Annotated in this window: 45 protein-coding genes and 1 pseudogene; 37 read left to right on the top strand and 9 right to left on the bottom strand. The window is 69.2% G+C overall.

Going from position 1 to position 52,174, the window contains the following annotated elements; translation table 11 throughout:
- From AB0I10_RS26960 to AB0I10_RS26840, 25 genes are all read left to right on the top strand, one after another.
- The coding region (locus AB0I10_RS26960; protein WP_363155213.1) for a biotin/lipoyl-containing protein at positions 1 to 198 on the top strand (198 nt) is incomplete at its 5' end.
- Positions 199 to 280: 82 nt separating this feature from the next.
- Positions 281 to 1,750: an FAD-dependent monooxygenase gene (locus AB0I10_RS26955; RefSeq protein ID WP_363155212.1), complete on the top strand. Its 1,470-nt coding sequence runs from the start codon at positions 281 to 283 to the stop codon at positions 1,748 to 1,750.
- A 65-nt stretch (positions 1,751 to 1,815) separates the two neighbouring features.
- Positions 1,816 to 2,145 carry a TcmI family type II polyketide cyclase gene (locus AB0I10_RS26950; RefSeq protein WP_363155211.1) on the top strand — a complete coding sequence of 110 codons (330 nt, stop codon included), beginning with the start codon at positions 1,816 to 1,818 and terminating at the stop codon, positions 2,143 to 2,145.
- Positions 2,142 to 3,413, top strand: a complete 1,272-nt coding sequence (locus AB0I10_RS26945) for a beta-ketoacyl-[acyl-carrier-protein] synthase family protein (RefSeq protein ID WP_363155210.1) — start codon at positions 2,142 to 2,144, stop codon at positions 3,411 to 3,413. Before AB0I10_RS26950 ends, AB0I10_RS26945 begins: the two co-directional genes overlap by 4 nt.
- The gene (locus tag AB0I10_RS26940; protein WP_363155209.1) at positions 3,410 to 4,624 is read left to right on the top strand and encodes a ketosynthase chain-length factor; all 1,215 of its coding nucleotides are present in this window, start codon (positions 3,410 to 3,412) and stop codon (positions 4,622 to 4,624) included. The genes AB0I10_RS26945 and AB0I10_RS26940 overlap by 4 nt, the downstream gene beginning before the upstream one ends.
- 110 nt (positions 4,625 to 4,734) lie before the next feature.
- Entirely contained in the window at positions 4,735 to 5,004 is a 270-nt protein-coding gene (locus AB0I10_RS26935; RefSeq protein ID WP_363155208.1) for an acyl carrier protein, read from the top strand.
- Positions 5,005 to 5,083: 79 nt separating this feature from the next.
- Positions 5,084 to 5,869, top strand: coding sequence for a 3-oxoacyl-ACP reductase FabG (gene fabG, locus AB0I10_RS26930; protein ID WP_363155207.1), 786 nt, complete (start codon positions 5,084 to 5,086; stop codon positions 5,867 to 5,869).
- 35 nt (positions 5,870 to 5,904) lie between these two features.
- Positions 5,905 to 6,849, top strand: coding sequence for an aromatase/cyclase (locus AB0I10_RS26925; protein ID WP_363155206.1), 945 nt, complete (start codon positions 5,905 to 5,907; stop codon positions 6,847 to 6,849).
- A gap of 2 nt (positions 6,850 to 6,851) precedes the next feature.
- Positions 6,852 to 9,269, top strand: coding sequence for an SDR family oxidoreductase (locus tag AB0I10_RS26920; RefSeq protein ID WP_363155205.1), 2,418 nt, complete (start codon positions 6,852 to 6,854; stop codon positions 9,267 to 9,269).
- A 217-nt stretch (positions 9,270 to 9,486) separates the two neighbouring features.
- Positions 9,487 to 10,080, top strand: coding sequence for an NAD(P)H-dependent oxidoreductase (locus tag AB0I10_RS26915; RefSeq protein WP_363155204.1), 594 nt, complete (start codon positions 9,487 to 9,489; stop codon positions 10,078 to 10,080).
- Positions 10,081 to 10,119: 39 nt separating this feature from the next.
- Complete coding sequence (locus AB0I10_RS26910) at positions 10,120 to 11,223, top strand: acyl-CoA dehydrogenase family protein (protein WP_363155203.1); 1,104 nt, start codon at positions 10,120 to 10,122, stop codon at positions 11,221 to 11,223.
- 87 nt (positions 11,224 to 11,310) lie between these two features.
- The gene (locus AB0I10_RS26905) at positions 11,311 to 12,141 is read left to right on the top strand and encodes an NmrA/HSCARG family protein (RefSeq protein WP_363155202.1); all 831 of its coding nucleotides are present in this window, start codon (positions 11,311 to 11,313) and stop codon (positions 12,139 to 12,141) included.
- A 53-nt stretch (positions 12,142 to 12,194) separates the two neighbouring features.
- A complete protein-coding gene (locus tag AB0I10_RS26900; RefSeq protein ID WP_363155201.1) occupies positions 12,195 to 13,325 on the top strand; it encodes a glycosyltransferase in 1,131 nt (376 codons plus the stop codon).
- An 83-nt stretch (positions 13,326 to 13,408) separates the two neighbouring features.
- Entirely contained in the window at positions 13,409 to 14,380 is a 972-nt protein-coding gene (locus AB0I10_RS26895) for a Gfo/Idh/MocA family oxidoreductase (RefSeq protein ID WP_363155200.1), read from the top strand.
- 76 nt (positions 14,381 to 14,456) lie between these two features.
- The gene (locus AB0I10_RS26890) at positions 14,457 to 15,983 is read left to right on the top strand and encodes an MFS transporter (RefSeq protein WP_363155199.1); all 1,527 of its coding nucleotides are present in this window, start codon (positions 14,457 to 14,459) and stop codon (positions 15,981 to 15,983) included.
- A gap of 92 nt (positions 15,984 to 16,075) precedes the next feature.
- Positions 16,076 to 17,140: a glucose-1-phosphate thymidylyltransferase gene (locus tag AB0I10_RS26885; protein ID WP_363155198.1), complete on the top strand. Its 1,065-nt coding sequence runs from the start codon at positions 16,076 to 16,078 to the stop codon at positions 17,138 to 17,140.
- A complete protein-coding gene (rfbB, locus tag AB0I10_RS26880; RefSeq protein ID WP_363155197.1) occupies positions 17,137 to 18,123 on the top strand; it encodes a dTDP-glucose 4,6-dehydratase in 987 nt (328 codons plus the stop codon). Before AB0I10_RS26885 ends, rfbB begins: the two co-directional genes overlap by 4 nt.
- A gap of 85 nt (positions 18,124 to 18,208) precedes the next feature.
- A complete protein-coding gene (gene rfbH / locus AB0I10_RS26875) occupies positions 18,209 to 19,510 on the top strand; it encodes a lipopolysaccharide biosynthesis protein RfbH (RefSeq protein WP_363155196.1) in 1,302 nt (433 codons plus the stop codon).
- A gap of 23 nt (positions 19,511 to 19,533) precedes the next feature.
- Complete coding sequence (locus tag AB0I10_RS26870; protein WP_363155195.1) at positions 19,534 to 20,301, top strand: 4'-phosphopantetheinyl transferase superfamily protein; 768 nt, start codon at positions 19,534 to 19,536, stop codon at positions 20,299 to 20,301.
- 34 nt (positions 20,302 to 20,335) lie between these two features.
- Positions 20,336 to 21,880: an acyl-CoA carboxylase subunit beta gene (locus tag AB0I10_RS26865; protein WP_363155194.1), complete on the top strand. Its 1,545-nt coding sequence runs from the start codon at positions 20,336 to 20,338 to the stop codon at positions 21,878 to 21,880.
- Between the two features lie 84 nt (positions 21,881 to 21,964).
- Entirely contained in the window at positions 21,965 to 22,549 is a 585-nt protein-coding gene (locus AB0I10_RS26860) for an NAD(P)H-dependent oxidoreductase (protein ID WP_363155193.1), read from the top strand.
- Positions 22,550 to 22,626: 77 nt separating this feature from the next.
- Entirely contained in the window at positions 22,627 to 24,027 is a 1,401-nt protein-coding gene (locus AB0I10_RS26855; protein WP_363155192.1) for an NDP-hexose 2,3-dehydratase family protein, read from the top strand.
- A gap of 65 nt (positions 24,028 to 24,092) precedes the next feature.
- Positions 24,093 to 24,965 (top strand): NmrA/HSCARG family protein, encoded by an 873-nt coding sequence (locus tag AB0I10_RS26850; protein WP_363155191.1) that lies wholly within the window; start codon positions 24,093 to 24,095, stop codon positions 24,963 to 24,965.
- Positions 24,966 to 25,043: 78 nt separating this feature from the next.
- A complete protein-coding gene (locus AB0I10_RS26845) occupies positions 25,044 to 25,298 on the top strand; it encodes an acyl-CoA carboxylase subunit epsilon (RefSeq protein ID WP_363155190.1) in 255 nt (84 codons plus the stop codon).
- A complete protein-coding gene (locus AB0I10_RS26840) occupies positions 25,279 to 26,160 on the top strand; it encodes an alpha/beta fold hydrolase (protein ID WP_363155189.1) in 882 nt (293 codons plus the stop codon). Before AB0I10_RS26845 ends, AB0I10_RS26840 begins: the two co-directional genes overlap by 20 nt.
- Before the next feature lie 119 nt (positions 26,161 to 26,279).
- On the opposite strand, the gene AB0I10_RS26835 is transcribed toward AB0I10_RS26840, so the two are convergent.
- The 3 genes from AB0I10_RS26835 to AB0I10_RS26825 all read right to left on the bottom strand — a co-directional run bounded on the left by AB0I10_RS26835 (position 26,280) and on the right by AB0I10_RS26825 (position 28,658).
- Positions 26,280 to 27,167 (bottom strand): response regulator transcription factor, encoded by an 888-nt coding sequence (locus AB0I10_RS26835; RefSeq protein WP_363155188.1) that lies wholly within the window; start codon positions 27,165 to 27,167, stop codon positions 26,280 to 26,282.
- 423 nt (positions 27,168 to 27,590) lie between these two features.
- Positions 27,591 to 27,854, bottom strand: a complete 264-nt coding sequence (locus tag AB0I10_RS26830) for a hypothetical protein (protein WP_363155187.1) — start codon at positions 27,852 to 27,854, stop codon at positions 27,591 to 27,593.
- A gap of 432 nt (positions 27,855 to 28,286) precedes the next feature.
- Positions 28,287 to 28,658 carry a hypothetical protein gene (locus tag AB0I10_RS26825; protein WP_363155186.1) on the bottom strand — a complete coding sequence of 124 codons (372 nt, stop codon included), beginning with the start codon at positions 28,656 to 28,658 and terminating at the stop codon, positions 28,287 to 28,289.
- On the opposite strand from AB0I10_RS26825, the gene AB0I10_RS26820 reads away from it, so the two are divergent.
- Together AB0I10_RS26820 and AB0I10_RS26815 are read left to right on the top strand one after the other, a co-directional pair.
- Positions 28,657 to 29,556, top strand: a complete 900-nt coding sequence (locus AB0I10_RS26820; protein WP_363155185.1) for a helix-turn-helix domain-containing protein — start codon at positions 28,657 to 28,659, stop codon at positions 29,554 to 29,556. The two genes, AB0I10_RS26825 and AB0I10_RS26820, sit on opposite strands and share 2 nt — an antisense overlap.
- A gap of 397 nt (positions 29,557 to 29,953) precedes the next feature.
- Positions 29,954 to 30,145: pseudogene (locus AB0I10_RS26815) on the top strand (RNA polymerase subunit sigma-24); the annotation flags it as partial.
- A 259-nt stretch (positions 30,146 to 30,404) separates the two neighbouring features.
- Here the strand turns inward: AB0I10_RS26815 and AB0I10_RS26810 are convergent.
- The 4 genes from AB0I10_RS26810 to AB0I10_RS26795 all read right to left on the bottom strand — a co-directional run bounded on the left by AB0I10_RS26810 (position 30,405) and on the right by AB0I10_RS26795 (position 36,546).
- Complete coding sequence (locus tag AB0I10_RS26810; RefSeq protein ID WP_363155184.1) at positions 30,405 to 32,303, bottom strand: glycosyltransferase family 39 protein; 1,899 nt, start codon at positions 32,301 to 32,303, stop codon at positions 30,405 to 30,407.
- An 85-nt stretch (positions 32,304 to 32,388) separates the two neighbouring features.
- Entirely contained in the window at positions 32,389 to 32,871 is a 483-nt protein-coding gene (locus tag AB0I10_RS26805; protein ID WP_363155183.1) for a poly-gamma-glutamate biosynthesis protein PgsC/CapC, read from the bottom strand.
- Positions 32,868 to 34,205, bottom strand: a complete 1,338-nt coding sequence (pgsB, locus tag AB0I10_RS26800; RefSeq protein WP_363155182.1) for a poly-gamma-glutamate synthase PgsB — start codon at positions 34,203 to 34,205, stop codon at positions 32,868 to 32,870. The genes AB0I10_RS26805 and pgsB overlap by 4 nt, the downstream gene beginning before the upstream one ends.
- 1 nt (position 34,206) lies before the next feature.
- Positions 34,207 to 36,546, bottom strand: coding sequence for a cache and HAMP domain-containing protein (locus tag AB0I10_RS26795; RefSeq protein WP_363155181.1), 2,340 nt, complete (start codon positions 36,544 to 36,546; stop codon positions 34,207 to 34,209).
- A 987-nt stretch (positions 36,547 to 37,533) separates the two neighbouring features.
- Between AB0I10_RS26795 and AB0I10_RS26790 the strand changes: the two genes are divergently transcribed.
- The 6 genes from AB0I10_RS26790 (at position 37,534) to htpG (ending at position 43,928) form a co-directional block, all read left to right on the top strand.
- Complete coding sequence (locus tag AB0I10_RS26790; RefSeq protein WP_363155180.1) at positions 37,534 to 38,838, top strand: hydrolase; 1,305 nt, start codon at positions 37,534 to 37,536, stop codon at positions 38,836 to 38,838.
- A 298-nt stretch (positions 38,839 to 39,136) separates the two neighbouring features.
- Positions 39,137 to 39,595, top strand: coding sequence for a cold shock domain-containing protein (locus AB0I10_RS26785; protein WP_363155179.1), 459 nt, complete (start codon positions 39,137 to 39,139; stop codon positions 39,593 to 39,595).
- A 219-nt stretch (positions 39,596 to 39,814) separates the two neighbouring features.
- A complete protein-coding gene (locus AB0I10_RS26780; protein ID WP_363155178.1) occupies positions 39,815 to 41,308 on the top strand; it encodes a carboxyl transferase domain-containing protein in 1,494 nt (497 codons plus the stop codon).
- 49 nt (positions 41,309 to 41,357) lie between these two features.
- Positions 41,358 to 41,582 carry a DUF5988 family protein gene (locus AB0I10_RS26775; RefSeq protein WP_363155177.1) on the top strand — a complete coding sequence of 75 codons (225 nt, stop codon included), beginning with the start codon at positions 41,358 to 41,360 and terminating at the stop codon, positions 41,580 to 41,582.
- Between the two features lie 15 nt (positions 41,583 to 41,597).
- Positions 41,598 to 41,918: a biotin/lipoyl-binding carrier protein gene (locus AB0I10_RS26770; RefSeq protein WP_363155176.1), complete on the top strand. Its 321-nt coding sequence runs from the start codon at positions 41,598 to 41,600 to the stop codon at positions 41,916 to 41,918.
- Between the two features lie 180 nt (positions 41,919 to 42,098).
- A complete protein-coding gene (gene htpG / locus AB0I10_RS26765) occupies positions 42,099 to 43,928 on the top strand; it encodes a molecular chaperone HtpG (protein ID WP_363155175.1) in 1,830 nt (609 codons plus the stop codon).
- Positions 43,929 to 44,019: 91 nt separating this feature from the next.
- On the opposite strand, the gene AB0I10_RS26760 is transcribed toward htpG, so the two are convergent.
- Positions 44,020 to 44,787 carry an alpha/beta fold hydrolase gene (locus AB0I10_RS26760; protein WP_363155174.1) on the bottom strand — a complete coding sequence of 256 codons (768 nt, stop codon included), beginning with the start codon at positions 44,785 to 44,787 and terminating at the stop codon, positions 44,020 to 44,022.
- Between the two features lie 314 nt (positions 44,788 to 45,101).
- Between AB0I10_RS26760 and AB0I10_RS26755 the strand changes: the two genes are divergently transcribed.
- Positions 45,102 to 45,512 carry a hypothetical protein gene (locus tag AB0I10_RS26755; RefSeq protein WP_363155173.1) on the top strand — a complete coding sequence of 137 codons (411 nt, stop codon included), beginning with the start codon at positions 45,102 to 45,104 and terminating at the stop codon, positions 45,510 to 45,512.
- 907 nt (positions 45,513 to 46,419) lie between these two features.
- Positions 46,420 to 47,385 (top strand): transcriptional regulator, encoded by a 966-nt coding sequence (locus AB0I10_RS26750; protein ID WP_363155172.1) that lies wholly within the window; start codon positions 46,420 to 46,422, stop codon positions 47,383 to 47,385.
- A gap of 224 nt (positions 47,386 to 47,609) precedes the next feature.
- On the opposite strand, the gene AB0I10_RS26745 is transcribed toward AB0I10_RS26750, so the two are convergent.
- Positions 47,610 to 48,638 (bottom strand): methyltransferase, encoded by a 1,029-nt coding sequence (locus AB0I10_RS26745; protein ID WP_363155171.1) that lies wholly within the window; start codon positions 48,636 to 48,638, stop codon positions 47,610 to 47,612.
- 434 nt (positions 48,639 to 49,072) lie between these two features.
- On the opposite strand from AB0I10_RS26745, the gene AB0I10_RS26740 reads away from it, so the two are divergent.
- Both AB0I10_RS26740 and AB0I10_RS26735 read left to right on the top strand, forming a co-directional pair.
- On the top strand, positions 49,073 to 49,714 hold the full coding sequence (locus AB0I10_RS26740) for a DUF1707 domain-containing protein (RefSeq protein ID WP_363155170.1): 642 nt from the start codon (positions 49,073 to 49,075) through the stop codon (positions 49,712 to 49,714).
- Positions 49,715 to 50,270: 556 nt separating this feature from the next.
- Positions 50,271 to 52,174 (top strand): type I polyketide synthase (locus AB0I10_RS26735; protein WP_363155169.1); only part of this gene is annotated, 1,904 nt, incomplete at its 3' end.

The raw sequence follows: 52,174 nt of genomic DNA, 5'->3' as shown, positions 1-52,174 counted from the left end.
CCGATGCAGGGCACCATCGTCAAGGTCGCGGTCGAGGAGGGCCAGCAGGTCGTCGAGGGCGAGCTCGTCGTCGTCCTGGAGGCGATGAAGATGGAGCAGCCGCTGAACGCGCACCGCGCCGGCACTGTCAAGGGCCTGGCCGCCGAGGTCGGCGCCTCGGTCACCTCCGCCGCCGTCATCTGCGAAATCAAGGACTGACTCGACCGGGCGCCAGCGCCCGGTTCCGTAAACACGAAACCACCGTCCCAGGGGCATTCCTGTGAATTCCGAGGAGAAGTACATGGACGCTGCCGTCATAGTTGTGGGCGCGGGCCCGGCCGGTCTGATGCTTGCCGGTGAACTGCGGCTCGCCGGAGCGGACGTCATCGTCCTGGAGCGCCTGGCGGAGCGGACCGGGGAGTCGCGCGGGCTGGGCTTCACCGCGCGCACCATGGAGGTCTTCGCCCAGCGCGGGCTGCTCTCCCGGTTCGGCGACGTCGAGACCAGCAACGTGGGTCACTTCGGCGGTCTGCCGGTGGACTTCGCGGTGCTGGAGGGCGCGCACCAGGCGGCCAAGAGCATCCCGCAGTCCCACACCGAGGCCGTGCTGGAGGAGTGGGTCAAGGAGCTCGGGACCGATCTGCGGCGCGGTCATGAGGTGGTGTCCTTCCTCGATCACGGCGAGAGCGTCGAGGTCGAGGTGCGCGGCCCGGACGGTGTGCACACCCTGCACGCCGACTACCTGGTGGGCTGCGACGGCGGCCGCAGCATGGTCCGTAAGACCGCGGGCTTCGACTTCCCCGGCACGGCAGCGACCCTGGAGATGTTCCTCGCGGACGTCAAGGGCCTCGACCTCGACCCGCGGATGATCGGCGAGACCTTCCCCGGCGGCATGGTCATGGTGGGTCCGCTCCCCGGCGGCGTCACCCGGCTCATCCTGTGCGAGCGCGGCACCCCGCCGCAGCGGCGCACCGCACCGCCGTCGTACGACGAGATCGTCGACGGGTGGAAGCGCGTCACCGGCCAGGACATCTCCCACGGCGAGCCGCTGTGGGTCAGCTCCTTCGGGGACGCCACCCGCCAGGTGACGGAGTACCGCCGCGGCCGGGTCATCCTCGCCGGGGACGCCGCGCACATCCATCTGCCCGCCGGCGGCCAGGGGATGAACACCAGCATCCAGGACGCGGTGAACCTCGGCTGGAAGCTCGCCGCCGTCGTCCGCGGCAAGGCGCCCGCGTCGCTGCTGGACACGTACCACGACGAGCGCCACCCGGTGGGCCGTCGCCTGCTGATGAACACCCGGGCCCAGGGGCTGCTGTTCCTCAGCGGTTCCGAAGTGCAGCCGCTGCGGGACGTGTTGACCGAGCTGATCCAGTACGAAGAGGTCAGCCGGCACCTGGCGGCCATGGTCAGCGGCCTGGAGATCCACTACGAGACCGGCGGCGGCAGCCACCCGCTGCTGGGCCACCGGATGCCCGATGTCGAGCTGGTCGGCGCGGACTTCAAGACCAGCAGCACCCGGTTGCAGCACGCGGGCCGCGGCCTGCTGCTCGACTTCGAGGACCGCCCCGCGCTGCGCGAGAAGGTCAGGGGCTGGGCGGACCGGATCGACATCGTCACCGCCGCACCGTGCGGCCTGGCCGACGACAGCGCGCTGGCCGGCACCGGAGCCGTCCTGGTCCGTCCGGACGGCTACATCGCCTGGGCCGCTCCGGGAAGCCGCCAGGACCTGCCGATGTCTTTGGAGCGCTGGTTCGGCCCCGCCAACTAAGGGCGGCAGCCGACCAGTACACGTACGACGGCCGGAGTGCTCCGGCTGTGAAAGAGGGAACTTACATGCACAGCACGTTGATCGTGGCCCGTATGGCGCCCGAGGACAACGCCCACGTAGCCCGGCTGTTCGGCGCATTCGACGAGACCGAGATGCCGCACCGCATGGGCACCCGGCGCCGTCAGCTGTTCTCGTACCGCGGCCTGTACTTCCACCTCCAGGACTTCGATGCCGACAACGGCGGCGAGCGGATCGAGGAGGCGAAGACCGACCCGCGCTTCGTCGGCATCAGCGACGACCTCAAGCCCTTCATCCAGGCTTACGACCCGGCCACCTGGCGCTCGCCCGCGGACGCCATGGCCACCCGCTTCTACTCCTGGGAGGCCTCCGAGTGACCGGGCGCAGAGTAGTCATCACGGGCATCGGAGTCCTGGCGCCCGGTGGCATCGGCACCAAGAACTTCTGGGGCCTGCTCAGCGAGGGCCGCACGGCGACCAGGGGAATCACCTTCTTCGACCCGTCCGCCTTCCGCTCCCGCGTCGCCGCGGAGATCGACTTCGACCCCGAGGCCGGCGGGCTGAGCCCGCAGCAGATCCGGCGCATGGACCGGGCCGCCCAACTCGCCGTGGTGGCCACGCGGGAGGCCGTCGCCGACAGCGGGATCGAACCGGGCGATCTGGACCCGTACCGCACCGGTGTCACCATCGGCAGCGCGGTCGGCGCCACCACCCGGCTCGACGAGGAGTACCGCGTCGTCAGCGACGGCGGCCGGCTCGACCTGGTCGACCACACCTACGCGATGCCGTACCTCTACAACGCCATGGTGCCCAGCTCGTTCGCGGCCGAGGTCGCCTGGGAAGTCGGCGCCGAGGGGCCGGCCACCGTGGTCTCCACCGGCTGCACCTCCGGCATCGATGCGGTCGGCCATGCGGTGGAACTGGTCCGCGAGGGCAGCGCCGACGTCATGATCACCGGTGCGACGGACGCCCCCATCTCGCCGATCACGATGGCCTGCTTCGACGCCATCAAGGCGACCACCCCGCGCCACGACGACCCCTCCTGTGCCTCGCGCCCGTTCGACGGCACCCGCAACGGCTTTGTGCTGGGTGAGGGTTCGGCCGTCTTCGTCTTGGAGGAGCTCGGCCACGCGCAGCGGCGCGGAGCCCATGTCTACGCCGAGATCGCCGGCTACGCCACGCGGAGCAACGCCTACCACATGACCGGGCTGCGCTCGGACGGCGCCGAGATGGCCGAGGCCATCGAAGTCGCTCTGGCCGAGGCGCAGTTGAACCCCGAGGCGGTCGACTACATCAACGCGCACGGCTCGGGCACCAAGCAGAACGACCGCCACGAGACCGCCGCGTTCAAGAAGAGCCTCGGCGACCACGCATACCGGACCCCGGTCAGCTCGATCAAGTCCATGGTCGGCCACTCGCTCGGTGCGATCGGCTCCATCGAGATCGCCGCGTGCGCGCTGGCGATGGAGCACAACGTCGTGCCGCCCACGGCCAACCTGCACACCCCGGACCCGGAATGCGACCTGGACTACGTACCGCTGACCGCCCGTGAGCAGCGCACCGACGCGGTCCTGACCGTCGGCAGCGGATTCGGCGGCTTCCAGAGCGCCATGGTGCTGGCCCGTCCAGAGAGGAGCATCGCATGACCACCTCGGTGGTAGTCACCGGTCTGGGCATCGCCGCCCCCAACGGACTGGGCACCCAGGACTTCTGGGCGGCGACCCGGGCCGGCAAGAGCGGCATCGGCCGCGTCACCCGCTTCGACCCGGCTCAGTACCCGGCCCAACTGGCGGGCGAGATCCCGGGGTTCGTGGACGAGGAGCACCTGCCGGGGCGGCTGCTGCCGCAGACCGACCGCACGACCCGGCTCTCGCTCGCCGCCACGGACTGGGCGCTGGCCGACGCGGGCGTGCGGCCCGCGGAGTGGGCCGACTCCAGCATGGGCGTGGTCACCGCCAGCGCCTCGGGCGGTTTCGAGTTCGGCCAGGGTGAGCTGCAGAAGCTGTGGAGCAAGGGCAGCCAGTACGTCAGCGCGTACCAGTCCTTCGCCTGGTTCTACGCCGTCAACAGCGGCCAGATCTCCATCCGTAACGGCATGAAGGGCCCCAGTGGCGTGGTCGTGGGCGACCAGGCCGGCGGCCTCGACGCGCTCGCCCAGGCCAGGCGCCAGATCCGCAAGGGCACGCCTCTGATCGTCTCCGGCGGCGTGGACGCCCCGATCTGCACCTGGGGCTGGGTGTCCCAGCTGACCAGCGGGCGGCTGAGCACCGAGGACGACACCACCCGGGCGTACGTACCCTTCGACGCGGACGCCTGCGGCCATGTGCCCGGCGAGGGCGGCGCGATCCTCATCCTGGAGGACGCACAGGCCGCCCGCGAGCGCGGCGCGAAGGCGTACGGCGAGATCGCCGGGTACGGCACCTCCTTCGACCCCGCGCCCGGCAGCGGGCGTCAGCCAGGCCTGCGCCGGGCCGTCGAACTCGCCCTGCGGGACGCCGGGGCCGAACCCGGCGACATCGACGTGGTGTTCGCCGACGCGGCGGCCACGCCGGAGCTGGACCGTATCGAGGCCGAGGCCATCGGCGCGGTCTTCGGCCCCCGGGGCGTCCCGGTCACCGCGCCCAAGACGATGACCGGCCGGCTCTACTCGGGCGCCGCCTCGCTGGACGTGGCCACCGCCCTGCTTGCGATCGGCGACGGGCTGATCCCGCCCACCGTGCACACCCGGCCCACGGCGGAGCACGCCCTGGACCTGGTCGGTCCCGAGCCGCGTCCCGCGCGGCTGCGTACGGCACTGGTCCTGGCCCGCGGCCACGGCGGTTTCAACTCCGTGCTGGTCGTGCGCGCCGCTGACTAGGCGGCCCCCAAGCAGCGCCCCGCCCGCCGGTATCCCCCGCCGGCCGGTGGGGCGCTCCCTTTTCCCCACCCCATCCCCTCACCCACACATGGAAAGAGAAGGAGGCCGACATGGCCATTCAGGAATTCACCCTCGCGGACCTCAAGCGCATCCTGCACGAGAGCGCCGGTACGGACGAGGGCGTCGACCTCGACGGCGACATCCTCGACAGCGACTTCGAGGACCTGGGTTACGAGTCGCTCGCCCTCCTGGAGACCGGCGGACGCATCGAGCGCGAGTGGGGCATCACGCTCGACGACGACGCGCTGACCGACTCCCGGACCCCGCGCGCCCTGATCAACGCCGTCAACGCGCACCTAGAGGTCGCCGCCGCGGCCTGACGCACCCGGCCGGGGCGGGACCACACCCGCCCCGGCCGGCACCGACAACCAGCAGCCTCCCCACTTGAGAAGAGTCACCATGCCGCAGCACACCCAGCGCCTCGCCCTGATCACCGGGGGCACCAGCGGAATCGGCCTGGCCGCCGCCCGCCTCCTGGCCGCCCAGGGCCACACGGTGTTCATCGGTGCCCGCAGCGCCGAGAACGTGGCCGCGACCGTCAAGCAGCTGCGCGAGGAGGGCATCGAGGCCGACGGCACCGCCCTGGACGTGCGCTCCGACGCTGACGTGCAGGCGTTCGTCCAGGCCGCCGTCGACCGCTACGGCACGGTCGACGTACTGGTCAACAACGCGGGCCGCAGCGGCGGTGGCGTCACCGCCGACGTGGCCCTGGACCTGTGGCACGACGTCATCGACACCAACCTCAACAGTGTCTTCCGCATGACCCGCGAGGTGCTCAACACCGGCGGCATGCGCCACAAGGACCGCGGCCGCATCATCAACATCGCCTCCACCGCGGGCAAGCAGGGCGTCGTCCTGGGCGCGCCCTACTCGGCCTCGAAGCACGGCGTCGTCGGTTTCACCAAGTCCCTGGGCAACGAGCTCGCGCCCACCGGCATCACCGTCAATGCCGTGTGCCCCGGTTACGTCGAGACCCCGATGGCCCAGCGCGTGCGCCAGGGATACGCGGCCGCGTACAACGCCACCGAAGAAGCCATCCTGGAGAAGTTCCAGGCCAAGATCCCGATGGGCCGCTACTCCACGCCGGAGGAGGTCGCCGGGCTCGTGGGCTACCTGGCCTCCGACACCGCCGCCTCCATCACCGCGCAGGCCCTGAACGTCTGCGGCGGCCTGGGCAACTTCTGAGCCGTCCGAACCCCACGAAACCGAGGAGTACGAACATGCCGCAGTCCGGCCTGCGCGAGGTGGAGCACGAGATCACGGTCTCGGCACCGGCCACCGCCGTTTACCGCCTGCTCGCCGAGGTGCAGAACTGGCCGCGGATCTTTCCGCCGACCATCTACGTCGATCATGTCGAGCGCACTGAGAACACCGAGCGCATCCGCATCTGGGCCACCGCCAACGGCGAGGCCAAGAACTGGACTTCGCGCCGCACCCTCGACCCCGAGGCACTGCGCATCGACTTCCGCCAGGAGGTCTCCACGCCCCCCGTCGCCTCCATGGGCGGCGCGTGGATCACCGAGCCGCTCTCCGACACCACCTCGCGGGTCCGGCTGCTGCACGACTACCGCGCCATCGACGACGACCCGGCCTCGCTGGAGTGGATCGAGCGCGCCGTCGACAACAACTCCCGCTCCGAGCTCGCGGCACTGAAGACCAACGTCGAGCTGGCCCACGCCTCCGAGGAGCTCACCTTCTCCTTCGAGGACACCGTGCACATCGCCGGATCCGCCAAGGACGTCTACGACTTCATCAACGAGGCGAACCTGTGGTCGCAGCGGCTGCCGCACGTCGCGACCGTACGCCTCGAAGAGGACACGCCGGGGCTGCAGAGCCTGGAGATGGACACCCGCGCCAAGGACGGCTCCACGCACACGACCAAGTCGTACCGGGTCTGTCTGCCGCACGAGCGGATCGCCTACAAGCAGGTCACCCTGCCGGCGCTGATGACCCTGCACACCGGCTACTGGACCTTCGAGGAGAACGAGGGCACCGTCGCCGCCTCCTCGCAGCACACGGTCGTCCTGAATACGGGGAACATCGCCCGGATCCTCGGCGCCGACGCGAGCGTCGCTGACGCCAAGGAATACGTGCGCACCGCGCTGAGCACCAACAGCCGCGCCACGCTGGGCCATGCCAAGGACTACGCCGAGAACAAGGGCTGACCGTGGCACAGCACAGCGTGGACTCCCGGGCCGGCGCTGACACCCAGGTCATCGTGGTGGGCGCCGGCCCGGTCGGGCTGATGCTCGCGGGCGAACTGCGGCTCGGCGGCGCCGAAGTGACCGTGCTGGAGCAGCGCCCGGCCGCGACAACGGAATCCAGGGCCTCCACCCTGCACGCCCGCACCATGGAGATCCTCGACGGCCGCGGGCTGCTGGACGAGCTCGGCACCGTGCCCAGCGAACCGCGTGGGCACATCGGCGGCATGCCGCTCGACCTGACCCTGCCCGGCCCGTACCCGGGCCAGTGGAAGGTTCCGCAGACCCGCACCGAAGAGATCCTCCAGGAGTGGGCGCTCTCGCTGGGCGCGGGGATCTGCCGCGGCCGTGAAGTGACGGGACTGCGCGAAGGGGAGGACCGGGTCGAACTCGACGTGGCCGATTCGGGCGGCCCGTCGCGTATGACGGCCCGGTACGTCGTGGGCTGCGACGGCGAGGACAGCACTGTGCGCCGGCTGGCCGGGATCGGCTTCCCGGGCCGGCCGGCCGAGCGCGAGCTGCTGCGGGCCGACGTGTCCGGGATCGACATCCCGGGACGTCGGTTCGAACGCCTGGAGCGGGGGCTGGCCATCGCGGCCCGTCGCCCGGACGGCGTCACCCGCGTCATGGTGCACGAGTTCGGCCGGGCGGCCCAACAGCGGGACGGTGAGCCGGACTTCGACGAGGTCGCCCGGGTGTGGCGGCGGGTCACCGGCGAGGACATCAGCGGCGGCACCCCGCACTGGGTCAACGCCTTCGGGGACGCCAACCGCCAGGCCGCGCACTACCGCACCGGCCGCGTCCTGCTGGCCGGCGACGCGGCCCATCAGCAGATGCCCGTCGGTGGACAGGCGCTGAACCTGGGGCTCCAGGACGCAGTCAACCTCGGCTGGAAGCTGGCCCTTGAGGCCGGCGGCCGGGCCGGCGACGGACTTCTGGACAGCTACCACACCGAGCGGCACGCCGTCGGGCGGCGCACGCTGACCAACATCCAGGCCCAGGCCACGCTGCTGCTCGGCGGCGGCGAGGTGGACGCGCTGCGCACGGTGATCGGCGAGCTGGTCACCAAGGAGCGGGTACGCGCCCACCTGGCCGGCATGATCTCGGGCCTCGACACCCGCTACGACGTCGGCGACGACACTCACCCGCTGCACGGGGCCCGGCTGCCGCACACCGAACTGACCACGCAGGACGGCACGCACACCACGGCCGCCGCCCTGCTGCGCACCGGCCGCGGCCTGCTGCTCGACCTGGACGGCGACGACGAGGGCAGCGGCGACGAGGGCGACGTACGGCCGGGCAGTGCGGCCGAGCCCTGGAGCGACCGGGTCACGGTCGTACGGGCCCGCCTGCGCACCGACGGCACCGGTCACCCGCTGGCGGGCACCGGCACCGTGCTCGTACGGCCCGACGGCCACATCGTCCGGGCCGGGCACGGCGCGGACGGGCTGCGGACGGCGCTGCGGCGCTGGTTCGGGCCGCCGCTGAGCACACCCACAACACCACCGACAGCCACCGCGGCAACGACCGCAGCGACACCCGCAGTGAAAAGCGCAGCAACAACCGCAGCAACAACCGCAGCGACAATCGCCAAGACCTTGGCCGGAAATGGGAGAGACGACATGGGCAGGCTCACGGGCAGGACCGCTCTGGTCACGGGATCGAGCCGGGGCATGGGGCGCGCGGCCGCGCTGCGGCTGGCGATGGACGGCGCGCTCGTCGCCGTCCACTACACGAGCAACAAGGAGGCCGCCGACGACGTCGTCGGCGCGATCGAGAAGGACGGCGGACGGGCCTTCGCCGTCCGCGCCGAGCTCGGCGTGCCCGGCGACGTCCACGAGCTCTTCCTGGGCCTGGAAGAAGGGCTGAAGGAGCGCACCGGCTCCACCGACCTCAACATTCTGGTCAACAACGCCGGTGTCATGGGCGGTGTCGCGCCCGAGGAGATCACGCCCGAGCAGTTCGACCGGCTGATGGCGGTCAATGCCAAGGCGCCGTTCTTCATCATTCAGCGCGCGCTGAAGAACATGCCCGACGGCGGCCGCATCATCAATATCTCCTCCGGTCTCACCCGTTTCGCCAACCCGGAAGAGACCGCCTACGCGATGACCAAGGGCGCGGTCGAGCAGCTCGCGCTGCACTTCGCCAAGCACCTCGGCCCGCGCAACATCACCATCAACAGCGTGGCCCCGGGGATCACCCGCAACAGCAACCCGGTCTTCGACATCCCGGAGGTCGTCGAGCAGATGGCGCAGCTGTCGACCTTCGGCCGGGTCGGCAACCCGGAGGACGTCGCGGACGTGATCGGCTTCCTCGCGTCCGACGACGCGCGCTGGGTCACCGGCTCCTTCGTGGACGCCAGCGGCGGCACGCTGCTGGGCTGAGCCCGGCGGCGGTACGGGGGCGGGTACCCGCCCGCCCCCACGGCCGCGCCTCCATTCCCTGCGCTATTGCAGGAATTCATTTGACGCGGATCTGACATCGCATGTCTTGAGGCATGTAGTAGCCGCGAAGAAACTGGTAACTACCTTCCGCAGTACTGGATTTTGCGGGCGGCAAGCAGAATCGGCGAATTCGGCGAGACCTCTAGGAACAGGATTCATGTCACAGAGCCCCATCAAGCTGGCTGTGATCACCGGCAGCGTACGCGAGGAGCGTTTCGGCCCGACGGTGGCCAACTGGTTTATGCGGCAGGCCGAGAGCCACGCCGGTGTGCGGACCGAGCTCGTCGATCTCATCGACTATCCGCTGCCGCTGTCCCAGCCGGCGCCGGGCCGCCCGGCCGCACCGCCGGTCCAGGCCGTCCGCGAACGGCTCGCCGCCCGGCTGGCCGACGCCGAGGCGTTCGTCGTGGTGACGCCCGAGTACAACCACACGGTCGCGCCCTCGCTCACCAACGCCATCAGCTGGTTCTTCGACGAGTGGGCAGCCAAGCCGGTGGGCCTGGTCTCCTACGGTGGGATGGGCGGCGGGCTGCGGGCCGCGGAGCACCTGCGCCAGGTCTTCGCCGAGTTGCACGCCATGACCGTGCGCGAGATGGTCAGCTTCCACAACGCCTGGGACCAGTTCGGAACCGACAGCGAGCCGACCGGCCCGCAGGGCAGTGAGGCGGCGGCCAAGGTCCTGCTGGACCAGCTTGCCTGGTGGGCGAAACCGCTGCGCGAGGCCCGCGCGAAGGTCCCGTACAAGCGCTGAACTCAAGGAGCCCACGGGCTTCTTACAGGAGATATCCGCATGTCAACCTCGTCCGTCTTCCTGGCCGGTGCCCGCTCTGCCGCCCGGCAGGCCGCCCGCCACGCCGCCCACGCCGACGCGAGGCGCGGTCTGCACCCGGAGGTCATCGAGTCGCTCGCCGACGCGGGCTTCGCCCGCCGTTTCGTGCCGGAGCACTTCGGTGGCGAGCCGGTGACGTTCGCGGAGCTGACCGAGGCCGTCTCGGCCGTCGGCGAAGGCTGCGCCTCGGCCGCCTGGATCGCCTCGCTGACGGCGTACAACGGCCGGTTCGCCACCTTCCTGCCGCACGAAGGACAGAAGGAGGTCTGGGCCCACGGGCCCGACACGCGCTTCGCCGCCGGGCTCGTACCGCACGGCAGCGCCGATGCGGTCCCGGGCGGCTGGCGGATCTCCGGCACCTGGTCCTACGTCAGCGGTGCCGAAATCGCGGACTGGATCCTGCTGTTGATCCCCGCGAGCGCCGACGGGGCGCAGCCGGCCCGGTTCGTCGCGGTCGAGGCCGCTGAGTGCACGGTGAACTCCACCTGGTTCACGTTCGGTATGCGCGGCACCGCGAGCCACTCGCTCACCTGTGAGGACGTCTTCGTTCCCGGGCACCGCTCCTTCCTGGCCGACGACATGTTCGCGGGCCGCAACCAGGTCTCGGACGTGGCGTCGAGCAACCTGCCGCTCTTCGCGGTGGCCGGACTGACCTTCGGCGCACCGGTCATGGGCGCCGCGCGGGCGGCGGTCGGCCTGGCCGCCGAGTCCCTGGCGGGGGTCCCGGGACGGCCGGCCAAGGAGGCCCAGCGGCTGTCGTTCGCCCGCGCCGCGGCCGAGGTCGACGCGGCGTCGCTGCTGATGACGCGGATGGCGACGACGGCCGACGGCGGGATTCCGGACGCCCTTACGGTGGCCCGGAGCCGGCGCGACGGCGCGTACGCCGCCCAGATGTTCCACGGCGCGGTGGACCAGCTCTTCCGCGGCACCGGTATGCGCGGCCAGTCCGACGGTGATCCGCTCCAGCGCATCTGGCGCGATGTGCAGGGTGCCGTCCGGCACGGCGGATTGTTGTTCGAGCCCGCCGCGCTCGCGTATACCCAGAGTCTGGCGTCGGACGGCTGATCGCCGTACGGCGTGCGGGGGAAAGCACCACCGACCCCAGGACGCGTGCAGTGGCGCGTCCGTAATGTTCTGAAGGAAGATTCTGTTTTGTCTGAATTCTTGGTAACCGGAGCGACGGGAGCACAGGGGGGCGCCGTCGCACGGCTGCTGCTGGCGTGCGGACACCGCGTCCGGGCCCTGACCCGCAACACCGAGTCCCCGGCCGCCGCGGCGCTGCGCGAGGCCGGCGCCGCGATCGTCGCCGGTGACTTCGACGACGCCGCCGTGCTGCGGACCGCCATGGAGGGCACCGACGGTGTGTTCGCCATGGGGACCGCGTTCAGCGGCGCGGGCGCGGAGGGTGAGGTCCGTCAGGGCAAGGCCCTGATCGACGCCGCGCGCGCGGTCGGCATCGGCCACTTCCTCTACAGCTCCTCGGCCGGCACCCGGACGCTGACGGGGGTGCCGCACACCGACAGCAAGCGCGAGGTGGAGGAGTACCTGGCGGCGTCCGGTCTCGCCTCGACCGTCATCGGGCCGCACGCCTTCCTGGACTCCTGGATCCCGGACCAGTTCGCTAGCGGGCAGCTCATGCACCTCGCGGCCCCGGACGTCCCCATCGCGTGGATCGCGGTGGACGACATCGCGGCCTTCGCGGTGTACGTACTGGAGAACCGCGCCGAGTTCGTCGGCAAGAGCGTCGAGATCGCCTCGTTCACCGCGTCGGCGCAGGAGATCGCCGCCGAGGTGGGCGGTGTGACCTATGAACAGATGTCGCTCGGCGACGAGGCCAACGCCGACATGCAGGCCATGCTCGACCTGTTCGGCAAGGGCGGCGTCCCCTCGGACGTCCCGGCGCTGCACGCGGCCTACCCGGATGTCGCGTGGCACAGCCTGAGCAGCTGGGTCGAGGAGAAGATCCGCCCCCAGCGCGGCTGATGCCGCCCGGCTTTGACCAGCGACCCGTCCCATCGGTTTTGGCAAGGAACCCCATGAAAATTCTGTACATAGCCGGTGGCAGTCGGGCCACGGTGTTCTCTCTCGCCCCGCTGGCCAGAGCCGCCCGCGACGAGGGGCACGAGGTCTTCATGTCCGCCCCCGAAGCCTCGTTACCCCTCGTCGCCGGGGCAGGGCTGCCCGCATACGCGTACACGGAGCGCGCTATCCGCGACTTCGTGGGCAAGGACCGGGCGGGCAACCCGCTGGAGTTCCAGACGGACCCGGACAAGCAGCGGCTGGCGCTCGGCGCCGGATACGCGCGCATGGCGGCGGCCAGCCTCGAACCGCTGCTCGCGTTGAGCCGCGACTGGCGGCCGGACGTCGTCGTGGGCGGACAGCTGTGCTACGCAGCGATGCTCCTCGGCCGGGAGCTGGGTGTCCCCGCCGTACGGCAGGCCTGGGACCGATACGCCACCACGCTGCCGGACGCGGGCGCCAACGCCGAACTAGCCCCTGAATTGGACCAGTTGGGCGTGAACTCGTTGCCCGACCCGGACCTGTTCATCGACATCTGCCCGCCCTCCCTGCGGCTCCTTGAGCCCTCGGTGCCGGTGCAGATGATGCGCTCGGCCCCCGCCAACCCGCAGCGGCCCCTGGAGCCCTGGATGTACCGGCGGGTCGGTCGCCGGGTGCTGGTGACGGCCGGCAGCCAGACGGCGAAGGGACAGGCCGGCGGTCTGCACCGGCTCGCGGAGTACGCCTCGCGGCTGGATGCCGAACTGGTCATCGCGGCACCGGACGAGGTGGCCGGGGAGCTGCGGGAGAAGTTCCCCCGCGCGCGGGTGGGGTGGTTCCCCATGGACGTGCTCTCGCGCACGTGTGACCTCATCATCCACCACGGCGGTGGCGTCACCGGCATGACCGCGATCAACGCCGGTGTGCCGCAGCTGATCGTGCCGGCGGGAGCCATGTTCCACGCCTCCTCGCAGCGCCTGGCTGAGTACGGCGCGGCCGCGATGTTCCTGCCGGACGAGGTCACCGCCGAGGGCGTGCTGGTCGCCGGTACCGAACTGATGTCGAACCCGGCGTACCGCCAGAAGGCGCACGAGCTCTCCCGGGAGGTCGCCGGACTCCCGACGCCCTCCGAGGTGGTCGGGGTCCTGGAGCACCTGGCGGCCCGCTGAGGATCCGCCCGTACCCCCACCGCGCCACCCGGACCGCCGCCGAAGACCTCCCAGTGAAGGCACAGCCTGTGAATGCAAAGCCCTTGAAAATCGGTGTGATCGGCTGTGCCGGAATCGCCGAACGCCGCATGCTGCCGGCGCTCGTAGCCGACCCGGATGTGGAGGTCACCGCGATCGCCAGCCGGGACGGGGCCAAGGCCCGGCAGTTCACCCGGCGCTTCGGCGGCGACCCGGTGGCCGGTTACGACCGGCTGCTGGAGCGGTCCGACATCGACGCGGTGTACGTACCGCTGCCCCCGCTCCTGCACGCCGAGTGGATCGAGCGGGCGCTGCGGGCCGGCAAGCACGTACTGTCCGAGAAGCCGCTGGCCGCCAACGGGAAAGAGGCCGCGGATCTCGTGGCGCTCGCCGAGGACCGGAACCTGACGCTCCTGGAAAGCTTCATGTTCCTGACGCACAGTCAGCATGCTTACGTGCGCGAACGGGTGGCCCAAGGGGCGATCGGCGAACTGCGCACGCTGACCGCCGAGTTCGCCTTCCCGGCCAAGTCGGCGGACGACATGCGCTACAACCCTGACACCGGTGGGGGAGCGCTGACGGACATCGGGGTCTACCCGATCCGCACCGCGTTGATGTTCCTGGGCTCCGACCTCGAAGTGATCGGCTCCTGGCTGCACGTCGATGCCGAACGCAAGGTGGACCTCGGCGGTTCCGCGCTGCTCGGCGCCCCCGACGGGGTCACGGCCCACCTGACCTTCGGCATGGAGCACGCCTACCGCTCGCAGTACGCCCTGTGGGGCAGCTCCGGACGGATCTGCGTGCGCTGGGCCTACACACCGCCGCCCACCCACTCCGCGGTGATCCGTATCGAGCGGCAGAGCCATGTCGAGGAGATCACCCTGCCGCCGGATGACCAGTTCGCGAACGTGGTCCGCGCATTCGTCGGGCGCGTCCGCGACGGCGTCCCCTCCGGCCTGGAGGGTGAATCCGTACTCACCCAGGCCGACTTGGTGGACCAGGTGCGCGCGCGGGCGCTGATCCGCCCGGCCCAGTGAGCGTGGTGATCGGGGGCGCCCCGCGGCGATGCCGCCGCACATTACCTGTCATCCCCGCGATCTAAGGACAAGAACCGTGACGGACGCTTCTGGCGCCACGAGAGTCGAGTCGGGCGGCGCCCAGGCCGCCGACCTCGAAGCACAGCCGGCACCAAAATCCGGTGGTCGGCGCTGGTGGGGACTGGTCGTCATCGGCCTGGCCCAACTGATCATCCTGCTGGACGGCACGGTGGTGAACATCGCCCTCCCGTCGGCGCAGGCCGAACTCGGCATGAGCGACGCCAGCCGGCAGTGGGCCATCACCTCCTACGCACTCGCCTTCGGCGGACTGCTGCTGCTGGGCGGCCGGCTGAGCGATCTGGTGGGCCGCAAGCGGATGTTCCTCCTGGGCACCGCGGGCTTCGGCATCGCCTCGGCAGTGGCCGGCGCCGCAAGCGGCCCGGGCGTGCTCTTCGCCGGACGTGCCCTGCAGGGAGTCTTCGCGGCCCTGCTGGCGCCATCCGCGCTGGCCCTGCTGAACGTGACGTTCACCGACCCGAGGGAGCGGAGCAAAGCCTTCGGCATCTTCGGCGCGGTGGCCGGTGCGGGAGCCGCGGTCGGCCTGATCGTGGGCGGCCTGCTCACCGAGTACATGAACTGGCGGTGGTGCCTGTACCTGAGTGTCCCGGTCGCCGTCATCGTGCTCGTCGCGGGCGCGGCGCTGCTGCGCGACGTGGGCAGCCGAGCGAGCAGGCGCCTGGACATCCTGGGCGTGCTGCTGGTCACCGGCGGCCTGGTCGCCCTCGTATACGGCTTCGGCGAGGCCGGGACCCGAGGCTGGTCCGACACCGTGGTTCTGGCCATCCTGGCGGTCGGCGTCGTTCTGCTCGTCCTGTTCGTCGTGTGGCAGAGCCGCTGTGCGCATCCGCTGCTGCCGCTGCGGATCGTGCGGCACCGGCAGCGGGCCGGCGCCTATCTGACGGGTGGTCTGGGACCGATCGCGATGTTCGCGTTGTTCCTGTTCATGACCTACTACCTGCAGGTCGTGCTGGAGTTCTCGGCGGTCGAGGCGGGCCTGGCGTTCCTGCCGCTGACCGTGTCGATGCTGGTGAGCTCGACGCAGATCGCGGCCCGGCTGCTGCCGCACGTCGCACCGCGCACGATCGTGGTCCCCGGCGTACTGCTCACCGTCTGCGGCATGCTGCTGCTGACCCGGATGAGCGTCGACTCCTCGTACGTCACCGGAGTGCTGCCCGCCATGATCCTGGCCGGTGTGGGCATGGGCGGCACGATGATGACGGCCATGGCCACCGCGACCGCGGGGGTCGCTCCCGAGGACACCGGGGTGGCCTCGGCGATGGTCAACACCACCCAGCAGATGGGCGGCGCCATCGGCACGGCCGTGCTGAACACGGTGGCGGCCACCGCGACCAGCGGATACCTCCACGACCACCTCACCGGCTCCGCCACCTCCGCCCAACGTGCACGGGTGGCGGCCGAGGGCACCGTGCACGGCTTCTCCGTCGCGCTGTGGTGGGTGGTGGGGTTGCTGCTCCTGACCGCGGTGCTCGCCGCGGCCCTGCTCAAGCGAAACACCCCGTGTGGACAACAAGAGTCGGCCTGACGGCCGTCAGACCGCCGGCCCGTCCGCGATACCGCCGAGTGCGTATCGCCGACGGGCCGGCGGCATTTCACCCCTGTGAGGAGAACACGGTTATGAAGGCCCTCGTACTGTCGGGCGGATTGGGCACCCGCCTGCGGCCTTTCAGTTTCTCGATGCCCAAGCAGCTCATTCCGGTGGCCAACAAGCCGGTCCTGGAACACGTACTGGGCAACATCCGCAGCCTGGGCGTCACCGAGGTCGGCATCATCGTCGGCGACCGGGGCCAGGAGATCTCCGAGGCGATCGGCGACGGCTCCCGAAGCGGGGTGCGCGTCACCTACATCGAGCAGGACACGCCAAAGGGCCTGGCCCACACGGTGATCCTGGCCCGCGAGTTCCTCGGTGACGACGACTTCGTGATGTACCTGGGGGACAACATGCTCCCCGCAGGTGTGGCGGCGATCGCCGAGGAGTTCACCACCCACCGCCCGGCGGCCCAGGTGGTGGTCCACAAGGTCGAGGACCCGCGCGCCTTCGGCGTCGCCGAGCTCGGCCCCGATGGCGAGGTCCAGCGGCTGGTGGAAAAGCCCCAGCAGCCCAGGAGCGACCTCGCGCTGATCGGGGTGTACTTCTTCACCCCGGCCATCCACGAGGCGGTGGCCTCCATCGAGGCCAGTGCCCGGGGCGAGCTGGAGATCACCGACGCCATCCAGTGGCTGGTGACCCACGGCGCCGACGTACGGGCCAGCGAGTACGACGGCTACTGGAAGGACACCGGACGCGTCGAGGACGTGCTGGAGTGCAACCGGTACCTGCTCGACCAGCTGGAGTCCCGCGTCGACGGCACAGTGGACGCGACGAGCGTGCTGACGGGGGCGGTTGTCGTCGAGCCCGGCGCCCGCGTGGTCAACTCCCGTATCGAGGGCCCGGCGATCATCGGGCCGGGCACGGTGGTCGAGAACAGCCACATCGGCCCGTACACCTCCATCGGACGCGACTGCCGGCTGCACCGCACCCATCTCGACGACTCGATCACCCTGGACGGCGCCTCGGTCGCCGATGTCCGCGGGCTGCACGGCTCGCTCATCGGACGCTCCGCCTCCATCGGCCCCTCCAGCAGAACCGCCGTCCACCGCCTGGTCGTCGGGGACTACACCCGAGTGGAGGTCGCGGCATGAGGATTCTGGTCACCGGAGCCGCCGGATTCATCGGATCGCACTTCGTACGCACCCTCCTTGCCGACGGCTTCGACGGCTGCCGGGGCGCGGGCGTCACCGCCCTGGACAAGCTCACCTACGCGGGCAACCGGGACAACCTCCCCGCCTCGCAACCGCGCCTGGAGTTCGTACAGGGCGACATCCTCGACCGGGCGCTGCTGAGCGAGTTGCTCCCCGGCCACGACGCGATCGTCCACTTCGCGGCGGAGTCGCACGTCGACCGGTCCATCGACGACGGCTCGGCGTTCTTCCGTACGAACGTCCTCGGCACCCAGACCCTGCTGGAGGCCGCCCTGGAGGCCGGTACCGAACGGGTGGTGCACGTCTCCACCGACGAGGTCTACGGCTCCATCGATCAGGGCTCATGGACCGAGGACTGGCCGCTCGCCCCCAACTCGCCCTACGCCGCTTCGAAGGCGGGCTCGGACCTTCTCGCCCGCGCGTACTGGAAGACGCACGGCCTGGACCTGTCCATCACCCGCTGCTCCAACAACTACGGCCCGTACCAGCACCCCGAGAAGCTCATCCCGCTCTTCGCCACCAACCTGATGGAGGGCAAGCAGGTACCGCTGTACGGGGACGGTGGCAACATCCGCGAATGGCTGCATGTGGACGACCACTGCCGCGGCATCGAGCTCGTACTGAACAAGGGCCGGGCGGGCGAGGTCTACAACATCGGCGGCGGCAACGAGCGCACCAACCGGCAGATCGCCGACCGGCTGCTCGAACTGACCGGATCGGGGCCACAGATGGTGCGCCGGGTCGACGACCGTAAGGGGCACGACCTGCGCTACTCCATCGACGAGCGCAAGATCCGCGAAGAGCTCGGATATGCCCCGAGCATCGCCTTCGAGCAGGGCCTGGCCGACACCGTCGCCTGGTACCGCGACAACCCGGCCTGGTGGAGGGCCATAAAGGACTCGATGCGGTCCACCGCAGCCTGAACCGTACCCCTCCCCGACACATCCACAGATCGCTGCACGATGCGGTCACCACCGCAGCACCCGCAGGACAACGAAGGGCAAGACCATGCAAGCGTCCAAGGAAATCCTGCTGGAACAGGTGCGCCAGTACCACCGGGAAGTACAGCCCAAGCGGGCCTTCGAAGCCGGTGTCACGGAAATCTGGCCCTCCGGCGCGGTGCTGGAGGAAGAGGATCGGGCGGCGCTGGTGGAAGCGGCGCTGGACATGCGGATCGCCGTCGGGCGCAGCACCCGGCTGTTCGAGTCCCGCTTCGCCCGCCGCCTCAAGCTGCGCAAGGCGCACCTGACGAACTCCGGCTCCTCCGCCAACCTCCTCTCGGTCTCGGCGCTCACCTCGCACCTGCTGGAGGACGCGCGCCTGCGGCCGGGCGACGAGGTGATCACCGTCGCGGCGGGCTTCCCCACCACCGTCAACCCGATTCTGCAGAACGGCCTGGTGCCGGTCTTCGTCGACGTCGACCTGCGCACGTACAACACCACGGCCGCCCGGGTCGCGCAGGCGATCGGCCCCAAGACGCGGGCGATCATCATCGCGCACGCCCTCGGCAACCCCTTCGAGGTGGCCGAGATCGCCCAACTCGCCGAAGAGCACGACCTGTACCTGATCGAGGACAACTGTGACGCGGTGGGCGCCACCTACAACGGGCAGCTGACCGGCACCTTCGGCGACCTGGCCACCGTCAGCTTCTATCCCGCGCACCACCTGACGATGGGCGAGGGCGGCTGCGTACTGACCTCGAATCTGGCGCTGGCGCGGATCGTGGAGTCGCTGCGCGACTGGGGCCGGGACTGCTGGTGCGAACCCGGCGAGAACAACCGGTGCTTCAAGCGCTTCGACTACCAGATGGGCACCCTGCCGGCCGGGTACGACCACAAGTACATTTTCTCCCATGTCGGTTACAACCTGAAGGCCACCGACATCCAGGCGGCGCTCGGGCTGACCCAGCTCGCCAAGCTCGATGACTTCGTCGATGCGCGCAAGCGCAACTGGCGGCGGCTGCGCGAGGGACTGGACGGGCTGCCAGGGCTGATCCTGCCCGAGGCCACGCCCGGCAGCGACCCCAGCTGGTTCGGCTTCGCGCTCACCGTCGAGGCCGAAGCGACCTACTCCCGCGCCGAGTTGGTGGACTTCCTGGAGAACCGGAAGATCGGCACCCGGCGGCTCTTCGCGGGCAACCTGACCCGTCACCCCGCCTACATCGACCAGCCGCACCGCGTCGTGGGCGACCTCACCAACAGTGACATCATCACCGAACACACCTTCTGGATCGGCGTGTACCCGGGCCTGACCGACGAGATGCTCGACTATGTCATCTCCTCGATCAAGGAGTTTGTGGCCGCCCACTGAAGTCCCCCGGACGGAAGAGGACCATGGCCCCGCTGATGTCGGTGACGCCCGCCACCTGCAGCCTTGTGGCCCCGGTGGCGGGTGGGGAACTGCTGGACCTGTGGCTGCTGCGACTGCCGCCCGCCGGCGGGAAGCCACCCGCGCTGGACCTCTCCGAGCTCGATGCCTGCGAGCGAGCGCGCGGCGCGGCCTTCCGGCGGCCCTACGACCAACTCCGTTACCTTTCCGCGCACATCGCGCTCCGACGCGTCCTCGGCGGCTACCTCGGCGTCCGCCCAGCGGAGGTCACCTACACCCAGGAGCCGTGCCCGGTGTGCGGCAGGCCGCACGGCAAACCGGCCGTGGCCACGGCGGACGACCCGCCGCCGCACTTCTCCCTGTCCCACAGTGGCGCCATGGTCGCGGTGTCGGTGGCCACCGCGCCGGTCGGCGCCGACGTACAGGCAACTCCCCGGCCCGGCACCATCGAGGCCACCCTTCCGTTCCTCCACCCACGCGAACGCCGGGAGTTGGCGGCCATGCCGCAAGAGGGGCGCCGCCATGCGTTCGGCCGGCTCTGGACGCGTAAAGAGGCCTTCCTCAAGGGGCTGGGCACGGGGCTGAGCCATGGCGCTGCGCTGGAGCACTACTTGGGAGCCGAGGTCACCGGCAGACCGCCCGGCTGGACCGTGCTCGACATGCCCTGCGGGCCCGGGCACAGCGCCGCGATCGCCGTCCGCGGCCGCCTCGCCGCGCCCGTGACGGTCCGCCGGCTCGGACACGGGCTCGTATGCGACGGACACCAAACGTGAACTCTTGAACAGCGAAACAGTGAAGGAGAACGCCGTGCAGTCCCAAGTGGACGAGCTGCGCGAGATCAAGGCGAGCGCACACCGCGGCCCCGGCGAGCGGGCCACCGAGGCCCAGCGGGCCAAGGGCAAGCTGACCGCTCGTGAGCGGATCGACCTGCTGCTGGACGAGGATTCGTTCTGTGAGGTGGAGCCGCTGCGCCGGCATCGCGCGAGCGGCTTCGGCCTGGAGGCGAAGAAGCCCTACACCGACGGTGTGATCACCGGCTGGGGCACCGTCCAGGGCCGTACGGTCTTCGTCTACGCCCATGACTTCCGGATCTTCGGTGGCGCGCTCGGCGAGGCGCACGCGGAGAAGATCCACAAGGTGATGGACCTGGCCGCGTCCGCCGGAGCGCCGCTGGTGTCGCTGAACGACGGCGCCGGGGCCCGTATCCAGGAGGGCGTGACCGCGCTCGCGGGTTACGGCGGCATCTTCCGGCGCAACACCCGCGCGTCCGGGGTCATCCCGCAGATCTCCGTCATGCTCGGCCCGTGCGCGGGCGGCGCGGCCTACAGCCCCGCCCTGACCGACTTCGTGTTCATGGTCCGTGAGACCTCGCAGATGTTCATCACCGGACCGGACGTGGTCCGCGCGGTGACCGGCGAGGAGATCACCCAGAACGGCCTGGGCGGCGCCGACGTGCACGCCGAGACCTCGGGGGTGGCGCACTTCGCGTACGACGACGAGCAGAGCTGCCTTGAGGACGTGCGGTTCCTGCTGTCGCTGCTGCCGTCCAACAACCGGGAGCTGCCGCCGGTAGCGCACGGTACGGACCCCGTGGACCGCACCACCGAAGCGCTCCTGGAACTGGTGCCGAGCGACCCCAGCCGCTCCTACGACGTACGCGGGGTGATCGAGGAAGTCGTCGACGACGGTGAGCACTTCGAGGTGCACCCCTCCTGGGCCCCCAACCTCGTCTGCACGCTGACCCGCCTCGACGGCCATGTCGTGGGCATCATCGCCAACAACCCGGGCGCCATGGCCGGAGTCCTGGACATCGAGGCATCCGAAAAGGGCGCGCGCTTCGTCCAGTTCTGCGACGCGTTCAACATCCCCCTGGTGACGCTGGTGGACGTGCCCGGCTTCCTGCCGGGCGTCGACCAGGAACACGGCGGGATCATCCGGCACGGCGCCAAGCTGCTGTACGCGTACTGCAACGCCACCGTGCCCCGCATCTCGCTGGTGCTGCGCAAGGCCTACGGCGGCGCGTACATCGTCATGGACTCCCGGTCCGTCGGTGCGGACCTCTCGCTGGCCTGGCCGGGCAACGAGATCGCGGTCATGGGCGCGCAGGGCGCGGCCGACGTCGTCTTCCGGCGGGAGATCAAGGCCGCCGACGACCCCGAGGCAGTACGGCAGCAGAAGATCAAGGAGTACACCGCGGAGCTGATGCACCCCTACTACGCCGCGGAACGCGGTCTGGTGGATGACGTCATCGACCCGGGCGACACGCGCGCGGTCCTCATCCGCTCCCTGGCCATGCTCCGTACCAAGCACGCCGACCTGCCGTGCCGCAAGCACGGCAACCCACCGCAGTAGAGACGGGCCCGCCCCCGCGACGGGGGTCTGTACCGCGAGCCCGCGGACGACACCGCGGACTCAGCCCTGAACGAAAGGCCTGTCATGCCAGGTACCCGCATCCGTCTCGCCGTCCTCACCTGTAGCGGACCGGCAGCCCGCTCAGGCCCGCTGGCCGCACAGTGGCTCCTCGACGAGGCGGACAAGTACGGGCAGTTCGACGTCGAGGTGGTCGACCTCACCGCGGCGCAGCTGCCCGTGGTGATCACCCGGCCGCCGGGGGCTGAGGCGGTGGAGCGTCTCGCTGCCGTGAGCCCGGCTCTCGCGGCAGCGGACGCGTTCATCGTGGTGACCCCGGAGTACAACCACGGCTATCCGGCGGTCCTCAAGAGCGCGATCGACTGGCACACCACCGAGTGGCACGCCAAGCCGGTCGGCTTCGTCTCCTACGGAGGTCGCTCCGGCGGACTGCGCGCGGTTGAGCAACTGCGGTTGGTCTTCGCCGAGCTGCATGCCGTCACCCTGCGCGACGGCATCGGATTCGCCCAGGTCTGGGACCAGTTCGACGAAGCCGGGGCTCCCAAGGACCCCGCGGGCTGTGCCGGTGCGGCCAAGGTCATGTTCGACCAGCTCACCTGGTGGGCGCTCGCGCTGGGCGAAGCCCGGGACAAGCGGCCCTACACGGGGTGAAGCCCCCGACCGCACCATCCGCCGCCATGACACGGCCCGCACAATCCGGGACCCGCACTATCTGGGAAAGGCCTCGCATGCCCCCGTACACCGCCCCCCGTTCCCTGTCGCTGCGCCCCCATGAGGACGACACCGTGGCCGACCGGCTGACTCGCTCGGCCAGGCAAACCACCCAGGGGGTGGCGCTGCACACCAACGACATCCTCGGCTGGCTTGCCGACCGTGGCCGGGCGCACCGCTTCACCGTGGACCGGATCGGCTTCGACGAGCTCAAGGACTGGTCCTTCGATGAGCGCACCGGCAACCTCGGGCACCGCAGCGGCCGGTTCTTCACGGTCGAGGGGCTGGACGTCACCACCTCCGAAGGCTCCGTGCGCAGCTGGCAACAGCCCATCATCAAACAGCCCGAGATCGGCATACTCGGCCTGCTCGCCAAGGAGTTCGACGGCGTACTGCACTTCCTGATGCAGGCCAAGATGGAGCCCGGCAACCCGAACCTGCTCCAGCTCTCGCCGACCGTACAGGCCACCCGCAGCAACTACACCAAGGTCCACCAGGGCGCGGACGTGAAGTACATCGAGTACTTCACCGCCGCCGGCCGGGGCCGCGTACTGGCCGATGTCCTGCAGTCCGAGCACGGCTCGTGGTTCCACCACAAGTCCAACCGCAACATGATCGTCGAGACGAGCCAGGAGGTCCGTCTCGACGACGACTTCTGCTGGCTGACCCTGGGCCAGCTCAGCGAACTGCTGCGCCACGACAACCTGGTCAACATGGACTCCCGTACGGTGCTGGCCTGCCTGCCCACCGACCGTGACGAGCCCGGCGTGCTGCACCCCACCACGGAACTGCTGTCCTGGTTCACCGGCGAGCGCTCCCGGCAGGACCTGCATAGTCGCCGCATCCCTCTGGCCGACGTGGCGGGCTGGACCAGGGGCGAGGACGCCATCGAGCATGTCCAGGGCCGGTTCTTCCGCGTAGTGGCGGTCCGGGCGCAGGCGGGCAACCGCGAGGTGAGCGGCTGGACCCAGCCGCTCTTCGAGCCGGTCGGCACGGGCATCGCGGCCTTCCTGGCCAGGCGTATCGGGGGAGTGGTGCACGTACTGGCGCAGGCCCGCGCCGAGGCGGGCTTCCTGGACACGGTCGAGCTGGGCCCGACCGTCCAGTACACCCCGGCGAACTACGGTGCCGCCACGGGCCCGGATCACCCGCCGTTCCACGACCTGGTGCTCAATGTCGACCCGGCCGCCATCCGCTACCAGGCGGTGCACTCCGAAGAGGGCGGACGGTTCCTCAACGCCGAGAGCCGCTACCTGATCATCGACGCCGAGGCGGCGGGACTGCCCTTCGAGACCCCGCCCGGATACTGCTGGATCACCCCCGGGCAGCTCTCCTCCCTCGCCCGGCACGGCCACTACGTCAACGTCCAGGCCCGCACCCTGCTCGCCTGCTTCATCACCGGCGCGGTGCGCTGGTGACCTCCACGACCCCCGACCCTCCCCACGGCAATTCTCTTGACGGCAGCCACAGAAAGGCGCAGGCAATGCCCGCAGCACACGACACGGTTCTGGTCTTCGGCGCGACCGGCCGACAGGGCGGCGCGGTCGCCCGCGAACTGCTCCGGCGCGGCCGCCCGGTACGCGCGCTGGTCCGCGACCCGCACTCGGCGGCCGCGAAGGCCCTGCGCGAGGCGGGCGCCACACTGGTGCCGGGCGACATGACCGACCCGGTCTCCCTGGACATGGCGATGCGCGAGGTGCGCAACGTCTACAGCGTGCAGACCTTCACTGGCGAGGACGGCCTGGAGGGCGAGGTCCGGCAGGGAATCGCGGTCGCCGACGCCGCGGCCCGCACCAAGATCGCCCACTTCGTCTACGGATCCGTGGGCGGCGCCGAACGCGCCAGCGGTGTGGGGCACTTCGAGACCAAGGGCGAGATCGAGCGGCACATCGACAGGCTCGGGCTGCCGGCGACCGTACTGCGCCCGACCATGTTCATGGAGAACTTCGCGCACATCGGTCCCCGCCGCACCGACGACGGCCTGGTCCTTACCCTGGGGCTGCATGCCCACACGCCGCTCCAGATGATCTCGACCGCCGACATCGGCCACTTCGCCGCCGAGGTCTTCGACCGCCCCGAGCGCTATCTCGGATTGCAGTTGGAGATCGCCGGTGACGAGCTCACCCCACTCCAGATGGCCGAGACCTTCCAGCGCGTAGGCGGCGTCAGCACCCGCTTCCAGGAGCAGTCGGATGCCGAACTGAAGGCCATAAGCGGCGAGTTGGCGACCATGTTCGGCTGGTTCCGGGAGCACGGATACCGCGCCGACCTGCCCGTACTGCGCCGCGAGCACCCCGGTCTGACCAGCCTGGAGAACTGGCTGCGCACGACCGGCTGGAGCGCGCCGACCGCCTGAACACCGGCTGCCCGAACACCGACCACCTGCACGCCGGGCGGGCGCCGGTCCGTCACGGACACGAGAGATCGGAAATCCATGATCGAGGACACCCGCAAGGTGATCCGGGTGGAGAAGGGCAGTCCCAGCGCCGAGGAACTCGCAGCCGTCACCGCGGTGTTGCTGACCCGCGCCGCCGCGACCTCGAGCGCCGCGGGCGACGAGGCCCACCCCCGTCCCGCCGTGGCCGGCTGGCGCCGCCCGGAGCGCACCCCGCGTTCCCCCGGACCGCGCAGCTGGCGCACGGGACACGTCCCTTGGAGAGGAGGCCGTAATGCGTCGGCCGGTGCGTGAGATCACGCTCGAAGCACAAGGCGTCACCCTGTCCGGCCTGTTGGCCCTCCCGGACACCGGCTCGCCCGAGGCGGTGCTGGTGGCCCTGCACGGCGGCGGCATGCGCGCGGGCTACTTCCACGGCCAGGCCGACCCCGGACTCTCCCTGCTCACACTCGCGGCGGAGCGCGGACACACCGTGCTGGCCCTGGACCGCCCCGGCTACGGGGCGTCCGCCGACGCCTTGCCCGAGGGCCTGGAGCTGGCCGGCCAGTCCACCCTCGTCCGCGCCGCACTGGCCGGCTTCGCCCGTACGCACCCCACCGGCGCGGGATTCTTCCTGCTGGGCCACTCCCTGGGCGGCAAGCTCGCGCTGACCACGGCCGCCGACTGGACGGGCGACGGCCTGCTGGGCGTGGACGTGTCCGGCATCAGTGACCGCTGGGCGGTCGACCCGCGGCAGCTGACGTCCGGCGGGGACCGCGGCCCGACACACCAACTGCACTGGGGACCTCTGGCGCTCTACCCGCCCGGCACCTTCCGCCTGGCCACACCGCTGGTGGCGCCCATGCCGTCCCGCGAGGCCCGGGAGGTGTCGAGCTGGCCCGACGCCTATCCGGCCGTGGCCCGCCGCGTACGCGTGCCGGTGCGGCTGACCTTCGCCGAACACGAGCGCTGGTGGCGCTGCGACAGCGCCACGGTGGAGGCGATGGCGGCGCAGCTGGCGGCTCCGCTGGTGCGGGTGGACCGGCTGGCGGACACGGGCCACAACATCAGCCTGGGCCGGACCGCACCGCTCTACCACCGCGATGCCCTGGCCTTCCTGGAGGAGTGCCGCACCCGGCACGAACAGCAGTCTCCGGCCGACAGGGAAGCCGCATGAGGAACCGTACCGGACGCCGAGGCGGGGTGGCCGGTGGCGGGACCACCGCGAGGTGATCGACGCGATCGCTTTCAAGTTCCAGACTGGAACGCAGTGGATGCCAACGGGCCTCATGAGCCCTACAGGGTATGCGCGTGACCGTAGCCGGCTGGTGTGGAGGTGCGCCTGGGAGCAGGGAGTGGAGGCGTGGTGGGAGAGCGGTAGAGGTAACCGATGCCGCGAACCGAGACGATGGACTCGCCGCCCACGGGCGTGCCGTCGAGTTTGCTGCGCAGCCGAGAGATGGTGAACTTGATCCGGTCGCGTGCGGCCGCCGGGGCCAGAGCGTCCCAGCCTGCTTCCAGGAGTGTCGCGAAGTGCTGGACCAGGCCCGCATGGCGTACGAGGCGGTCGAGCACCCGAAACTCCGTTGTGGAGAGCGGCAGTGGGGAGCCCGCCGCCCACGCCTGATGCTGCTGGGAGTCCAGCCGCACCAGGCCATCGTCGTAGACGTCGTCGTGCTGGCGCTCCGCGGCCCGGTAGCGGTGCAGTACGCGCTCGATGCGGGCGATGATCTCGATTAGGTGGCAGGGTTTGACGATGTAGTCGTCCGCGCCGCTTTCGAGACCGACGACCGTGTCGGCGGTGTCGTTACGGGCCGTCAGGAAGATGGCAGGGACGTCGCTGACCGTACGCAAACGGCGCAGTACTTCGTATCCATCGATGTCGGGCAGCATCACATCCAGCAGGACGAGATCGGGGCGCTGGAGGTAGGCGCTGCGCAAACCGGCGCGCCCTGTGCCCTCGGCGAGGACCGTGTAGCCCCGGCGCATGAGCCCGAGTCGCAGTGCCTCGAGAATCGCATCATCGTCCTCGACCAGCAGCAGCCGCGTCGGGCGGGCGGGCCCCAAATCCAGTCGGGTGGGGCCAGCCGGCTCCGAGCGGGAGGGCTCGCGCGGAGCCGATGACTGGGGCGTCCCGATCTCGGTGGCCGGGACGTGCTGGTCCAGCAGGTACTGGGTCGTCATGATGTGGCAGGCGGAGCACAGCCGGAACGGCGCCCCGCACACCATCAGCGTGTGCTCGGCAGGCCGGGGGCAGCGTCGGCCCGCCAGTTCGACCCCGCAGGGCCCGCCTTGGCGCGTGGAGCGGGCGGCCTCGCGTGCACGGACGCGCCGCCCCGCCGAGCGACAGGTGCTTGAGCAGTACTGCCGGGGGCGCCCCACCTTCCGTGCCGGAGGCAGCGCACGACCGCAGGCGCGGCACACATCGGCCTGTGCGGACAAAAGCGATCCCCCTTCTCGCTGGAGCACGAAACGGATTCCGTGCTGCTGGCTGGCAACGATGGGCCGGACGTTCCTTGGCTGTCGCCTCCAGATGCTGTTACCTGGAAGGTGCACGCCGGAAACGGCAGGAGGGTCCGGCCGCCGAAGAGAGGCCGGACCCTGGTGTCACGGTCGCTCGGGCTTGCCGGCGTCGACGACTGTGCCACCCACCGCGGTGAGGGCCCTCGCCACAACGGCGAGGGCCTGTGCGTCAGTCAGAATCGCGACCGCCTCCACCACGCCGAGCACGGTACGCACCCCTTCCCACCACACATGCCGTGAAGCACCCACAAACGGCCACCACCTCCGCGACGACAGGGACGGCACTGGCACGGGACCTTTCCCCGTCGCCTCGCCCTCCTCGCCGTCTCCGCACGGGTCGTCGCGCATCGGGATCCTCCTTTCGACGGCGCTCGCGACCTTCGCGGGCCGTCGCGACACGCACGCGGCGGTCGGGCTGCGAAAGGTGTCGCCCGGTGCGTCCCGGCCCGGTGCTGCGGGGTGGTGCGGTGTCCACCGTCGCGTGCCGGCGACGACGCGGCAAGCACACGCAATCAAGGTAGTCCCGGCATCGACGGGGCATGTCTCGCCGGTGCGGAGCAGCACCCGCTCCGCGACAACGAGTTTCTCCCGTTCAGCACGAACCGACTCCAGCTCCTTGGCCAGCCGTTCTTCCGCCGCATTGAGTTGCGCCCGGCGTGCAGTGATCCGCAGCGCCTCTAAGGCGGCCTGACCCAGGACGACTTCGCACTCCCCGGGCCCGAGGCGTGAGAGCCGCACGCCCCGGCAGACCGGGCCAGAACGTAGAAGAGGGCGGTTGCGTCATCGAAAACCCGATGGCGCAACCGCCCTTGAGCATCCAGGCCAGCCCGCTTCGACACTCCGCCGGATGAGGTCACCGGCACGTGCGAGATCCTCGCGCGATCTAATGCGCACCTCTACGCCGTCCTTGATGCCGAGGCAGCCCAAGCCGCGGATTTCTCGGGAGAAGCCCTCCTCCAGCTCCACGGCATCTGGGTCCAGCTTCAGGTTGACCACGAGCATCCGGTTCCGCGGCTGGACTCGCACTGTGGCTACGTTCTTGATCCGTCGGTAGGTGATCAGCGTTTGCAGGTGGCGCTCCAGCACCACGGACGCCCCCGGGATCTCCGTGGCCTGCTCGCCGCTCAACCTGAACGCCTTCAGGTTGCTCATGTGCCTCCCCCGACTCCACCTCGATCACTGCGAACGACCAATCGAGGCCTGGGAGGTCGCGGATGCCATCGGTCGCCGGACTACTGGAACAACACGAGTTCGCCGCTCGCCGTCGCGTCGACGGGCTGCGGGACGACCCGAGGAGCTGTGGCGGCGGGCGCGGAAGGACTACCGCTCCGCCCGCCGCGGTATCCCGCCGGCTCCGCGGCTGGAGCTGATCCGCGATCTGCCCGACTTCAGCGCAGCCCTGGTGGAGCTGTACGAGAAGGCTGGGGTCCCCAGCCAGCGGGTGATGGCGCGGCAGGCAGGGGCGTACGGAGTGCTGCCGCGCAGCACCGTCGAGCGAATCATCAAGCGCCACACGGTGCCGAGCACCGAGGCGCAGCTGCTGGCATACCTGCGAGCGTGCCAGGTGCCGGAGCGGCAGCACGCACGCTGGGTGGCGACCTGGAGCCGGGTGCACAGCCGCAAGGCGGAGCAGAGCGGTTCCCAGGCACCGCCCAGCCGTCTTGAGAACGTGCTCATCTCCGCGGTCGCACATCAGGCGTACACCCGCGCCCCGGGCCTCGCGGACTTCCACGCACGGCATGGTGGCCAGATGGTGCGCTGCCCCTCCTGTATGCAGGGCGTCTCCGTCCGAAGGAAACGCGATCTTGCATTCACCGAGTGTCCGTCCTGCGGTGTGCTGGCCGTGCGGTGGCCGCGGCTGCAGGCTCAGGCATGCCTCACGATTCGCGAGGCGGCCGACCTGCTGGACCAATCAACGCCGGAAGTGCTCAACCTGGTGCTCACCGGCACGTTGCAGGCCATCAGGGTCGAACGGCTTCTGCGGATACCGTTGAACGAGCTGGCGGACCACCTCGAGGGCGAGCGGCGCGTCGCACACGTGGACGTGTGAACGGAGATTCCGCTGCTCCTCAACACCTTGCGAGCCAAACCATCCTGGCCGTCCGGAGGGGCAAGGACATGGTGCTGGGGTGTTCCGGCGCCGATCGCCGGACGGTTGGCAGTGTCTTCTTCAGCCCCGAGCAGTGTCTTCTTCAGCCCCGAAGTGCCCTCGGCCCGGGCGACGTAGCTACAGGACGAGGGCGCATCGCTCAACTGCTTGCCGACGGCTCGACCAGGGAGCTGGCTGATGCGACGGGCCGGCTTCACCCTCGGCAGCCATGCTGCCGAGGGGCGTAGGCGGTCGCGGCCGGCATGATCACGGCGTCGGAGCCGTTGCGGAGCCCGTTCACCGGGCTGAGCCCGCGTGCCCTCGGCAAACCGGCTCGCCTGGAGCTGAGTGGTCAGCCGGCCAGCCCGGCGCGATCTTCCGCGACCGGGACGGCAAGGTCCTCCATGCTCTGGCCCTCGACGTGCTCGACGGGCAGATCCAGACTATTCGCTCGGTGATCAACCCCGACAAGCTCGGCCACCTCGGACCGGTCGCTGACGCCTGGGCTATCGACCGCGAGGTGAAGCAGGCCCGCCGGCAGACGAAGTGACATCGGGACAGGCGTGGGTCGGCTCGACGGCAGCGCTCGCTGCCGTCGAGGGTGAGGTGGCCGTACCGGTCCACCGTGATCTTGATCGAGCTGTGGCCCATCCATCGCGACTTCTCGTGGATGGGCACAGCGTTGCCCAGCTGCGCGTCGATACCGCCCAGCCAGATAGCCGTGTGAAGGTGCTCGGTGCGCCCGCCTGCGGGGGGCGTTCCTGCTCGGACACGGGCGGAGTGGCGCAGAACTGGCCGCGTTCGGCGGCTCAGTTTCCTCGTCGAGCGCAGTCGTAGAGGGTGAAGCTTCCGTCCGAGGTTCGACCGTAGGCGCTTGGGGAGACGGGGGTGCAGTTTCGCTTCACCCAGGCCGATGCCGGTGTGGACGGGCGGCGCGCGGTCAGCAGGGCGTAGCGCAGTCGGTGGGTGGAGACCAGGTCGCTGAGCCGTCGTACGGTCGGATAGGGGGTCAGGCCGGTGAAGCCGCCCATGACCAGTACGGGTTGGGAGGTGGCGCGCAGCAGGGGCTCGGCGCCGTAGGCGGCTTGGGTGGCGAGCAGGTAGTCCTCCCCGGAGCGGTGCGCGGAAAGGTAGTTCAGCAGTGCGGCGTCGCGCGCGGACGGACTGCTCAAGGGGTATCGCGGGAACTTGGCCCGATGGTGCTGCCTGTCGCGGTAGTCGGGTCCGACCGGTCCGGCCAGCGGCGACATCGGTGAGCCGGCATACCGCGGGTCCAGGCAGGAGGCGGCCCAGACGGCCGGGGCGAGCAGTATGGACGCCAGGCAGGCCGCCAGGGCGCTGTGCACCGCCCGTCGCGTTGTGCGTGGTCCGCGGGTGCACAGGCCGACGGTCCCGCACAGACCGAGCATCAGCACCATCGGCAGCAGCCAGGGCGCGAATTCGCTGTGCGGGACTTCTATTGCCACCGCCCACAGCACCGTGAGGCCGATGGCGATGGGCAGCGCGGCTCGACGTCGGCCACCGGCGCGGTACTCGGCCCAGAGGAGGGTGACTCCGCCACCGGTCAGCGCGGCGAGGGCCGGGGCCAGTACGGCGGTGTAGTAGCCGTGGTTGCCGTTGGAGTTGCTGAAGACCACGATGTGCACCGTCAGCCAGCCGCCCCAGAGGAGGAAGCCCGTTCGCGGCCCGTCGGTGCGCGGCTGTCCGGTTCGCCACCACACGCCCAGCGCCAGAGCCAGTACGGCGAGCGGCAGGAGCCAGGCGATCTGCGGGCCCACGCTCTGGTTGACCAGCATGGTCCAACCGGTGTTGTCGGTGGTGCGGCTGGCGGTGGTGCCGGCGACGGCGCCCAGCGCATTCGGATCGTGGCCGAAGCGGCTCAGCCCGTTGTAGCCGAAGACCAGGGTGAAGGGGTTGTTGTTGGTGGTCGCGTCGATGTACGGACGGTTCGGGGCGGGGGTCGCCCACACCAGCAGCAGCCAGGAGCACGAGACGACGAGTGCGGTGGCCCCGGCGAGCAGCAGCCGCCAGGCCCGGTTCCACCGGGAGCCGGGCGCTGCCATCTGGTACACCACGGCGAAGACCGGCAGGACGAGCCACGCCTGGAGCATCTTGGCCTGGAAGGCCAGCCCCACCCACGTCCCGCAGATGAGCAGCGGCAGCAGTCTCCCGCTTGCGACGGCCTTCTGCAGCGATCCCGCTGCCAGGACCAGAAGCAGGACGAGCAGGGTGTCGGGGATGGTGCGCCGGTCGAGTGCGACGGTGACCGGGGTGAGCGTGAGTACCAGTGCGGCGAGCAGCCCTGCCAACGGGCCGGCCCAGGCACGGACGATCCGGTGCAGCGCCCAGACGGCCAGTACGCCCTCCAGTACCTGCGGCAGCACCGCCGCCCAGTTGTACGGTCCGAGGAGCTTGACGGAAAGGGCCTGCGGCCACAGCGCACCGGGGATCTTGTCCAGGGTGATCGAGCCGCTCGGGTCAAGCCCGCCGAAGACGAAGGCGTGCCAGTTCGCCGCCATCGACCGGGCGGCCGCGCTGTAGTACGGGTGTACCCCGGCACGGTCGATGCCCCAGGCATAGAGCACCGTGGCGGTTGCCAGGATCAGCAGAAGGGCGGACAACTCCCAGCGTCTGGTGGTCCGTTGACGGACTCTGATGACGCGCCGGCGGCGGTGGGCGGGGTCCCGGGCGAGGGTGGTCGTGGCCATGGCGGGGTCTCTCATGGGACGTCGGCTGGGGTGCGTTGATGGTTCGTCGGCTTCACGGGCGGCGGTCCATGGCGGTACGGCGAGATCAGCCGATGGGCAGCGCCCCCAGCAGCAACCCGGCAACGAGCACCACATACGTGCCGAGGGTCACCGCCGTGGTGGAGATCACGGTGGCGGCCAACGGTTGGCGGACCAACTGATAGGCGATCAGGCCGGGCACGATGAAGCCCAGGGTCTGGGCGGTGTAGAGGAGCGGGAACTCGTGCTGGAGCGCGAACAGCACCGTGGTCTGGAGCAGCACCGCGCACAGCACCACGGCGGCGAACAGCCGCTTCCCGTAAAGGATCACATGACGCTGAAGGACCTTGGTCGCGAGGAAGGTGAGCGCCGTGACGCCGATCACCATCGCGGCCCGGACCACATCGGTGACGAGGGTCAGCGCCAGCCAGCCGGGGGTGATCATGCCGCCGGGAGAGAGGTTGGTGGTCAGATAGCAGACCAGCGAGAAGACCAGTCCGAGGGCTATCCCCAGTGCGATGGTCTGCGGAGTGACATTGACGGGGATCACAGCGGGTTCCTTGTCGGCCGGTACAGGGCGTCGGCATGGGCGGAGGCGGAGCTCGGGATGTGCGGGCCGCGCTTGGGGCCGTTCAGCGGCGCCACCCAGCTGTACGGCTGCGGCTCGGGCGGGTGCGCGACCGGAAGCGGCTCGTCGGTGTCGTCAGAGGGCAGCTTGCCGAGGTGCTCCAGGAACAGCTCGCCCTGGCCGTGGATGTTGCCGACGGCCACCAGCGAGGAATCCGGGCCCAGTTCGGCGAGGATGGCGCCGGTCAACTCCTGGGGGTCGCGCCGGTCGCCGCCCAGGTCCACCACTCGCCCCGACGACCAGCCCGGCGGGATGCCGTCGCGGGCACTCTTGGTCGGATGCCCGATGAGCAGGACCGTCTCCGGGGCGAGGGCGGGGACGATCGCTCCCATCTGCCCATTGCGTTCCACCCGGTCCGGGCGGCAGTTGATGACCACGTTCAGCGGGCGACGGATCGCACCGAGCTCTTCCAGCTGACGGACGTTCATCAACGTCGACGCTGGGTCGTTGGCAGCGAAGACATTGGCGAAGCGCAGCCGTTTGCCGTCGGGTGTGCGGTAGCGCTCGACGGAGAGCACGCCGGGGTCCGGCGGCGCGTCCCACATACCGTGCAGTGCGGTGGCCCGGTCCACGCCGAGCAGTTCGGCCACTGCCAGCGCGATGGCGACGTTCTCCTTGAAGGTGAACCAACTGAACCCGCGCAGCTCTTCGTCGGTGACCGACTCCGGATCCACCGTGATCAGGCGACACTTCCGTTTGTCCGCCTCCTCCTTGAGAATGTGCAGCCGCTCCTGCTCGGCGGTGACACAGACCCCTCCGACCGGCATCGACCGGGACAGCGAGCGGGCCACATCGTCCAACGTCGGTCCCATTTCGGCGAGATGATCCTCGCGAACGTTGCACAGCACGCCGATGGTGGAGCGGATCAGCTTCTCCTGGTTGATCTCCTGAAGTGCAGGCATCACTGCCATGCACTCGATCACCAGAGCGTCCGGCCGGTATGCCGCCGCGCGCCGGACGATGCCGATCTGCTCGACGACGTTGGCGATGCCCAGCTTCCGGTACACCGGCTCCTCGGTGGCATCCGGGTGGATGAACCGGGCAGCGGTGCCGGTGGTCTTGGCCACGGTGACCAGACCACCGCCACGTAGCGCACCCGCGCACAGCCGTGTGATCGAGCTTTTGCCGCGAATGCCGTTGATCAGCACCCGAGTGGGGATCTGCGCCAGCGCGGCGTAGTGGCGCCGCTGCTCCAGCACGCCGGCGACCAGCAGCGCGGCACAGCTCAGCAGCAGCACAACATAGAGGAAAAGCACGTCAGTTGGTCCTTCGCTGCTGCGGCGAGCCGCCGCTCTGGAACGGTTGGAGAGGGACAGAGGCCACGTAAGCTCTCCCGCCGCCGCGGTCCCGCTCCACCAGCGCCTGCCGGAGCAGTTCCAGACTGCGAGTGACCGAGCCGCACTCATCGTGGTGGACCGGGTACAGCACAGTGCGGTGGTCACCACCGGCCAGCCGCTCCGCGCATCTGGTGACGGCGCGCAGCGGCCTCACCACCACGATGTGCAGCCAGCCCAGGCATGCGACGCCCACGGACAGGGCGAGCAGACCGGCCAGTATGGTGCGCGCTTGCAGCTGATATGCCGCCAGTTTGAGCGCTGCGGCAGGCTCGGCGGAGACCACCCGCCAGTCGAGTCCGGCGACCGGCCCCCGCTGTGCCAGTGGCGCTGCGGCCGCGACCGACGGGCCCTCGCCCGGGGCCGTCCCCGCCTGCAGTACGGCCGATGCCGGGCTGCCCGCGCTGCCAGGCGTTGCCTCGGTCCTGGCCACCAGACGGGTGAGGTCCCGGCGGGGAAGGGGCTGGAAGGCTTGAAAGCCGACGCTCGCCGCGAGCACTCGGTGGCGCTCGTCGGTCAGCCACACCCTGCCGAGCCCCTGCCGCGCAACCAGGGAGTTCAGCGCGTTCACGCCGATCTCGGCGACGACGACGGCCGGGGCTGCTTCCTTGGCGTTCTCGGCATCCCGGCCCTTCCTGGCCGCCGGAATCTGGGCGTAGGCGGCGATCGCGGGGATCGTGCCGGACGTGTTGACCTGGGTGACTCCGTCGCCGGTCGGCGCATGGACGAGGGTGCGCAGTGGCTGCTTGCCCACCCGCAGCACGATGGCTCCGGTGCGGTCCAGCACGTACAGCGACCGGAACGTGGGGTGGTCGGCGCGTTCGCGCCGCAGGACCTCCGTCGCCCGCTCGCGCGGCGCACCGGCGATGGCAGACGCCGCCGCCGCGAGGTCGGTGCAGCTCCGGCCGAGGGACCGCCGCACCCGGTCGGCAGCGGCCTCGGTGCGTGCCTGCTGGTCGGCGATGGCGGCTGCCGGTACGGCCTTGGCTGCCGGTACGCGGTTGAGCAGGAACAGCAGCGGCACCCCCCACGCGGCGATCACGAGTGCGCACACGAGGGCCAGAGCTCGGGCACCGGGGCGGCGGCGCACCGGCTGCGCGGGCTCCGGTCCCGTCTCGCCGAGCAGTTGGCGGCGTATCGACTCCAGCGCCCGGCCGACCCTGCCGGGCTCGCCGAACGCGGCAACCGGCACCGGTCGCGTCAACTCCTCGCGTTCCTCCGGCATTTCGCCGACACCCCTGGCCAGCCGGGCAGCGGACAGGTGCAGCCGCAGCAGCGGACGCTGCATGCAGCCCCACAGCACCAGGGTGACCAGCACGGCGATCACCATCAGCGCACCCGCGGCCACGAGGGCGAACCACGTATGGTCGGCTCCCTCCTTCGCCGGAGGCACATCTCTGGTCGTGAGGACAGTCAGTCCCAGGCCGGAGGTGTCGTCCTTGCCGTCCGCCGCGGCGACCGATGCCCACCCCGTGACCCTGCGCAGCCCGTCGTGACCGTCACCGAGCACGCTGCCCGAGACGTCACCGGTGTGGAGACCGGCGTTCGCGGCGTTCGCCGCAGCGGTCGGCAGCGCGCGGTGGTCGTTATAGGACGCCGGGGCCGTGCCGGTGGTGGCAAGCAGCTTTCCTTTCCGGTCCACCAGTTGACCGGTGCGACCGGCTCCGTACACCGCTGGAGCAGCGACCTTTTCCGAGACGGCAAGCAGGAGTTCACGTTCATCAGCGCCCTGATCCCCTATCAGGTCACCTGCCTGATCGTGGTTCTCGTCCTGCTTGCGGCCCGGAGTGGGGACCGCCACCCGGACGAAGAGCAACAGCCGCGGTTCGCCACTGCCTGAGAAGACCAACCTGGGCGCGATGTTCGCGGTACCGGGCCGCACCAGCGCCGCCACATCCACCCCGGTCAGCGGCACCGTTTCACCACTGGCCGCCAGCGGTCTGCCGGTGCGCGGGTCGAGCAGCACACCGCCCCCCGCGGGGTGCCCGGTCGGGAGAAGGGACCGCAGTAGTGCCGCCGGACTGCTGCTGCCGACGGGTGCGTCCGACGCCGCCGCACGGCGCACTGCCGTGGCTCTTGCGTTGATGGAGGTCCCGACCGAGTCGGCGGCATCCTCGGCGATCTGGCGTTCCGCGTCGCGTAAGGCCTGGGGGACATCCTGTTCGTGAACGGTACCGAGACCGAGTGCGGTGAACGCGGCAACTGCCAGCAGGGCGCAGAGCAGTGCGGCGATCGGTGGGCGGACGCCTCCGAGCAGAGGCATGTCGGCGCGGCGTCGGGTGCGGTGCGGACGGGGCGCGCGGGCAACGGCGTGCAGGACAGCGTCCTCTCGGCATGTGGGGATGGCCGTGCGGCAACTCGCCCAGTAGGAATATGGGAGCACAGGATAAACATAAGTTCGTTCGTGCTGGGGCCCTGTATACCGGCTCACAGGAACTGCGCTCAACTCCCCCTTGGGAGAAGTCGCTTATGCGTCTCCGGCTTCGTGCCGGCGTGGCGCAATTCCCAACACCCCTGCCGCCCAGAGTGTTTGACCGCACGTCTCCCGTCCGCATTCGCCGCGTCACACACAGTCGCGGATCCACTGAAGGCCGCCCCCGAAACTGCCCCGTTCTCAAGGAATCCGCAAACCCACAGGGGTCGTTGGCGAGGCCCAGGGGTTTACGAACTGCCGCGTAACAAAAACGCTCAGTGATAACGGTGAGCAATGCCGGAGAATTCTGGATCCGGTGGCCACCATCGAACGATGGCGTGAACCAGCCATCTCCGGCAGAGGTCTTCTGACCGGGGCAGGTGCCACGGCAGCCACCGCTCCGAGGCTACGGAACAACCGCTCACATCGGCCCATTGCCGGCTTGGGCCTTTGCTGCTGCGACTTGTTACCAGGGGATGTCGAGTTGCCGTACGCTGGCAACTGCCCCCGGCTGCACCAGGGCATTTCTCCCGCACGCATGCCGTATTGGCACTCGACGCGGCTCAACTCGGTGGCATACTCCACGAGCGCCGACAGGCCGTTCCCAGCGCATATGAGTCCAGGGAAAACGCTGGCAGCAGAGGTCCGGCAACGGATGGGCCGCGAAGCCGACACCGCGCATTTCTGGACGCGTCAGCAGCGCTCATCTCGCCGACCGCCGTGGAATAACTCCCCGCACAATCAGGTGGGTTGGCGCGGCCATGGCAAACTGCCTATACGCTGATCGCCAGCCGATCGCTGGTCACGTGGCGATCGCCACCATGGAGGGGGCTGCCCATGAAACACGCACGCAGGCGCCACAGCCGGTTGCGCACCCGGGTCGGCGGCACCACAGGATTTCTGGCCCTCGCCCTGGGTGCCGGGGTCGCGCCGGCTACCGCCGCGGAGAAGACCACCAACACGCCCATGACCACGGCAGCGACCTTGGATACAGCAGCGACCTTGGATACAGCGGCGTCCTTGGACACGGCAGCGTCCTTGGACGCGGCGCCAGCGCCGGGCCAGCTGACTCTCCCCGCCCCGACCGGCCGGTATGGCGTCGGAACGGTCGATCTCCACCTGCGCGACCCGACACGCACGGATCCGTGGATGCCCGGACAACAGCCGCGCGAGCTCATGGTCACACTGTGGTACCCGGCGACGCACACCACCGACTATCCCGCCGCGCCCTGGATGCAGCCGGCCGCCGCCGCGCACTTCCTGGCCAGCCGGCAGGTGCCGCCGGGCGCGGTGACCCTGCCCACCACTGCCGGGCACACCGGCGCCCCGGTAGACCGCAGGGCAGGCGAGCTGCCGGTGCTGCTGTACTCGCCCGGACTGCACGGGAACCGCGCGCAGGGCACCTCACTGGCTCAGGACCTGGCCAGCCGCGGCTACTTGGTCGTCACCATCGACCACACCCACGATGCCGGCGAGGTGGAGTTCCCCGGTGGGCGGCTTGAGTTGAACACCATGCCGCCGGGTTCCCACTCGTCCGACACGATCGCCGTCCGGGCGGCGGACACCCGCTTCGTCATCGACCAGCTGGCCGCGATCGACCGTGGCGACAACCCGGACGTGGACCACAAGCAGCTCCCTCACGGGCTCGCCAGAGTGGACATGGACCGTATCGGAATGTTCGGCGCTTCCCTCGGTGGAGGAACGGTGCCTGCGGCCATGCAGGTGGACTCCAGGATCCGCGCCGGCGCGAACCTGGACGGCCAGCTCTTCGGACCGGCGATCACCCAGCCGCTCAACCGGCCCTTCCTGCTGTTCAGTTCCCAGAACCACAACCGAAACTCCGACCGGAGCTGGGCGAAGTTCTGGGACCACCTGCATGGAGAGCGGATCGACCTGAAACTGCTCGGCTCCGCGCACAACTCCTTCGTCGACAACCAGGTCCTCTTCCCCCAGGCACCGGGCGCGTTCAGGCTGACCCCCGACCAACTGGTGCAGATTCTCGGCACGATCGACCCCAACCGCTCCATCGGGGTCCAACGCACCTACCTCGCGGCCTTCTTCGACAAGGAACTGCGGCACCGGCACAGCAGCCTGCTCGACGGCCCGTCACGCCATTACCCGGAGGTCGCCTTCGTGCGCTGAACGCCGTTCCGAGGCCGTCGCGGCGTGTCCGGCCAAGCCGTAGGACTGCGAGTGCAGATGCGGCCCGGAACTCCCCGCGTACGTACGCGTACCGCCGGGCCCGCGCTGCAGCGCGACGGCAGCGCCGCAGTCGTCTCCAGGGCGGGTGCGTAACTGGCGCAAGCCCGGCCGCACAGCCTCTGACCTGCGACGAAGGCGTGATGATCGAAGTGTTCAACTGCGATCGTGAAGTTGAAGACGGACGTGATTACGATCAGGTGAAGGCGCTGGACAGGTGTGCGAGTAGTGAGGGCTGGGGATGGCTGCTGGTCGAGTGATCCGGTTCGACGGGATGCGCGGATACGGCTTCATCGCGCCGGAGCACGGTGGGGAAGACGTCTTCCTGCATGTGAACGACCTGCTCATTCCCGAGTCGACGGTGTGCTCCGGACTCACGGTGGAGTTCGAAATCGAGGACGGCGACCGCGGCCTCAAGGCATCCAACGTGCGGCTGGCCCGCGACGCGGAGAGCCCGGCGGCCCAGGCGGCCGTCGCACCCGCCCCGCGGACTCCCGCGGCTGCGGTGGGCGCAGCGGCCGACTCGCCCGCCACGGATGGCCAGGAACCGATGTGTGACGTGCTCAGCTCGGCGGAGTACATGCGTGAGGTGACCGAGCTGCTTCTGACCGCCGCCCCGGAGCTGACGGGACATCAAATTCAGGCGGTGCGCAAGCAGTTCGCGCTACTCGGCAACCGGCACGGCTGGGTAGAGGACTGACAGGACCGACAGGACGGATGGACCGGTGGACGGGCCGAGTCCGCACATGAACCAGGGCCGGGTGCGACCCCCCGAGCACCCGGCCCTACCCATCCCGGTGACGCGGATGCGCACCCACGGATCCCATGACCGGCCGGGCTCAGGCGGCTCGGATCCACCGATCTCGCGAATGAGCCACTCAACCGATCCAGTCAACCCAGGGAGAGGGCGGGGCCAACCATGACGGAGCTGCCCACAGCTGTGCAGCCGGGGCCGGCGGGCACCAGTGGCGAGCCGGACAGCCGTGCACCCCTCGCCGAAGGGAACCCGCGCGATCCACTCGTCCGGCTCGCCAGGCTGCTGGACCGGGAATCCCTCACCGTCGTGCACGACAGCGACGCGGTCAGCACGGCGGTGGTCTGCGGCCGGATCCACGGATTGGACGTCATCGCGTTCTGCACCGACGCCCGCGTGATGGGCGGAGCGGTGGGGGCCGAGGAGTGCCGCCGCATCGCGGACGCCATCGACGCCGCCGTCGAGGAGAACCGCCCGGTCGTCGGCCTGTGGCACTCCGGCGGCGCCAAACTCGCCGACGGGATCGAGGCGATGGACGGCATCGGCCGGATCTTCGCGGCGATGACCCGTGCATCGGGCGAGATCCCCCAGATCTCCCTGGTGCTCGGCCCGGCCGCCGGCGGCGCCGCCTACGGGCCCGCGCTCACGGACGTGGTGATCATGGCGCCGGCCGGCCGTGTCTTCGTGACCGGCCCGGAAGTGGTGCGCAGCGTCACCGGGGAGCGGATCGACATGGAGGGCCTTGGCGGGGCGGAGGCCCATGGCCGCAAGTCCGGAGTGGTACACATCGTGACCGACTCCGAGGAGGACGCCTATACGCGGGCCCGGCACGTCACTTCGTTGCTCGCCGCGCCCGGAAAGGTGGACCAGGGAGCGGTGGGCCCGGCCCGGGACCTGCGGGCGCTGCTGCCCGCCTCGCCCCGGCGGGCCTATGACGTGCGGCCGCTGGTGACAGGCCTCCTCGACGACTCCGCCGACTGCCCCGACGGCGGCTCGGACGGCAGCTCCTTCGAGGAGTTCCAGGCGAAGTGGGCACCGAACGTCGTGGTCGGCCTTGGCCGGCTCGCCGGCCAGACCGTGGGCATCGTGGCCAACAACCCGCTGCGCAAGGGCGGTTGCCTGGACTCGCTGAGCGCGGAGAAGGCCGCGCGTTTCGTGCGGCTCTGTGACTCCATGGGAGTGCCGCTGGTCACCCTGATCGACGTGCCCGGCTATCTGCCCGGCGTCACCCAGGAGTGGGGCGGTGTCGTCAGGCGTGGGGCGAAGCTGCTGTACGCCTTCGCCGAAGCGGTGGTCCCGCGTGTCTCGGTCGTCACCCGCAAGTCCTACGGGGGCGCCTACATCGCGATGAACTCGCGTTCCCTGGGCGCCACCAAGGTGTTCGCCTGGCCCGAAGCCGAAGTCGCCGTCATGGGCGCCGAGTCGGCCGTGGGCATCCTGCACCGAAAGGCGCTCGCCGACGCGCCCGAAGCGGAGCGCGAAGAGCTCCGCGCACGGCTCATCGACGAACACAAAAAGCTCGCGGGAGGTGTCGACCGCGGCGTGGCGCTCGGGGTGATCGATGAGGTCATCGACTCGTCGCAGACCCGGGCCGCGGTGGCGGCCGTCCTCGCGGCCGCGCCCTACCGGCGCGGCACACACGGGAACATCCCGCTCTGAGATCCCAGGCAAGTGCTGGAACCCCAGTCCCCAGAAGGTGAGGAGAATCATGGACGACAACAGCGCACCCAACGTGTACCTCAGCGGCGGCTCTCCCACGGCGATAGCCGAAGAGGCGCGGCTTCGCTACATACCGGATCTCGATGTGCCCACGGTCAAGGTGCTGTGTGGCAATCGCTACGAGCACTTCGAGGCCAGCTCCAAAACCACCCGCATCGACGACCGCGAACTGCGGGTCTTCCTATGGATCCGCCGCACATACGTGGCGGAGTGACGCACCATGGGCGCAATGCGCACGGGGACGGAACGGGCAGCTGAAGAGGTACGAGCTGAGATCGTCGCGGTCGTGGGTCAGGTGCTCGTCGCGGCCGGAGACACCGTCCCCGTGGGCGAACCGCTGTTCATCCTCGAATCGATGAAGATGGAGATCCCCGTCCTCGCCGAGAACGGCGGCCGGATCCTGCGCGTGCCGGTCGCACCCGGCGACACGGTTCAGGAGGGAGACCTCCTTGCGGAGATCGGCTTCAACCGTGTGGCTGAGACAGGCGCAGTCGGCTCCGATGCCGCCTCTCCCGAAAGGCTGAGCTCAGCGCCACGGCCCGGAGCCTGAAGTACGGAATTTGCCTCATGCGTCTCTCAACCTCTCAACAGGCGCAGGTGTCATCGCGTCGCGGATCAGCTCAAGCCAGCCCGACCTCGCCCTGGCCGAGGTCGGGCACCGGCGTGTGTGCACCTCCTCGGCCCCTGGAAGTGTTGGCGTCGCACAGCTCATTTGATCAGAAGGGAAGTCATGACCACTGAGACGCTGGAGTTCCAGGCTGAAGCGCGGCAGCTCCTGCAGCTGATGGTCCACTCGATCTACTCGAACAAGGAAATCTTCCTTCGCGAACTCATCTCCAACGCCTCCGACGCCTTGGACAAGCGGCGCCTCGCCGCGCTCACGGACGACAGCCTCAGGGCCGACGACCTGCACATCGGCATCGAGGCCGACAAGGATGCCCGCACGCTGACCGTGCGGGACAACGGCATCGGCATGTCGCGTGACGACGTCGTGGGGCTCATCGGCACCATCGCCAGGTCCGGCACCGCCGAGACCCTGCGCAGGCTCCGGGAGAGCAAGGAATCGGCCGAACTGATCGGCCAGTTCGGGGTCGGTTTCTACTCCGTCTTCATGGTCGCCGACAAGGTCACCCTGCACACGCGCAAGGCCGGCGAGGAGACCGGCGTGCGCTGGGAGTCGGACGGCGACGGCACGTACACCATCGAGACCGTCGAGGATGTGCCGGACGGCACGTCGGTGACCGTGCACCTGCGTCCCGCGGACGAGGAGGACGCGCTTCACGACTACGCCGACGAATGGAAGATCCGGGAGATCGTCAAGCGGTACTCGGACTTCATCTCGTTCCCCATCCGGATGGGAGACGACACCCTCAACTCCATGAAGGCCCTCTGGGCCCGGCCGCGGTCCGAGGTCAAGGACGAGGAGTACCAGGAGTTCTACCGGCACATCAGCCATGACTGGACGGACCCGCTCGACATCATCCAGATGAGAGCGGAGGGCACCTTCGAGTACGAGGCCCTGCTGTTCATCCCGGCACGTGCCCCGCACGACCTCTTCCAGCGGGACGCCCGCCACGGCATCCAGCTGTATGTCAAGCGGGTGTTCATCCTGGACGACAGCCGTGAGCTCCTGCCCGACTATCTCCGCTTCGTCAAGGGAGTCGTGGACGCCGCCGACCTGTCGCTGAACATCTCCCGCGAGATCCTCCAGCAGGACCGGCACATCCAGCTGATCCGCCGCCGCCTCGCGAAGAAGGTCCTGTCGACCATCAAGGACCTCATGAGGAACGACGCCGAGAAGTACCGCACGTTCTGGCGCGAGTTCGGCCCCGCAGTCAAGGAGGGCCTGCTCGACGGGGCCGAGGACCAGAAGACGATCCTCGACATCGCGTCGTTCGCTTCCACCGCCGGCGACGAGCCCACCACCCTCGCTGACTACGTCGCCCGGATGAAGGACGGCCAGGACAAGATCTACTTCATGACCGGCGAAAGCCGCGCGCAGGTCGAGAACTCCCCGCACATGGAGGCGTTCAGGGCCAACGAGTACGAGGTCCTGCTGCTCACCGACCCGGTGGACGAGATCTGGGTCGAGGCGGTGCGCGACCACGACGGCAAGGAGTTCCAGTCCGTCGCGCGGGGCACGGTCGACCTGCCCTCCGAAGAGGAGCCGTCAGAGGAGAGGACCGGTGCCTACGCCGCGGTGCTGACCTGGCTCAACGAGACTCTCGACGACGTGAAGGACGTACGCCTGACGACCCGTCTGACCAGCTCGCCGGCGTGCCTGGTCAGTGACGCCGACGGCCTCACGCCGACGCTGGAGAAGATGTACAAGGCGATGGGCCAGGAGGTCCCGCCGGTCAAGCGCATCCTTGAGCTCAACCCCGAGCATCCGCTGGTCAGCGGGTTGCGGTCGGCGTACGAGCAGCGTGCCGCGGACCCGGATCTGGCCGAGACGGCCGAGCTGCTGTACGGCACCGCGCTGCTCGCGGAAGGGGGCGACCTGGCCGACCCGGCGCGCTTCGCCATGCTGCTCGCCGACCGCCTCAGCAAGACGGTGTGACCGTCGCCCGATGACAACGAGTGCCGCGAGCACATCTGTGCTCGCGGCACTCGTGTCGGAACGCGCCGCATGCGCGCCGGGACGGCGCCCGTCAGCCGGCGGCGCGAGCGCCTTCGGTCCGGAAGTGCTGCTCCAGGACCTGTATGACCTCTTTCCACTGCTCACTGATGAAAAAGTGCGCACCGGTGAACACACGGAGATCGAGCGAACCGGTCGTGTGCTGGCCCCAGGCCTTGGCCTCGTCCAGCGTCGTCTTGGGATCGCTGTCGCCGGTCAGCACGGTGATCGGGCTGTCCACGACGGCGCCGGGTTCACAGCGGTAGGTCTCGGCGGCCTTGTAATCGGCCCGGAGCGCGGGCAGCGCGGCCCGCATCATCTCCTCGTCGTCGAGCAGGGCCGATGCGGTGCCGCTCAGACGACGCACCTCGGCCAGAATCGTCGCGTCACTGCGATGCGCGGTCTCGTCCCGGAACGTCGAGGGCGCGCGGCGCCCGGAAGCGAACAGCCGCACGGGGCTGAGCCCGTCGGCCTCAAGACGGCGAGTCACCTCGAAGGCGAGCGCGGCCCCGAGGCTGTGCCCGAGAAATGCGAGGGGCAGCTGCGGCTGGCGTCGGATGACCCCATGAAGGTGATCGGCGAGTATCGCCAGATCGTCGATGGGTTGTTCCGCGCGCCGGTCCTGCCTTCCGGGGTACTGGATGGCCAGGACGTCGACATCGGGGCTCAGCGCCGCGGCCACCGGGAGGAAGAAAGACGCCGACCCGCCTGCGTGCGGGAGGCACACCAGCCGAGCGGCCGGGTTTTTGGCGGGGTGAAATCGACGACACCACAGTTCGTCTCCGGGCGAAGGCTGAGACATGTCACTCCAGAACGTTGTCACATCGGATCACTGAGTGAAATCCGAACCTAGCGAAATGCCGGAACGTCTGCAAGGACACCGGATCTCGGTCTGGCCTGCGTTTACTCATGGTGAACTCATGGATATCGCAGCGCCATTGTGTTTGGTCCGAGCGTCGATGCATGCTCAACTGCCAGAAGGTCGCAGTTGAACGGTGACTGGAGCGCATCTGTGATGATAGATATCTCAAGGAGGGCACGCGGCCGCCTGGTGCGTCGTCCCCAAGGGTCCGGTTACTGTTCCGAATTACGTGGCGACATTGAGAGGTGACCTACGTGGGGCACAAATTCTCGCTGGTTCTCAGTCGGCAAATCACCGATGAAGAGTCAGTCACTCTGCAAGAGGCCGGTTTCGCCGACGCGGCCTTCGCAACCGATTCACTTCCGACCAACGCCGCCGTCGCCGTCACGAAGGTGGATTTCGACGACACGGTATCGCCGTCACTGGCCGAGGCGATCGAATCAGCGCTGGAAGCGGTGAAGAAGGTTCCGGATCTCACCGTGCCCGGCCTCAGCGTCCCGGCCGTGCCGCAGGAGACTCCGGCCGACGATTCGCGTGTGCTGGTCGGCGAGGTGGTGGAGGGCTCGTCCGTCGCCGACAAGGCGCCCGAGAAGAAAGCGACAACGAAGAAGCGGAGCGCCAAGAAGGCGAGCGCCGCCGTGGAGGAGGGCGCGGACCAGGCGTAGCCCGCCACCGTTCACACCGCGTGGCTCGCGGGTCCGTGGGTTGATGGACTGCTCAGAGTCGCCACGAAAACATGACGAAGCTCCGGTTGACGGGGTGACTTCCCAAGTCACCCCGAACGACCGGAGCTTTGTCATGCTACTGGTGAACCACTGGTCGGTCAGATGGAGCCGGCCATGTTCAACCCGTGGTGCCACGTCAGTTGAACAGCTCGGGCGATTCTGGTTGAACACCGGGATCCCACGACGTTGGTTTCCTGGAGGGTATATCTGCCCCCCGCGCGGCCTCACCGATCGTGCCGTCGAACCAGTCCTGCGCCCACCAGCAAAGAGGGACTGAATCCGGTTCCGCCGCCGCAAGGCCGGCCATACGAAGAACTGGCCGAAAATTTACGTGTACCTGGCCTGTAGTGTTTCTTCGCGCGGTAAGACAGGGTCGGGCCGGTCGCCGGTGCCCGGAACTCATGGTCAGAATGTGATGCAAGATCCACGTGGCTTGCCGGGATGATCGGGTTAAAATCGCTCCGTCCGCATGACCCCGAAGACGTTTGTTCCGCTGGGCGCAACCTGAGGGGCATAAGGATTACGCCTGACCCGAGAGTGCTACTGAGCGTAGCGCCGGACGTCTCATTGTAAGCAATTAAAGAACTCGCAAATCTGGGAATACTGCTATCGCGACACAGTTCGGGCTGTTAGCCTGGGGCCAGAATCTAACGATTTGATATTCTAGGCCAGCTAATCAGTCACGGGGGGTTTCGTGGGAGATTCTCAGACTTGCCTGGTGAGCTTCCGGACGTGCGGCGAGAGTCGATGAAGTAGATCCTGCTTCTTCTTTCCTGTAAATAACTCGTCGTAGTTGTCATGGGGGTGCGGTATGGGCCGTGTCGGCGGCGGTATAATTTCGACTGGAGTGAATGATTGCCAGGATGACGGACCGGGAATTGTCTCGTTCCCAATTATGCAGGTTTTACCCGGTGATTCACCCCGACTTGAGGGTGAGGACAAGGTTCATGTACTACGGCTCGCGGCGCTAGAAAGTCCGCTCCCGCCCATACTGGTCGACCGAAGAACCATGCGGGTGATCGATGGGATCCACCGCTTGATGGCAGCCTCTATCAAGGGGCTGGAAGTCATTGACGTCGAGTTCTTCGACGGCAGCAGCGAGGACGCGTTCCTCAAGGCGGTTGAGGCGAATGTCGAGCACGGTCTGCCGCTGACGCAGGCTGATCGCACCGCGGCGGCACTGCGGATCCTCAAGTCGCACCCCAGCATGTCGGATCGAGCCATCGCGAAGTCCACTGGCCTCGGGGCCCGGGCGGTCGCGGGGCTGCGGCGCTCGTCGGACTCCGTGCCGAAGTCGAATTTCCGCATCGGGCGCGACGGCAAGGTCCGTCCACTGAACGGTGCGGAGGGGCGGCTGCGGGTGGCGGAGCTCATCAGGGAGAACCCAGAGGCTTCCCTGCGCCAGGTGGCCCGGACGGCCGGGGTGTCGCCCGCGACGGCGCTCGACGTGCGGCGGCGGCTGGAACGCGGTGATGACCCTGTCCCAAGTCAGGGGAGCCCCGTCACCTTTGAGGCGGAAGCCCCGAGGAATGCTCTTCCGGAGCAGAGCCCGGCTGCCATCGGGCCTCCGTCCACCGCCACGCTCGAAAAGCTCATGCGCGACCCGTCGTTGCGACAGAGCGAGCTGGGGCGGCGGCTGCTGCGGATGTTCAAGGAGAACGTACTGGGTGCGAAGGACATGAATGACATCGTTGCCTCGGTGCCCTCGCACTGCCTTGAGCTGATCATTCAGCTCTCCCGTCACAACTCGCAGATCTGGGAGGACTTCGCCCAGGAGTTGAACAGGCGAGCACGCGTCGTGAATCCCGAATAGGGTCACACGCAACAACGAAGCTCCTGGTGAGTGGGTGTACGACAACACCCATGCCCACCAGGAGCTTTGCGTGCCTTCCCGCGCGTCGGCAAGGGATCCGTCCGCCACGCACCAGCGCGATCCGGCCTGCCAACCCGCCGTATCCCACGGGGCGGTGAAGCCATCCGCGGGATACGACGAACCATGCTGTACCGCTGCGACGGATGCCGCTCAGGCACCTCGGGTCACGCGCTCTCGGCCACGACGCATTCGGCGACGCTCAGGTCCGCCGGGCAAGGGGTGATCGACAGAACCTGGAGCCCCGCCTCTGCTGCTTCCCGGCGGATGTCGGCCTCGCTGCGCTCAAGGGTGTTGGGTTCGCCGACCACCATTTTGATCACATTGCGGAAGGCGGCCCCGGAATCGTGTTCCTTCAAGGGGTCGATGACCAGGAGCTTCGACGTGCTGCCGGTGTCGGCGCCGGCGCACATCGCCTTGCGGATGTTGCTCAGGATCCGGACGCCGCTCTCCGAACTCCAGTCGTGCAGAACGTTCTTGATGATGTAGAGATCACCACCCTCGGGGACTTCACGCAGGATGTCCGACGGCTGGTAGCTCAGCCGCTCGATGAGGTCCTCGTTGCCCGACGCGCGCAGCCCGGCCTCCGCCCGCCGGCACGTGTCAGGGCGATCCACGCAGACGCCCTTGAGGTGCGGATGCGCCGAGAGGATGGCCTTGAGGAGCGCCCCGTTGCCCCCGCCGACGTCGACCACCGTGCGCACGTTCTCGAACGGGACGTGCTCTGCCAGCACCGCGCCGATCGGCCGGGCCCAGTCCTGCATCGCGAGGTCGAAGATCCGCGCGGTCTCGGCGTCCTTCTCCAGGTACTCGTACAGGGAGACGCCGAACGCGTGGGGCATGACCGACGTGCCGGTCTTCACCGCCTGTGTGAGACCGCCGCTGGCCGCCTGGGCGTAGAGGCCGCAGAGCAGCGAGGTCAGATGCCGGATCGACTCGGGGTGATCGGTCCTGAGCTGCTCGGAGAGGGGCGAGTTGGTGTAGCGACCCTCCTCGTCCCGCGCGAAGACCCCCAGCGCCGTCACGGCCCGCATGAGGGACTCAAGCGCGTCGGGGTCCGCGCCGACGGTCTTGGCCAGCTCGGCGCCCGTTGCCGGCCCGTCCTCAAGGGCGTCTGCGACACCGAGACGAGCCGCGGCGCCGATCGTCGCGGACGTGATGGAGCCCATGACAAGACTCAACAACGACACTTCCATACCCCTATTTCTCCCTCGGCCGGATGGCATGATTCGGATGACAGGTTCGTGTTCTCAGCCGTCGCCTGCACCTGTTCGGAGATGACCTGCCCGGCAGACGGGCAGGCGATAAGCGACGGTAAGGTACGGCCTGGGCGCCACACGCTAGGCGAAGCCGGAACTCCGCGTCGTCGTTCAACCGCCTCGTCGCCACCGAGATATTCGCCAAGACACGTTCAGTCGCCAGGGCATGTCAGTTGAACAGTTCCTGCGTGGACCTGCCGGCGACAAGAATTCATCTCCTGTTTCTCCCGGGCCCGAGGCCGGTACGGCAAGACCCGTCCACTGAACGGCGCGCTGCGCTCCGCGTCGTCCGGCCTGTGATATTCGTGTGGTGTTTGGGAGTTGGCCGGATTCGCATTGCGATTCTTCCGGCGGAAGATCAGGCTGTGGACATGACCGATGAGAAGTCGTCGAGCGGCGACGGCGCCGAGGACGTGCCCCCAGAAGACATGAAGGCTTCGCACGCAGACCGGGATCAGGTCGTCGAGATCCTTCGCGACGCTGCGGGTGATGGCCGGCTCACAACCGAGGAACTGGAGGAGCGCGTGGCGGCGGCGCTGGCCGCGCGCACCATTGACGATCTGGCCGGGCTGACCCGCGATCTGCCGGTCTCTCCCTCTCCCACCGACCCGAGCACGTGGTCCGAGGACGTGGTGGAGATCAACCAGCGTTTCGGCACCCTGCACCGCTCCGGCTCCTGGGAGGTCCCACGACGGCTGGACATCCGGATGCACGGAGGAGACGTCAAACTCGACTTCACCGAGGCGGTGATCAGCCACGACGTCCTCGACCTGGATGCCTATGTCAGCGTCGGCGGAAACCTGGTGCTGGTGGTCAAGCCGGGCATCGAGGTGGTGACCGATGACGTGACCGTGGGCGTGGGCGAGGTCAAGGACCGCACACTCAGCTCCGACGGTGACGTGCCCGTCGTGCTCCGTGTGAACGTGGCCGGCCGGATCCGCGGCGGTGACGTGGTGGTCAGGCACCCGCGGCGGACGCTCGGGCAGTGGGTACGCGGAGAGAGCTCGGTCTGACGGCGCGTACAGCAGTGGCAAGGCGGTGGCCCGCTCCTTCGAGCCGGCCACCGCTTCGTTGTCTGCGGCCGGTTTTTATGCGAGCGATATAGGGGCGTCCCTGACGGACTGAACGCCGGATTCCAGGCCGCTGTGCATGATTCAAGTGTTCAACTCTTCTGCGTGGTTCAAGTGTTCAACTGCTACGTTGCGTGGGTTCGACGGGCGCGGATACGTTCCAGTTGCCGGTGAGTCAGATCTCAAGGTCTTATTCACTCACTCGGTGTCTTCCTCAAATCATTGAGAATGTAACTGGCGGCAAGCGCGAGGTGGCGGGTTGCAGGGATAGGTTGTCACTGGCTCGCGGGCCAGGAGGCGGACAGTGTCGATGAGGTTCCCCTGTCACCGGCCGCGGTGGTCGCTTCAATCCCTGCCGCAGTAAAGCGTGCTAGATCTCATTGCTGATTCTGGGTGTTTCTCCTCCGCTGTGCCCGAGTGGCATTCTGCGAAAATTCCCGCGGCAACCCCGCAGCACGGCAGATGTGCATATCCTCGGCAAGCAGGGATGGCGGAAGAAATGGCCAACGAAGACAAGCTCCGCGATTACCTCAAGCTCGTGACGGCTAATCTGCGCCAGGTCCGCCGTCGACTGGCTGAGGTCGAGGAACGGAGCCAGGAACCGATCGCGATCGTCGGGATGGGCTGCCGATTCCCCGGCGGGGCCCAGAGCCCCGAGGAGCTGTGGCAGCTGCTGGCCGAGAGCACCGACGCGATCGGCGCGTTCCCGCAGGACCGCGGCTGGGACCTTGAGAACCTCTACGACCCCGACCCGGATCACCCCGGGACCTCGTACGCGCGCCACGGCGGGTTCGTGTACGACGTGGCGGAGTTCGACGCGGGGTTCTTCGGGATCAGCCCGCGCGAGGCGCTCATGATGGACCCCCAGCAGCGGCTGCTGCTGGAAGTGGCCTGGGAGGCTCTCGAAAAGTCGGGCATCGACGCGGCATCCCTGCGCGGCAGCCAGACCGGCGTGTTCACCGGCTCCTACAGCTCGGGTTACGGCATGGGCCCCTCGGCGGAGGCCGCAGGTTCCGAGGGCCATCTCGTCACCGGCATCGCGACCAGCGTCCTGTCCGGACGTCTGGCATTCACCTTCGGCCTTGAAGGCCCAGCCGTCACGGTCGACACCGCGTGCTCGTCGTCCCTGGTGGCCCTCCACATGGCCACCCAGTCGCTGCGGTCCGGGGAGTGTTCGCTGGCGCTGGTCGGCGGCGTCACCGTGGTCGCCACGCCCGGCGTCTTCGTGGGGTTCTCCCGGCAGCGGGGCATGTCGGTGGACGGGCGGTGCAGGTCCTTCAGCGCGTCGGCGGACGGCTCCGGCTGGGGCGAGGGCGCCGGCGTCCTCGTAGCCGAGCGGCTGTCCGACGCGCGGCGCAACGGGCACAACGTGCTGGCGGTGGTACGCGGCAGCGCGATCAACCAGGACGGCGCGTCCAACGGTCTGACCGCTCCCAACGGCCCCTCGCAGCAGCGTGTGATCCGTGCCGCGCTGGCGAGCGCCCGTGTGTCGCCCGCCGATGTGGACGTGGTGGAGGCACATGGTTCGGCGACCACGCTCGGCGACCCGATCGAGGCCGAGGCGCTGCTCGCGACCTATGGCCAGGAGCGCGCCGACCAGCCGCCGTTGTGGCTGGGTTCGGTGAAGTCGAACATCGGGCACACGCAGGCGGCCGCCGGTGTGGCCGGTGTGATCAAGATGGTGCTCGCCCTGCAGCACGAGCGGTTGCCGCGGACGTTGCACGTGGAGGCGCCGTCGCCGCACGTGGACTGGGCGGCCGGTGACGTGCGGCTGCTGGCCGAGTCGGTGCCGTGGCCCACCGGGGAGCGGGTGCGTCGGGCCGGTGTGTCCTCGTTCGGGATGAGCGGCACCAACGCGCACGTCATCCTGGAGGAAGCCCCCGCCGAGACCGGCGAGTTGACGCCCGCCGGGGGTGCGTCGGCCGGTGAGGACATCGCGGGCTTCGAATCGGCGGAAGGCATTGACGGCGCCGTCGTCGTCGGCGAGGTAGAGGCGGCTGCCGCCCCTGCGGTGGTGGCGGCAGGTGGGGTCGGCGCGTGGGTGGTGTCGGGCCGGTCGGCGGAGGGTCTGTCGGCTCAGGCGGGTCGGTTGCGCGAATGGGTGGCGGGGCGGCCGGAGCTGGAGCCGGCTGATGTGGCGTGGTCGTTGGCGGCGACGCGGTCGGTGTTCGAGCACCGGGCCGTGGTTCTGGGCGGTGACCGTGGGGAGTTCGTGACGGGCCTTGAGGTTCTGGCTGCGGGCGCGTCTTCGGGTTCGGTGGTGTCGGGGGTTGCGCGTTCGGGTGCCCGGACGGTGTTTGTGTTCGCTGGTCAGGGGACGCAGTGGCTGGGCATGGGCCGTGAACTCGCTGAATCCAGCCCGGTGTTCGCGGCGCGTCTTGCGGAGTGTGAGGCGGCGCTGGC

Source organism: Streptomyces sp. NPDC050636, from assembly GCF_040654775.1.
Lineage (GTDB): Bacteria > Actinomycetota > Actinomycetes > Streptomycetales > Streptomycetaceae > Streptomyces.
The sequence above is the reverse complement of the archived record's forward strand: the minus strand, read 5'-3'. Positions and strand labels throughout refer to the sequence as shown.

What these genes read in the sequence shown, in the direction of transcription:
- AB0I10_RS26955 (WP_363155212.1), top strand. Translation starts at nt 281, where the DNA reads ATGGACGCTGCCGTCATAGTTGTGGGCGCGGGCCCGGCCGGTCTGATG.
- AB0I10_RS26950 (WP_363155211.1), top strand. Translation starts at nt 1,816, where the DNA reads ATGCACAGCACGTTGATCGTGGCCCGTATGGCGCCCGAGGACAACGCC.
- AB0I10_RS26940 (WP_363155209.1), top strand. Translation starts at nt 3,410, where the DNA reads ATGACCACCTCGGTGGTAGTCACCGGTCTGGGCATCGCCGCCCCCAAC.
- AB0I10_RS26935 (WP_363155208.1), top strand. Translation starts at nt 4,735, where the DNA reads ATGGCCATTCAGGAATTCACCCTCGCGGACCTCAAGCGCATCCTGCAC.
- fabG (WP_363155207.1), top strand. Translation starts at nt 5,084, where the DNA reads ATGCCGCAGCACACCCAGCGCCTCGCCCTGATCACCGGGGGCACCAGC.
- AB0I10_RS26925 (WP_363155206.1), top strand. Translation starts at nt 5,905, where the DNA reads ATGCCGCAGTCCGGCCTGCGCGAGGTGGAGCACGAGATCACGGTCTCG.
- AB0I10_RS26915 (WP_363155204.1), top strand. Translation starts at nt 9,487, where the DNA reads ATGTCACAGAGCCCCATCAAGCTGGCTGTGATCACCGGCAGCGTACGC.
- AB0I10_RS26910 (WP_363155203.1), top strand. Translation starts at nt 10,120, where the DNA reads ATGTCAACCTCGTCCGTCTTCCTGGCCGGTGCCCGCTCTGCCGCCCGG.
- AB0I10_RS26900 (WP_363155201.1), top strand. Translation starts at nt 12,195, where the DNA reads ATGAAAATTCTGTACATAGCCGGTGGCAGTCGGGCCACGGTGTTCTCT.
- AB0I10_RS26885 (WP_363155198.1), top strand. Translation starts at nt 16,076, where the DNA reads ATGAAGGCCCTCGTACTGTCGGGCGGATTGGGCACCCGCCTGCGGCCT.
- rfbB (WP_363155197.1), top strand. Translation starts at nt 17,137, where the DNA reads ATGAGGATTCTGGTCACCGGAGCCGCCGGATTCATCGGATCGCACTTC.
- rfbH (WP_363155196.1), top strand. Translation starts at nt 18,209, where the DNA reads ATGCAAGCGTCCAAGGAAATCCTGCTGGAACAGGTGCGCCAGTACCAC.
- AB0I10_RS26870 (WP_363155195.1), top strand. Translation starts at nt 19,534, where the DNA reads ATGGCCCCGCTGATGTCGGTGACGCCCGCCACCTGCAGCCTTGTGGCC.
- AB0I10_RS26860 (WP_363155193.1), top strand. Translation starts at nt 21,965, where the DNA reads ATGCCAGGTACCCGCATCCGTCTCGCCGTCCTCACCTGTAGCGGACCG.
- AB0I10_RS26855 (WP_363155192.1), top strand. Translation starts at nt 22,627, where the DNA reads ATGCCCCCGTACACCGCCCCCCGTTCCCTGTCGCTGCGCCCCCATGAG.
- AB0I10_RS26850 (WP_363155191.1), top strand. Translation starts at nt 24,093, where the DNA reads ATGCCCGCAGCACACGACACGGTTCTGGTCTTCGGCGCGACCGGCCGA.
- AB0I10_RS26845 (WP_363155190.1), top strand. Translation starts at nt 25,044, where the DNA reads ATGATCGAGGACACCCGCAAGGTGATCCGGGTGGAGAAGGGCAGTCCC.
- AB0I10_RS26840 (WP_363155189.1), top strand. Translation starts at nt 25,279, where the DNA reads ATGCGTCGGCCGGTGCGTGAGATCACGCTCGAAGCACAAGGCGTCACC.
- AB0I10_RS26835 (WP_363155188.1), bottom strand. Translation starts at nt 27,167, where the DNA reads ATGACGACCCAGTACCTGCTGGACCAGCACGTCCCGGCCACCGAGATC.
- AB0I10_RS26830 (WP_363155187.1), bottom strand. Translation starts at nt 27,854, where the DNA reads ATGCGCGACGACCCGTGCGGAGACGGCGAGGAGGGCGAGGCGACGGGG.
- AB0I10_RS26820 (WP_363155185.1), top strand. Translation starts at nt 28,657, where the DNA reads ATGTGCCTCCCCCGACTCCACCTCGATCACTGCGAACGACCAATCGAG.
- AB0I10_RS26825 (WP_363155186.1), bottom strand. Translation starts at nt 28,658, where the DNA reads ATGAGCAACCTGAAGGCGTTCAGGTTGAGCGGCGAGCAGGCCACGGAG.
- AB0I10_RS26810 (WP_363155184.1), bottom strand. Translation starts at nt 32,303, where the DNA reads ATGGCCACGACCACCCTCGCCCGGGACCCCGCCCACCGCCGCCGGCGC.
- AB0I10_RS26795 (WP_363155181.1), bottom strand. Translation starts at nt 36,546, where the DNA reads ATGCCTCTGCTCGGAGGCGTCCGCCCACCGATCGCCGCACTGCTCTGC.
- AB0I10_RS26790 (WP_363155180.1), top strand. Translation starts at nt 37,534, where the DNA reads ATGAAACACGCACGCAGGCGCCACAGCCGGTTGCGCACCCGGGTCGGC.
- AB0I10_RS26785 (WP_363155179.1), top strand. Translation starts at nt 39,137, where the DNA reads ATGGCTGCTGGTCGAGTGATCCGGTTCGACGGGATGCGCGGATACGGC.
- AB0I10_RS26780 (WP_363155178.1), top strand. Translation starts at nt 39,815, where the DNA reads ATGACGGAGCTGCCCACAGCTGTGCAGCCGGGGCCGGCGGGCACCAGT.
- AB0I10_RS26775 (WP_363155177.1), top strand. Translation starts at nt 41,358, where the DNA reads ATGGACGACAACAGCGCACCCAACGTGTACCTCAGCGGCGGCTCTCCC.
- AB0I10_RS26770 (WP_363155176.1), top strand. Translation starts at nt 41,598, where the DNA reads ATGCGCACGGGGACGGAACGGGCAGCTGAAGAGGTACGAGCTGAGATC.
- htpG (WP_363155175.1), top strand. Translation starts at nt 42,099, where the DNA reads ATGACCACTGAGACGCTGGAGTTCCAGGCTGAAGCGCGGCAGCTCCTG.
- AB0I10_RS26760 (WP_363155174.1), bottom strand. Translation starts at nt 44,787, where the DNA reads ATGTCTCAGCCTTCGCCCGGAGACGAACTGTGGTGTCGTCGATTTCAC.
- AB0I10_RS26745 (WP_363155171.1), bottom strand. Translation starts at nt 48,638, where the DNA reads ATGGAAGTGTCGTTGTTGAGTCTTGTCATGGGCTCCATCACGTCCGCG.
- AB0I10_RS26740 (WP_363155170.1), top strand. Translation starts at nt 49,073, where the DNA reads ATGACCGATGAGAAGTCGTCGAGCGGCGACGGCGCCGAGGACGTGCCC.